Raw genomic sequence first — 46,271 nt, forward strand, 5'->3', positions numbered from 1 at the left:
TGCGGATCGCGGACGACCGGACGGACGGCTCCGGCATCCGCCCGCGCTCGACCGATGCGGCGCGCCACAGCTCCCACGTGAGCCGGAGTGCGGTCGCGTCGCTGCGGAGGCGGTGCCCGTCGAGGGCCGACGCGACCGCCTCGACCTGGTCGCCCGACGGCATCCGCGGCCGCGGCGCCTCGACGGCGTCGGCGGCGGCCGCGCGCAGCAGCGCGCGGAGCCGCACGGCATCCGCCCGCAGCGCCCATCCGTCGCTCCCCACGGCCCGGAACCTGCGGCAGGCGGCCGCCGCGACGGTCGCGGCGCGCGCGGGCTCGTGCGAGAGCAGCGAACGCGCGAGGTGGTACTCCGTCTCGCCGCGGGCCTGCCGCATCCGATGCGCGCCGAACACGTGCGCGACGCGCTCGAGGCTGCGCTCGGCCTCGGTGACCAGGCCTGCGTCGCGGAGCACCTGCGCCCGGTCGAGGTCGCAGATCGCGGCGTTGACCGCGGAGGCCGCGGCGAGCACCGCGTGCGCCTCGGCCATCGTGTCGAGCGCCCGCACCAGATCGCCCTCGAGCAGGGCCGCGTAGCCGGTGTTGTGCACGGCCATGGCCTTCTCGACCTCGTTGCCGGTCGCCGCGTAGTCGCGCGCGGCGAGCTCGAGGTCCGCGCGACCGGCGGCGAGGCGCCCGGCCTGCAGGTGCGCGACGCTGCGGTTGAGGAGCATCGGCGCACGGTGCTCGGCCTCGTCGCCGATCCCGGCGATCCCCCGGCCGAGCAGCTCGACGGCGCGGTCCAGCTCGCCGCGCTCCAGGGCGAGCAGTCCCAGCTGGCCGTGCAGCATCGCGGTCGTCCGCACCGACAGGCCGGGCAGCGCGAGCGCCTCGCGGCAGAGCCGCTCGGCCTGCCGCGGGTCGCCCTGCCGGATCGTGACCGCGGCGAGCGACCCGGCGATCCGCGCGCGCAGGTCCGGATCGCGGGTCCGCTCCGCCGCCAGACCGAGCGTGCGCCGCGCCGCCGCGTTGCGGCCCGCGTTGAGATGGGCGCGCCCGCGTCGGTACAGCTCGGCGGCCGACAGCGTCACACCCTCAGCATGCCGCGTTCAGCGGCTCATGCGATACGGGAGCCGTCCTCTCCGTCGATGCCGGCCACGGCGTCGCGCACGATGGCGGCGATCCCGCTCGCCTTCCCGGTCGCCGTGGCGGTCTTCGCGTCGGCCACGATCTGCGCCGCGATCCTGCCGGCGACCAGCGGCGCGGCGAACGACGTGCCGCTCCAGACCGCGAAGCCGTCCTGGAAGTCGTCGATGTCGAGCGTCTCGCGCCGGCGCTCGTAGCCGTCGTCGCGGAGGTCGCCCTGCACGCCGCCCTCGAACCGCGGCATGGTCGAGAGCACCGACACGCCGCGCGCGAACGTGGGCACCCAGGGCCCCACGTTCGAGAACAGCGCGACCGAGCCGCCGGACGGATTGAGCGCTCCCACCACCACCTGCGGCGCGAGGCCCTTCTCGTCCTCCGGCGCGACGGCGCACTCGTCGCCCTTCCACGCGTACAGCGCCGCCGGCGACGACGGTCGGTCGGTGGCGTCGTTGCCCGCCGAGCACACGACCACGCATCCCTTCGCCCGGGCGCGGGAGAGCAGCTCGTAGAGCTCGCCGTCGATCGTGGACGACCCCTCCGACTCGTGGTAGTAGCCGAACGACAGGTTCATCACGTCGATCCGCGTGCCGCCCTCCAGGAGCGCCACGACCTGTCCGAGCGCGGCCAGGAGCTCGTTCTCGAGGATCACGCCCTGGCCGTCCGAGACGCGCACGGGGAGGATGCGGGCGTCCGGGCAGGCCTGCAGCACGATGCCGGCGATGAACGTGCCGTGACCGGCCGCCGGATCGAGCACGCCGTTGAGGGGATCGCCCAGTGCGGGATGGGTCTCCGGGTCGGATGCCGGGTCGTCGATCCCGATCGTCCCGCCGAGCTCTCCCGCCGACACGAGCACGTCGCCGCCGAACCACGGATGGATGCCGCATCCGGTGTCGAGCACGGCGACCACGGGCCGTGGCGCCTTCGCGCCGGAGCGGACCGGACCCGGACCGGTGTAGGCGACCGGCTGGCGGCCGCCGAAGCCGGGGAACGCATAGCCGCTCATGCCGCCGGTGTTGCCCGTGAACGGGTTGCCGGTGAACGGATTGCCCGTGAAGGGGTTGCCCGTGAACGGGTTGCCGGTGAAGGGGTTGCCGGTGAACGGGCCGATCGACAGCACGTGGTTGAGGGCGACGCCCTTCATGCCCTTGCGGCGCGCCGCGCGCAGCAGCTGCCACGCGTCCGGCCGTCGGACGGGACTGCCCGCCTCCGCGTCCGGGGCGAGCCGGATCCGCGCGCGGATCGTGCGGGCGACGCCGGGAAGGCTCTCGCCCGGGCGCCGGCGGTCGGTGCCCGGTCGTCGCGGCGGCTCCGCCAGCGGCTCCTCCGTCACCGTCCAGCCGGCCGCCGCGGCGAGCGCGTCGAGCGCCTGCACCGTGACGGTCCCGTCGTCCTCCGCGCCGGGCCGCACGAGCAGCACGTCGGGCTCGTACACGGTCGAGTGGACCTCGCGCTCGCCCGCGGGCTGCAGCGCGGGGTCGAGCACGACGCCGCGTCGGCGCGCGAGGGCCTCGCGATCGCGCCAGGTCCATCGGGGGGCGCCGGGGGTCGAGCCCTCGCGCCCGCTGTCGTCGGTGAGTCGCGCCATGTCAGTTCCTCTCTCGATGTCCTGCTACGAGGATGCCCGAGTCGACGGCATCCGTCATCGGTCGTGTCATGCCTCGAACCGCGGCGTGCGGACCTCGCGCACCTCCCCGTCGGCACCGCGCACGAGCAGGCTGATGCGCGAGACGCCGTGCGGGACGCGCGCGAACGCGAACCGTCCGTGCGGGCCGAGCGCCGCGCGCCATTCCCGCTCGCCCTGCACGAGGCGCACCTCGAGGGCCGCGGCATCCACCCACCCGTCGACGCGGCGCGCCCCGCGCTCGGTCTCGGTGACGTACACGAGCACGTTCGTCGTGCCGTCGCTGAACTGCAGCGTGGCCGTGTCGGCGTCGCCGCGCACCGGGCACGACCAGGACTCCTCGACGACCGCGAGCAGCGCGTACGTCGGCGTGCGCATCGTGTCCACACCGGTGAGGAGCACGCGACCGCGCATCTGATACGCGCCCCGGCGGGTCCGTCCGGCGGATCCGTGCGGAACGGCCGCCGCGGCGGATCAGAAGGGCAGCAGCGGGTCGACCGCGATCGCCACGAACAGCAGCGTCAGGTACGTGATCGAGGCATGGAACACGCGCATCGGCCGTGCCTGCTCGCCGCGCACGGCACGACTGTACAGGCGGTGCGACTCGTAGATGAACCACCCGCCGAACACGAGCGACGACACGGTGTAGACCAGGCCCATGCCGGCGACCGGGATCAGCAGCAGCGAGCACGCGACCGTGGCCCACGCGTACAGGATCACCTGCAGGCCCACCTGCTGGCCGCTGCGGGTCGCGCCGAGCATCGGCACGTCCACCTCGTCGTACTGGTCGCGGTACTTCATCGACAGCGGCCAGTAGTGCGGCGGCGTCCACAGGAACACGAGCACGAAGAGGATGAACGGCGACCACGCGAGCGAGCCGGTCACCGCCGACCAGCCGATGAGCACGGGGAAGCAGCCGGCGATCCCGCCCCACACGATGTTCTGCTCGGTGCGGCGCTTGAGGATCATCGTGTAGATCACGACGTAGAAGAAGATCGCGCTCACCGACAGCGCCGCGGCGAGCCAGTTCGTGGTCAGCCAGAGCCAGACGGTGGATGCCGCGGCCAGCACCCACGCGAAGACCAGCGCGCCGTGCGGCGAGACCTCGCCGGTGACGATGGGCCGGTTCTCGGTGCGCGCCATGTGCGCGTCGATGTCGCGGTCGAGGTACATGTTGAACGCGGCGGCCGAGCCCGCGCTCATCGAGCCGCCGATGACGGTCGCCAGCACCAGCCACAGGTTCGGGAAGCCGCCCTGGGCGAGGATCATGACCGGCACGGTCGTGACCAGGAGCAGCTCCAGCACGCGCGGCTTGGTCAGGACGACGTAGGCGCGCACGGTGCGGCCGAACGATCGATCCGCCGTCGCCGGGACGACCGGGTCGCGGTCGTCGGAGCGCAGGGCCCCGGATCCGCGCGTCGTCGTGAAGTCCATCGCCCCCGCCGCTGTCTCTCAGGTCGCTCACAGTCTAGCCCTAGATCGCCCCACGTCCTCGGCCGGGCGCTCCCTCGCCGCACCGCATCCGGGCTTCCCGCTCCGCATCGCGTCGCTGCGCCGGCCGGACGGTCCGCGACCCGCGCCCCGCGGCCGATCGGCGTGTGACAGACCGCGAGGGGAACGCGCTCGCGAGCGACCCCTTCGCTATGCTGAAACACACATGCGCGTCCGCGCGCCGTTCCGCACCCTCATCCCCCCGAGTGCTCGCGACCCGGCCCGCCCGCGGGCGTTCTCCCTGAGGAAAGGCGACCAGGTGTCAGAGCTGTTGTGGGAAGAAATCGACCGTCGCGCGGTGGACACCGCCCGGGTGCTCGCGGCGGACGCCGTGGAGAAGGTCGGCAACGGCCACCCCGGCACCGCGATGAGCCTGGCCCCCGCGGCCTACCTCCTCTATCAGCGGGTCATGCGGCACGATCCCACCGACACCGACTGGCTCGGCCGTGACCGCTTCATCCTGTCGGCCGGGCACTCCTCCCTCACGCAGTACGTGCAGCTGTACCTCGGCGGCTTCGGCCTCGAGCTCGACGACCTGAAGTCGCTGCGCACGTGGGGCTCGCTCACGCCGGGCCATCCGGAGTACGGGCACACGCGCGGCGTGGAGATCACCACCGGCCCGCTCGGCCAGGGCCTCTCCTCCGCGGTCGGCTTCGCCTACGCCGCCCGCTACGAGCGGGGCCTCTTCGACCCGGACGCCGCCGCCGGGACGAGCCCGTTCGACCACTTCGTCTACGTCGTCGCCGGCGACGGCGACCTGCAGGAGGGCGTCACCAGCGAGGCGTCGAGCCTCGCCGGCCACCAGCAGCTCGGCAACCTCATCGCCATCTACGACTCGAACCAGATCTCGATCGAGGACGACACCAACGTCTCGTTCACCGAGGACGTCGCCAAGCGCTACGAGGCGTACGGCTGGCACGTGCAGACGGTCGACTGGAAGAAGACCGGCCAGTACGTCGAGGACGTCGCCGCCCTGAACGACGCGATCGAGGCCGCCAAGGGCGAGACCGACAAGCCGTCGCTCATCGTCCTGAAGACCATCATCGGCTGGCCCTCGCCCGGCAAGCAGAACAGCGGCAAGATCCACGGCTCCGCTCTCGGCGCCGACGAGCTGGCCGCGACCAAGGAGGTGCTCGGGTTCGACCCCGGTCAGACCTTCGTGGTCGCCGACGACGTCATCGCGCACACGCGCGCTCTGAAGGACCGCGCCGCCGAGGCGCGTGCCGCGTGGCAGGAGTCCTTCGACGCGTGGGCCGCGGCCAACCCCGAGCGCAAGGCGCTCCTCGACCGCGTCGAGGCGCACGAGCTGCCCGACGACATCTCGGTGCCGTCGTTCCCCGCCGGCAAGGACGTCTCCACGCGCGCCGCGTCGGGCACCGTCATCAACGCGCTCGCGACGCAGCTCCCCGAGCTGTGGGGCGGCTCGGCCGACCTCGCCGAGTCGAACCTCACCACGATCAAGGACGCGAAGTCCTTCATCCCCGCCCAGTGGTCCACCCACGAGTGGTCGGGCTCCCCGTACGGGCGCGTGCTGCACTTCGGCATCCGCGAGCACGCGATGGGCGCGATCGTCAACGGCATCGTCCTGCACGGCCCCACCCGCGCCTTCGGCGGCACGTTCCTGATCTTCAGCGACTACATGCGCCCCGCGGTGCGTCTGGCCGCGCTCATGGACATCCCGTCGATCTTCGTGTGGACGCACGACTCGGTCGCCCTCGGCGAGGACGGCCCGACCCACCAGCCCATCGAGCAGCTCGCGTCGCTGCGGCTCATCCCGAACCTCGCCGTCGTCCGCCCCGCGGACGCCAACGAGACGTCGGCCGCGTGGCTCGAGATCGTCCGGCGCCACGGCGGCCCGGTCGGCATCGCCCTGACCCGCCAGAACATCCCGGTGTTCGAGCGGGGCGAGGGCGCGGCATCCGGTGACGTCTTCGCATCGACCGACGGCGTCGCCAAGGGCGCCTACGTCCTCGCCGAGGCCCCCGGGGGCACGCCCGACGTGATCCTCATCGCGACCGGCTCCGAGGTGCAGCTGGCGGTCTCGGCCCGCGAGACCCTGGCCGCCGAGGGCGTCAACGCCCGCGTCGTCTCGGCTCCCTCGCTCGAGTGGTTCGCCGAGCAGGACGCCGAGTACCGCGAGAGCGTGCTGCCGGCGTCCGTCACCGCGCGCGTGTCGGTCGAGGCCGGCGCCACGGGCCTGTGGCGCGGCATCGTCGGCGACAAGGGCCGCACCGTCGGCATCGACCACTTCGGCGCGTCCGCCGACTACAAGACCCTGTTCCAGAAGTTCGGCATCACCGCCGACGCGGTCGTCGAGGCGGCCCGCGCGAGCGTCAAGGAGAACAACGCATGAGCACCCCCACCGCAGACCTGTCCGCCGCCGGCGTCAGCATCTGGCTCGACGACCTGTCCCGTCAGCGCATCTCGTCCGGCAACCTGCAGGACCTCATCGACACGCGCGACGTCGTGGGTGTGACGACGAACCCGACGATCTTCCAGGGTGCGATCTCGGCCGGCATCGGCTACGAGGACGCGGTCGCCGCGCAGGCCGCGGCCGGCGCCTCGGCCGACGAGGCGATCTTCGCCCTGACGACGACGGACGTGCGCGACGCGTGCGACATCTTCCGTCCGGTCTTCGACGCGACCGACGGCCAGGACGGCCGCGTGTCGATCGAGGTCTCGCCCGACCTCGCGCACGACACCGAGGCGACCGTGGCGCAGGCCGAGGAGCTGTGGGCCGTCGTCGACCGCCCCAACGCCCTGATCAAGATCCCCGCGACCAAGGCGGGCCTCCCGGCCATCACCGCAGCCCTCGCGGCGGGCATCTCGGTCAACGTGACGCTCATCTTCAGCCTGGAGCGCTACGCCGAGGTCATCGACGCCTACCTCGCGGGCGTCGAGCAGGCCCAGGCGAACGGGCACGACATCTCGAAGCTGCGCTCGGTGGCCTCGTTCTTCGTGTCGCGCGTCGACACCGAGGTCGACAAGCGCCTGAACGCGATCGGCACCGACGAGGCGACCGAGCTGAAGAGCCTCGCCGGCGTCGCCAACGCGCGCCTGGCGTACGAGCTGTTCGAGCGCGAGTTCGCCTCCGACCGCGCGAAGGCGCTGACGGATGCCGGTGCGCACGTGCAGCGCCCGCTGTGGGCCTCGACGGGCGTCAAGGACCCGGCGCTGCCCGACACCCTGTACGTGACCGAGCTCGTCGCCCCCGGCACCGTGAACACGATGCCGGAGAAGACCCTCGAGGCGACCTTCGACCACGGCGTCGTCACCGGCGACACCATCGCCGGCACCTACGCGGGCGCCCACGACGTGTTCGACCGCCTCGCGGCCGTCGGCGTCGACTTCGCCGACGTCACGCAGGTGCTCGAGGACGAGGGCGTCGAGAAGTTCATCGCCTCCTGGCACGACCTGCAGGACACCGTCGCGACCGCGCTGAAGGACGCCGCCGAGGTCACGCGTTGAGCTTCGAGATCCACGTCTCGGGGCACGTCGAGGAGGTCGTCCGCGCCGCGTTGCCGGCGCTGGTCGACAGCCTCGTCGCGAGCGGGATCACCGCCGGCGACGCCGACCTGTGGGGTGCGGCGGCGGAGGACGAGGCATCCCGCCGACTGGGCTGGGTGCAGGCCGTGACCGTGTCGCGGCCGCTCGTGGCCGAGATCGCGGCGCTGCGCGCGGAGCTCGTCACGCACGGGATCACGCGCATCGTGCTGGCCGGCATGGGCGGCTCGTCGCTCGCCCCCGAGGTGATCGCGCAGACCTCCGGGGTGCCGCTCACGATCGTGGACTCGACCGCGCCGGGCGAGGTGCTCGCCGCGATCGACGGCGACGCCGAGACCGGCGGCCTCGCCGAGACGGTGCTCGTGGTGTCGTCGAAGTCCGGCTCGACCGTCGAGACCGACTCCGCCCGCCGTGCGTTCGAGGCGGCGTGGAGCGATCTCGGGATCGACCCGGCGGGGCGCATCGTCGTGGTCACCGATCCCGGCTCGCCGCTGGACGTCGCGGCGCGCGAGGCCGGCTATCGCGTGTTCAACGCCGATCCCACCGTCGGCGGGCGCTACTCGGCGCTCACCGCCTTCGGCCTGGTGCCCGCGGGCCTCGCCGGCGCCGACATCGGGGAGCTCCTCGACGAGGCCGAGGCGACCCTGCTCGAGGTCGCGATCGACAGCCCGCTCAACCCGGCGCTCGTGCTCGCCGCGGCGATCGCGGGCGGGACGCGCGACAAGGTCGGCCTCGTGTCCGACGGCACGCACATCGTCGGCCTCCCGGACTGGATCGAGCAGTTGGTCGCCGAGTCGACCGGCAAGGACGGCATCGGCATCCTGCCCGTCGTCCTGCTGCCCGTCTCGCCCGAGGTCGACGACACCCCGTCCGACCTGCAGATCGTCCGCATCGTCGATGACGCGGTCCACTTCCAGGTGATCGAGCAGTACCCCGACGAGGTGCTCATCAGCGGCTCGCTCGGCGCGCAGTTCGTCGTGTGGGAGTACGCGACGGCGATCGCGGGGCGGATGCTCGGCATCAACCCGTTCGACCAGCCCGACGTCGAGGCCGCCAAGGCCGCCGCACGCGGCCTCCTCGAGACCCTTCCCGAGGCCGCCGCGCCCGCGTTCGTCGAGGGCGGCATCGAGGTGCGCGGCTCCGACCCCGCGCTCACCGCGAGCGGCACGCTCGCCGGCACGCTCCGCGCCCTGTGGCGCAGCGCGCCCGCGAACGGGTACGTGAGCATCCAGGCCTACGTCGACCGCACCGAGCTGTCGACGCTCTCCGGCCTGCGCGAGCTCGTCGCGGCCGAGTCCGGGCGCCCCACGACCTTCGGCTGGGGGCCGCGATTCCTGCACTCCACCGGGCAGTACCACAAGGGCGGGCCGGCGAACGGGGTCTTCCTGCAGCTGCGCCAGAGCACCGACGTGGATCTGGAGATCCCCGGCCGGCCGTTCACCTTCGGACAGCTGATCGACGCGCAGGCCGAGGGCGACGCCACGGTGCTCGTCGTACACGGCCGCCCCGTCGTGACCCTCACCCTGACCGACCCGCAGAGCGATGTCCTGGCCCTGTACGAGGCCGTCCAAGAGGAGCAAAGACCCACCGATGACCGTTGACATCTCCCGCGGCCGCAACCCCCTGCGCGACCCGGAGGACCGGCGCCTCCAGCGGATCGCGGGCCCCAGCGCCCTCGTGATCTTCGGAGTGACCGGCGACCTCTCGCGCAAGAAGCTGCTGCCGGCCGTGTACGACCTCGCCAACCGCGGCCTCCTGCCGCCCGGCTTCGCCCTGGTCGGCTTCGCCCGCCGCGAATGGGACAACGCCGACTTCGCGCAGGTCGTCCACGACGCCGTCAAGGAGCACGCGCGCACGCCGTTCCGCGAGGAGACCTGGAACCAGCTGCTCCAGGGCATCCGGTTCGTCTCCGGCGAGTTCCACGACCCCGAGGCGTTCCGGCGCCTGCGCCAGACCGTCCACGACCTCGACACGCAGCGCGGCACCATGGGCAACCACGCGTTCTACCTGTCGATCCCGCCGCGCGACTTCCCCATCGTCGCCCGTCAGCTGAAGGACTCCGGCCTCGTCGACGCCGAGACCGAGAACGGCAGCTGGCGGCGCGTGGTCATCGAGAAGCCGTTCGGCAGCGACCTGCAGACGGCGCGCGAGCTCAACGCCGCGCTCGAGGTGGCGTTCCCCGCCGACTCGATCTTCCGCATCGACCACTACCTCGGCAAGGAGACGGTGCAGAACATCCTGGCGCTGCGCTTCGCGAACGCCCTGTTCGAGCCGCTGTGGAACGCGAACTACGTCGACCACGTGCAGATCACGATGGCCGAGGACATCGGCGTCGGCGGCCGCGCCGGCTACTACGACGGCATCGGCGCGGCGCGCGACGTCATCCAGAACCACCTGCTGCAGCTGCTCGCGCTGACGGCCATGGAGGAGCCCATCTCGCTCGACGCCAAGGACCTCCGCGCCGAGAAGGAGAAGGTCCTCGCGGCCGTGCGACTGCCCGCCGACCTGTCCACCGCGACCGCGCGCGGACAGTACGCCGGCGGCTGGCAGGGCGGCGAGGAGGTGGCCGGCTTCCTCGACGAGGACGGCATGAACCCCGACTCCACCACCGAGACCTACGCGGCGATCAAGCTCGAGATCGCGACGCGCCGCTGGGCCGGGGTGCCGTTCTACCTGCGCACGGGCAAGCGCCTGGGCCGCCGCGTGACCGAGATCGCGGTGGTCTTCACGCACGCGCCGCAGCACCTCTTCCTGCGCAGCCAGGAGGCCGAGCACGGTCAGAACGCGCTCGTGATCCGCATCCAGCCCGACGAGGGCGTCACGATCCGGTTCGGGTCGAAGGTGCCGGGCGCGGCCACCGAGGTGCGCGACGTCACGATGGACTTCGGCTACGGCCACGCGTTCACCGAGTCGAGCCCCGAGGCCTACGAGCGCCTCATCCTCGACGTCCTGCTGGGCGATCCGCCCCTGTTCCCCCGGCACGAGGAGGTGGAGCTGTCCTGGCGCATCCTCGACCCGGTCGAGGAGTACTGGGCCGGGCTCGGCGGCCCCCTCGAGCAGTACTCCCCCGGCTCCTGGGGCCCGTCGTCCGCCGACGAGCTCCTCGCCCGCGACGGACGTGTCTGGAGGCGCCCGTGATCGTCGACCTTCCCGACACCACCGTGTCGAAGATCGCCCGCTCGCTCGTGAAGGTGCGCGAGGACGGCGGCGCCGTCGCGCTCGGCCGCGTGCTGACGCTCGTCATCCCGACGTCGCACGGACTCGAGGAGGACGCCATCGAGGCGGCCAACGACGCCTCGCGCGAGCATCCGATGCGCGTGATCGTCGTGATCGCCCACGAGGAGGGCGACTCCAAGCTCGACGCGCAGATCCGCGTCGGCGGCGACGCCGGCGCCAGCGAGGTCGTGGTGCTGCGCGCCACCGGCGCCGCCGCCAGCAACGAGGAGAGCCTCGTCACCGGCCTCCTGCTCCCCGACGCACCGGTCGTCGCCTGGTGGCCGGACCACCCGCCGGCGGTCCCGGTGGAGTCCCCGATCGGACGCATCGCGCAGCGACGCATCACGGATGCCTCGACCGCCCGCTCGCCGGAGGAGCGCCTCTCCGAGCTCGGGGCGGTGCACTCCCCCGGCGACACCGACCTCGCCTGGACGCGGCTCACGCACTGGCGCGAGCAGCTCGCCGCCGAGCTCGACCAGCCGCCGTACGAGCCGGTCACGGCCGTGGAGGTCGTCGGCAGCGGCAGCTCGCCCTCGACGGGCCTCCTCGCCGCGTGGCTGCGCCTGAAGCTCGACGTGCCGGTCGTCTGGCGGTTCGCACCGCAGGAGAAGTGGGACCACGGCATCCAGAGCGTGCGTCTCACGCGCGCCTCCGGCGACATCGTGCTGGAGCGCACGAACGAGGTCGACGCGCTCCTGCAGCAGCCGGGCCAGCCGTCGCACGAGCTCGTCCTGCCCCGGCGCACGTTGCGCGAGTGCCTCGCCGAGGAGCTGCGGCGACTCGATCCCGACGTCCTCTACGGTCGGGTGATCACAGAAGGCTGGGAGCTGCTCGGCCCCCCGCTCGTACAGGAGTGACATGTCGGAGTCTCCCTCGCAGAAGCGGGTCGTCATCGTCCCGGATCCGGTCTCGCTCGCGGCATCGGTGGCCGCGCGCTTCCTGAGACGGCTCGCCGAGGGACTCTCCGACGGTCAGGTCGTGCACGTCGTGCTCACCGGCGGGACGATCCCCACCGCGATCCTCCGCGCGGTCGGCATGCAGCCCGCGCGGACGACCGTCGACTGGTCGCGCGTGCACTTCTGGTGGGGCGCCGACCGGTTCGTGCCCCGCGACGACGACGCCCGGAACGAGAAGACGGCGCGGGCCGTGCTGCTCGACCGGCTCGACGTGCCCGCCGGGAACCTCCACACGGTGCCCTCGCCCGACGACGGCACCGACCTCGACGAGAGCGTCGAGGCGTACGCCGCCGAGCTGGCACGGTTCGGCGAGGGCGACCGGCCGTGGCCGTCGTTCGACGTGTGCCTTCTCGACGTCGCGACGGACGCGCACATCGCGGCGCTGTTCCCCGACCGCCCCGAGATCCAGGTGACCGGCCGGTCGGTCGTCGCGGTGCGCGACGCGCCGATGCCGCCCGCGGACCGCATCACGCTCACGCGCCCCGTGCTGAACTCGTCGCGCGAGGTGTGGCTCGTCGTGACGGGGGCCGACAAGGCGTCCGCGCTCGGCCTCGTGCTCGCCGGCGCCAGCTACGAGGGCGTTCCCGCCGCCGGTGCCAAGGGGCGCGAGCGCACGCTGCTGTTCGTCGACCGCGCGGCGGCGGCGGACGTGCCCGCCGAGCTCATCGAGCCCGAGGACTGATCAGCTCACAGGCCGCGGCGCTCGCGCAGCTGCTGGAGGGCGTCGTCGAGGAGGGTCTCCGCCTCTTCCTCGGTGCGCCGCTCCTTGACGTACGCGAGGTGCGTCTTGTAGGGCTCGGTCTTCGCGACGGCCGGCGGGTTCTCGCGGTCGCGGCCGGCCGGGAGCCCGGAGTGCGGCGAGTCGATGACCTCGGGGATCTCGTCGGGCGAGACGACCGCCGAGAAGTACCGCACCGTCTCGTTGCCGAGCGCGTCCCAGTACGAGACGGCGATGCGCTCGGCGTGGTGCCCGTGGTCCTGCTCGCCCATGGGGCCCGCGCCGACGCGCGTGCCGCGGATCGCGTTGCCGCCGGTCGCCATCAGAGCCCCTGGAACTTCGTGATGAGGCCGAGCGCGACGATCGAGACGAACCAGGCCAGGGCGAGGACGATCGTGAACCGGTTCAGGTTGCGTTCGGCGAGGCCGGACGACCCGAGCGCCGAGGTCATGCCGCCGCCGAACATGTCGGACAGGCCGCCGCCGCGCCCCTTGTGGAGCAGGATGAGGAGGGTCAGCAGGAGGCTGGTGATGCCCAGCAGCACCTGCAGCACGAACTCGAGGATCTGCACAGTCGTTGAAGCCTTTCGCTGCGATCCAGCGGACCGCACAAACGTCGAGTATACCCGGCGGGACGACGACCCTCGGGATCGTCGCCCCGCCGGAGGGTCAGACCCCGACGTGCTTCTGGTATCGGATGATGGCCGCGAACTCGTCGGCGAGCAGGCTCGCGCCGCCCACGAGGGCGCCGTCGACGTCGGGCTCGCGCATGTAGGTCGCGATGTTGCCGGACTTCACCGAGCCGCCGTAGAGGATGCGCGTGCGCTCGGCCGCCTCGGCGCCGAGCTCGTCGGCGATCACGGCGCGCAGAGCCGCGCACACGTCCTGCGCCTGCTCCGGGGTCGCCACCTTGCCGGTGCCGATCGCCCAGACCGGCTCGTAGGCCACCACGATGTCGGCGTCGGCGGGCACGTCCTGCAGAGCGGCCTTCAGCTGCCCCACGGGGACGGCCGACGCGCCGAACTCCTCCAGCTGTTCCAGCGTCTCGCCCACGCAGATGACCGGCACGAGGCCGTGCTTGAGCGCCGCCTGCACCTTCGCCGCGATCACGTCGTCGGTCTCGTCGTGGTACTCGCGCCGCTCGGAGTGGCCGATGATCACGTACGTGGCGCCCAGCTTCTTCAGGAACGCGCCGGAGACCTCGCCCGTGTAGGCGCCCGAGTCGTGCGTCGACAGGTCCTGCGCGCCGAGCGCGAAGGCGATCTTGTCGGCGTCGAGGAGCGTCTGCACGCTGCGCAGGTCGGTGAACGGCGGGAAGACCGCCACCTCCACCGAGCCGCTCTCGTGCCCGGCGTCCTTGAGCGTCCAGTCCAGCTTCTGCACCAGCGCGACCGCCTGCAGGTGGTCGAGGTTCATCTTCCAGTTGCCCGCGATGAGCGGGGTGCGTGCCGCTACTGCGACCATCCGAGGACCTCCAGTCCGGGGAGCTTCTTGCCTTCCAGGAATTCCAGGCTGGCGCCGCCGCCGGTCGAGATGTGACCGAACTCGTCGTCGGCGAAGCCGAGCTGGCGCACGGCCGCGGCCGAGTCGCCGCCGCCGACCACCGAGAGGCCATCGACGTCGGTGAGCGCCTGCGCGACCGCCTTGGTGCCGGCGGCGAACGGTGCCAGCTCGAACACGCCCATCGGGCCGTTCCAGAACACCGTGCGCGACGAGCGGATCACGTCGGCGAACGTCTCGGCCGTGCGCGGGCCGATGTCGAGACCGATGCCGTCGGCGCCGAACTCGGTGTCCTCCAGCTGTGCGGCACCGGCGACCACGTGCTCGGCGTCCTCGCTGAACGATGCCGCCATGACGGCGTCGACGGGCAGCACGAGCTGCACGCCGCGCTCGGCGGCCTCGCGGACGTAGCCCTTCACGGTCTCGATCTGATCGGCCTCGAGAAGGCTCTTGCCGATCTTGTGGCCGTCGGCCGCGAGGAACGTGAACATCATGCCGCCGCCGACGAGCAGCTTGTCGACGCGCGGCAGCAGGTGCTCGATGACGCCCAGCTTGTCGCTGACCTTCGAGCCGCCCAGCACGACCGCGTACGGCCGCTCGGGGTTCTCGGTGAGGCGGTCGAGGACGTCGACCTCCTTCTCGATCAGCAGGCCCGCCGCCGACGGGACGAGCTCGGCGAGGTCGTAGACCGACGCCTGCTTGCGGTGCACGACGCCGAAGCCGTCCGACACCAGCACGTCGCCCAGGCCCGCGAGCTCGCGGGCGAACGCCTGGCGCTCGCCCTCGTCCTTCGCGGTCTCGCCCGGGTTGAACCGCAGGTTCTCGACGACGGCGATCTCGCCGTCGCCGAGGGCGGCCACGGTCTCCTGGGCCGAGGGGCCCACGGTGTCGGTCGCGAACGCGACCGGCTTGCCGAGCAGCTCGGAGAGCCGCTCGGCGACCGGGGCCAGGCTGTACTTCGGGTTGGGCGCGCCGTCGGGTCGACCGAGGTGCGAGCACGCGACCACGCGTGCGCCCTGCTCGAGCAGACGGGTCAGGGTGGGAAGCGCCGCGCGCACGCGGCCATCGTCCGTGATGACGCCGTCCTTGAGGGGGACGTTGAAGTCACAACGGACGATGACGCGCGTGCCTGCGAGCGGACCCAGCGAATCGAGGGTGCGCAGAGCCATGGTCGGTCTGATCAGAGCTTCTCGGCGACGTACTCGGTCAGGTCGACGAGGCGGTTCGAGTAGCCCCACTCGTTGTCGTACCACGACGAGACCTTGACGAGGTTGCCGCTGACGTTGGTCAGGCCGGCGTCGAAGATCGACGAGTAGGGGTTCTGCACGATGTCGCTGGAGACGATCGGGTCCTCGGTGTACTGCAGGATGCCGTTGAGGCGGCCCTCGGCGGCCGCGGCCTTGTACGCCTCGTTGATCTGCTCGACGGTCAGGCCGTCGGTGGGCGTGACGATCGTGAGGTCGACGATCGACCCGGTGGGGACCGGCACGCGGTACGACGAGCCGCTCAGCTTGCCGTTGAGCTCGGGCAGCACGAGGCCGATGGCCTTGGCGGCGCCGGTCGAGGCGGGCACGATGTTGAGGGCGGCGCCGCGCGCGCGACGCAGGTCGCTGTGCGGGCCGTCCTGGAGGTTCTGGTCGGCGGTGTACGCGTGCGTGGTCATCATGAAGCCGCGCTCGATGCCGAACGCGTCGTTGAACACCTTGGCCAGCGGGGCGAGGCAGTTCGTGGTGCAGGACGCGTTGGAGATGATGACGTCGGTCTCGGGGTTGTAGATCTCCTCGTTGACGCCCATCACGATGGTGGCGTCGTCGCCGCTGGCGGGTGCCGAGATCAGGACCTTCTTCGCGCCGCCCTCGATGTGCTTGCGGGCGTCCGCCGCCTTCGTGAAGCGGCCGGTCGACTCGATGACGATGTCGACGCCCAGCTCGCCCCAGGGGAGGTTCGCGGGGTCGCGCTCCTCGAACACGCGGATGCGCTTGCCGCCGACCGTGATCGAGTCCGCATCGTACGAGACGTCCTCGGCCAGGACCCGGCCGACCGAGTCGTACTTGAGCAGGTGGGCCAACGTCTTGTTGTCGGTGAGGTCGTTCACCGCGACGATGTCGAGGTCTGCGCCCTGCTCCAGGGCCGCGCGAAGGTAGTTACGTCCGATGCGGCCGAAGCCGTTGATGCCGATCTTGACAGACACAATGTCTCCTGTTTCCTGCCGCGTACATGCCACCGGATTCGGCGCACCAACGCGATCCACTGAACAGCGGAGAATGCCCCGGCCGCACTCTCAAGGGCGCGACCGCGGCATCCTCGTCCGCTTGTTTCTCGACCCTACAGCAGACCGACGGTCTTCTCACGAGCAGTGTCGAACCGGGTCTGGACGTCGGCCCAGTTCGCGATGTTCCAGAACGCCTTGACGTAGTCGGCGCGCACGTTCTGGTAGTCGAGGTAGTACGCGTGCTCCCAGACGTCGAGCAGGAGCAGCGGGACGGTGCCCGCGGCGAACTGCGACTGCTGGTCGAAGAACTGCTGGATGATGAGGTTCTGACCGATGGAGTCCCAGAACAGGCCCGCCCAGCCGGAGCCCTGCACGCCGAGCGCGGCGGCCGTGAAGTGGGCGCGGAACTTGTCGAACGAGCCGAAGTGGTCGTCGACCGCGGCGGCGAGCTCGCCGACCGGCTTGTCGCCGCCGTCCGGCGACAGGTTGGTCCAGAAGATCGAGTGGTTGGTGTGGCCGCCGAGGTTGAAGGCGAGGTCCTTCTCGAGCTTGTTGACGTTCGCGAAGTCGTTCTTGTCGCGCGCCTCGGCGAGCTGCTCGAGTGCGGTGTTGGCACCGGTCACGTAGGCCTGGTGGTGCTTGTCGTGGTGCAGCCGCATGATCGTCGCGCTGATGTTCGGCTCGAGTGCCGCGTAGTCGTACGGGAGCTCCGGGAGCGTGTAGGTCGCCATCTTTGTCTTCCTCCTGTCGGTGCCGCGGACTCCGCGGCGGGACGGTCTCATCCTATGACCGGCGGCGGGAGGCGAGGAGGGGCTTGCGTCATATGGCGTGACAGCGTATCCCCACGGTGCGCGCCGTCGACGACGTGGCGATGCCGCTGCTCCGCAGCGGTGAGGGTCAGTCCTCCATGCCGGCGGGGACGGCGGACTCCGTGTCGGGGATGCCGTCGTGCGCGGCCTTCTTGTCGGCCATGGCGAGCAGGCGCCGGATGCGGCCGGCCACGGCATCCTTCGTCAACGGCGGATCCGCGTGATGGCCGAGCTCGTCGAGGCTCGCGTCGCGGTGCGCGAGCCGCAGCGCACCCGCCTCGCGCAGGTGCTCGGGCACCTCGTCGCCGAGGATCTCGAGGGCCCGCTCGACGCGCGCGCACGCGGCGACGGCGGCCTGCGCCGAGCGGCGGAGGTTGGCGTCGTCGAAGTTGACCAGGCGGTTGACCCCGGCGCGCACCTCGCGGCGCTGCCGCAGCTCCTCCCACGACGCGGCCGTGCGGGCGGCGCCCATCTCGGCGAGCGTCGCGCGGATGGCCTCGCCGTCGCGCACGACGACGCGCGGCACCCCGCGCACCTCGCGCGCCTTCGCGGCGATGCCGAGCCGGTGCGCGGCGCCGACGAGCGCCATCGCGGCCTCGGGCGTGGGGCAGGCGATCTCCAGCGCCGCGGAGCGCCCTGGGTCGGTGAGCGACCCGGCGGCGAGGAACGCGCCCCGCCACACCGCGGCGAGGTCGACGCGCGAGCCCGTCGTGAGGCGGTTGGGAAGCCCGCGCACGGGGCGGCGCCGCTGGTCGAGCAGCCCGGTCTGGCGGGCGAGGGTCTCGCCGCCGTCGATGACGCGCACGGCGTAGTGTCCGCCGGCGCGGCCGCCGGACGCCTGCACGTAGGCGAGCTCGGGGCGCACCCCGTAGATCTCCATCAGGTCGCGCGCGACGCGACGCGCGAGCATCTCGGTCTCGAGCTCCGCCTCCACGGCGACGCGGCCTGCGATCGAGTGCAGGCCGCCGGAGAAGCGCAGCACGGCCGTGAGCTCGGCGACGCGCGCCGAGGGACGGGGGTCGCGAACGGCGGCCAGCTCGGCCTTCACGTCGGCGGTCAGCGGCACAGGGATCCTTTGCTCTGGTTCGGTGCGGGAGATCCTCCAGCCTAATACCGGAGGGGTGAGACGACCTCGTGGTTACTCGCGGCCGAGATCGCGGTGCTTCACACGCACCGCGACGCCGGGCACCTCCGCGAGGCGCGCGGCGAGCTCGATCGCCGTCACGACCGAGCGGTGCTTGCCGCCCGTGCACCCGACCGCGACGACCGAGTGGCGCTTGTTCTCGCGCTGATAGCCCTCCAGCACGGGACGCAGGGCCGCGGAGTACGCGTCGATGAACTCGACGGCGCCGGGCTGGTCGAGCACGTACTCGCGCACGGGCTCGTCGGAACCGGTGAGCGCCTTGAGCTCCTCCACCCAGAAGGGGTTGGGCAGGAACCGCATGTCGGCGACGAGGTCGGCGTCGGGCGGGAGGCCGTACTTGAAGCCGAAGCTCATGACCGTCACGGTGTGCCGAGCGGTGGCGTCGCCGAACAGGTCGACGATGTGCGTCGCGAGCTGGTGGATGTTGAAGTGCGACGTGTCGACGATCAGGTCGGCGCTCTCACGGATCGCGGCCAGACGCGCCCGCTCTCGACGGATGCCGTCGAGGATCGTGCCGTCGCCCTGCAGCGGGTGCGGGCGGCGCACCGACTCGAACCGGCGCACGAGCACCTCGTCGGAGGCGTCGAGGAACAGCACGCGCAGCTGCCGGCCGTCGCGGAGCTTCCGGGTCACCTCGGGCAGCTGCTCGAACAGGTCGCGGCCGCGCACGTCGACGACGGCGGCGATCTTCGGCAGCGCCTCGCCGGCGAGGCCGGTGAGCTCCATGAGCGGCGTCAGCATCTGCGGCGGCAGGTTGTCGACGACGTACCAGTCGAGATCCTCCAGGGCGTCGGCCGCCGTCGATCGTCCCGCACCGGACATGCCGGTGACGATGAGCGCCTCGCCGGCAGGCTGCGCGTCCACCACTGTGTTCCCCTCCGCCGTGTCGCCTTCCAGCTTAGTGCCGGGCCGCGCCGGCACCGGATGCCGTCTCCCGACCGGCCAGATGGCGGTGGATGGCGTCGGCCAGGGCGGGACCGACGCCGGGGAGCTCGAGGAGCTGTTCGGGCGTGGCCTGCTTGAGGGCGGCCACCGAGCCGAAGTGGCGCAGCAGCGCCTTGATGCGCCGCTCGCCGAGCCCGGGCACCTCGGCCAGCACCGACGAGATGTCGCGGCGACGACGCTTGCGCTGGTGCGTGATCGCGAAGCGGTGCGCCTCGTCGCGGAGCCGCTGCAGCAGGTAGAGCGCCTCCGAGGTGCGCGGCAGGATGACCGGGTAGTCCTCCCCCGGCAGCCACACCTCCTCGAGCCGCTTCGCGATGCCGCACAGCGCGATCTCGGAGTGGCCGGCGTCGCGGAGGGCGCGCGCGGCGGCCTCGACCTGCGGCCTGCCGCCGTCGACGACCAGCAGCTGCGGCCGGTACGCGAAGCGCGGGCGGCGTCGGGTCGTCGGGTCGCCGGCGGTCGCGGCATCCGTGCCGGCCGTCGTGTCGACGACGGCATCCGTCCCGATCGCCTCGCCCGTCTCGGCGATCGGCTCGACCGCCGTCGACTCGGCGTCGGCAGCGGTCGTGCCGGAGACGGCCGCGTCGGGTGCGTCGAGGTAAGCCAGGCGCCGCCGCAGCACCTGGTAGAGCGAATCGGTGTCGTCGGTCGTCTCGGGCACGCCGAACGAGCGGTACTGGTCCTTTCGCGCCAGGCCGTCCTCGAACACCACCATCGACGCGACGACGTTGGTGCCGCCCAGGTGCGAGACGTCGAAGCATTCGATGCGCAGCGGCGCCTCGTCGAGCCCGAGCGCCTCCTGCAGGTCGGTGAGGGCCTTCGTGCGGGCGGTGTAGTCGCTGGAGCGCCGCGTCTTGTGCAGCATGAGCGCCTGCTGCGCGTTGAGCGTCGCCGTCTTCATGAGGTCGGCCTTGCGCCCGCGCTGGGCGACCTGCACCGACACGCGGCGGCCGCGACGCTCCTGCAGCCACTGCTCCAGGCCCGACGCGTCGTCGGGCAGCACCGGCACGAGCACGTCGCGCGGGATGTCCTCGGCCGCGGCCGCGCCGTAGGCGCGCTGCAGCACCTGCTCCACGAGCTCGGCGGGCGGGATGTCGAGCTCCTTCTCGATCGTCGCCGCGCGCACGCCGCGCACGCGGCCGCCGCGGATCACGAAGTGCTGCACGGCGGCGGCGAGCTCGTCCTGCGCGATGCCGAACAGGTCGGCGTCGGTGTCGGCGGCCAGCACCAGCGCGCTGCGGTTCAGCACGGCGTCGATCGCCTGCAGCCGGTCGCGGTACACGGCGGCGGACTCGTAGTCCATCGCGGCGGAGGCCTCGCGCATGCGCGCCGTGAGGTCTCTCGTGAAGCGCTGGTCGCCGCCGGACATGAACGCCACGAAGTCGTCGACGATCGCGCGGTGCTCCTCGATCGTGACCCGCATGGAGCACGGGCCGCCGCAGCGGCCGATCTGCCCGGGGAAGCAGGGCCGGCCGGTGGCCATCGCCTTCTTGTACGACGAGTCGTTGCACGTGCGGATCGGGAAGACCTTGATCATCAGGTCGATCGTGTCGTGCACGGCCCACACCTTCGGGTACGGCCCGAAGTACTTCGCGCCGGGGATGCGGCGGTTGCGCGTGACGATGACGCGCGGCGCCTCGTCGGCGAGGGTGACGGCGAGGAACGGGTACGACTTGTCGTCCTTGTAGCGGACGTTGAAGGGAGGGGAGAACTCCTGGATCCACATGTACTCGAGCTGCAGCGCGTCGACGTCGGTGGCGACGACCGTCCACTCGACCGAGGTCGCCGTCGTCACCATGCGGCGCGTGCGCTCGTGCAGCGTGTGCAGGGGCGCGAAGTAGTTCGACAGCCGCGCGCGCAGGTTCTTCGCCTTGCCGACGTAGAGCACGCGGCCGTCGGGGCCGCGGAACCGGTACACGCCGGGGTCGGTCGGGATCTCCCCCGGTCGCGGCCGGTAGGGCAGCGCGGACGCCACGGCTACCCCGCCTTGCGCACCGGCGCGGCCGGCGCGTCGAGCACCTCGGCGAGGAAGGCGCCGGTGTGGCTGCCCGCGACGCGCGCGACCTGCTCCGGGGTGCCCGTCGCGACGATCTCGCCGCCGCCGGAGCCGCCCTCGGGGCCGAGGTCGACGACCCAGTCGGCCGACTTGATGACGTCGAGGTTGTGCTCGATGACGATCACGGTGTTGCCCTTGTCGACGAGGCCGCCGAGCACCTCGAGCAGCCGGCTGACGTCCTCGAAGTGCAGACCCGTCGTGGGCTCGTCGAGGACGTAGATCGACCGGCCGTTGGAGCGGCGCTGCAGCTCGGTGGCGAGCTTGACGCGCTGCGCCTCGCCACCGGACAGCGTCGTGGCGGACTGCCCGAGGCGCACGTAGCCGAGGCCGACGTCGACGAGCGTCCTGAGGTAGCGGTGGATCGCCTGGATCGGCTCGAAGAACTCGGCGGCCTCGGAGATCGGCATCTCGAGCACCTCGGCGATGTTCTTGCCCTTGTAGTGCACGCTCAGCGTGTCGCGGTTGTACCGCTTGCCGTGGCACACCTCGCAGTCGACGTACACGTCGGGGAGGAAGTTCATCTCGATCTTGATCGTGCCGTCGCCCGAGCACGCCTCGCAGCGGCCGCCCTTGACGTTGAAGCTGAAGCGCCCGGGCTGGTAGCCGCGCGCCTTCGCCTCGGGTGTCTCGCTGAAGAGGGTGCGGATGCGGTCGAACACGCCCGTGTAGGTCGCCGGGTTGGACCGCGGCGTGCGGCCGATCGGCGCCTGGTCGACGTGGACGACCTTGTCGAGGTTGTCGAGGCCGGTGACGCGCGTGTGCTTGCCCGCCACGCGCCGCGCGCCGTTGAGACGGCTGGCGAGCACCTCGTAGAGGATGCCGTTCACGAGCGACGACTTCCCCGAGCCCGAGACGCCGGTGACCGCGGTGAGCACGCCCAGGGGGAACTCGACCGTGACGTTCTTGAGGTTGTTCTCGCGCGCGCCGACGACGCACAGCATCCGCTTGCGGTCGATGGGCCGCCGCTTCGCGGGGACGGCGATGGCGCGACGCCCGGAGAGATAGTCGCCGGTGAGCGAGGCCGGCTCGTTGAGGAGCGCGGTCAGGGGTCCGGAGTGCACGACCCCTCCCCCGTCGACGCCCGCACGCGGACCGATGTCGACGATCCAGTCGGCGGCGTGGATCGTCTCTTCGTCGTGCTCGACGACGATGAGCGTGTTGCCCAGGCTCTTGAGCTTCAGGAGCGTCTCGATGAGCCGGCGGTTGTCGCGCTGGTGCAGGCCGATCGACGGCTCGTCGAGCACGTACAGGACGCCGGTGAGGCCCGACCCGATCTGCGTCGCGAGGCGGATGCGCTGCGCCTCGCCGCCGGAGAGCGAGCCCGCCGAGCGGCTCAGGCTCAGGTAGCTCAGGCCCACCTGGATGAGGAAGTCGAGCCGTGCGCGGATCTCGCGGAGGACCGCCGCCGCGATCTTCGCCTCGCGCTCGGTGAGCTCGAGCTTCGCGAAGTACTCCTGCGCGTCGCCGAGGCTCAGACGCGAGGCGTCGGCGATGGAGTGCCCGTGCACGAGCACCGCGAGCACCTCGGGCTTGAGCCGCGCCCCGTCGCACACCGGGCACGGCACCTCGCGCAGGTACTCCGACCAGCGCTGGCGCTGGCTGTCGGACTCGGCCTGCAGGTACTGCCGCTCGATGTAGGGCACGACGCCCTCGAAGCCGGACGCGTACCGCATCTCGCGGCCGTACTTGTTCCGCCAGCGGACCGTGACCTTGTAGTTCTCGCCGCGCAGCACCGCCTCGCGCACCGCCGACGGCAGCTCGCGCCACGGCGTGTCGAGCGAGAAGCCGAGGTCGTCGGCCAGTCCCTCGAGCAGCCGCTCGTAGTACTGGTAGAGCCCCTTGCCCTGCGTCGTCCACGGGATGATGACGCCCTCGCGGATCGACAGCTCGTCGTCGGAGAGCATGAGGTCGATGTCGACCGACATGCGCGTGCCCAGGCCCGAGCAGGCCGGGCAGGCGCCGAACGGCGCGTTGAACGAGAACGTGCGCGGCTCGATCTCGGTGAGCTGCAGGGGGTGGCCGTTGGGGCAGGCGAGCTTCTCGCTGAAGCTCTGCCACGCGGCATCCCCCTCTTCGTCGACGAAGTTGACCTGCACGATGCCGCCGGCGAGGGCCAGCGCGGTCTCGACGGAGTCGGTGACGCGGCCGAGGATGCCGGGGTCCGCGACGAGACGGTCGACGACGACCGCGATGTCGTGCTTGTAGCTCTTCTTCAGGACGGGGGGCTCGGCCAGCTGGACGAGCTCGCCGTCGACCACGGCGCGCGCGTAGCCCTTGGCCGAGAGCTCGCGGAACAGGTCGACGAACTCGCCCTTCTTCTGCGTCACGACGGGGGCCACGATCTGGTACCGCGTGCGCTCGGGGAGCTCCATGAGCTGGTCGGCGATCTGCTGCACGGTCTGCCGCTGGATCCGCGCCCCGCACTCGGGGCAGTGCGGCACGCCGATGCGCGCCCACAGCAGACGCATGTAGTCGTGGATCTCGGTGATCGTGCCGACCGTGGAGCGCGGGTTGCGGTTCGTGGACTTCTGGTCGATGCTCACCGCGGGGCTGAGACCCTCGATGAAGTCGACGTCGGGACGGTCGACCTGGCCGAGGAACTGACGGGCGTACGCGCTCAGCGACTCGACGTAGCGGCGCTGCCCCTCGGCGAAGATCGTGTCGAACGCGAGACTCGACTTTCCGGAGCCGGAGAGGCCCGTGAACACCACGAGCGCGTCGCGCGGGATGTCGAGATCCACGTTCTTCAGATTGTGGACGCGGGCACCGCGGACGCTGAGCACTCCGCCGTTGTGGACGGACGCGGCGACGGGGACGATGGGCACCCGTCAAGTGTAGGCGGGGCCTCCGACACGGGCTCCGGGGTTCGCGTGCGGCGAATCCCGCCGGCCCGAGAACGGCGCCAGACCGTCGCGCAGGGCGACCAGCTGAGCGACGTCGATCCCCACGCGCTCCATGATCTGCTCGGGCACCGTGACCGCCTCGGCGCGGAGCGCGCGCCCCTCGTCGGTCAGCGCGATCTCCAGCACGCGCTCGTCGTAGGGGCGCCGCGAACGGGTCACCCTGCCCTGCGCCTCCAGCCTCTTCACGAGGGGCGAGAGGGTCGCCGACTCCATCGCGAGCTCCTCGGCCAGCTCGCCGAGCGAGCGCGGGGCGCGCTCCCAGAGCGCCAGCATCACGAGGTACTGCGGGTGCGTCAGGCCGAGCGGCTCGAGCACCGGCCGATAGATCGAGACGATGTTGCGAGCGGCGGTGACGATCGCGAAGCACAGCTGGTTCTCCAGCCGGAGGATGTCGTCGCGAGGGTCCACGTGCTCAGTCTACCTGCATCGTTTAGTACACTAACGGTTATGGAGCGAAACGAATCGGAGCGGCCTCCCCTGCGCGAGCGCGTCCACGCGGCCGGCGGCTGGTACGCGTATCTCAACATGCGCCTCATCCGCATGGCGGGACCGGCCGCGGTCGGACCGTACGAGACCGGACCGGAGCCCGTCGTCGCGGAGCGCCCGTGCCCGCTGTGCCGTCAGCCGATGTCGGGGCACGCGTTCGACCGCACCGGGCCGAAGCCGCTCATGCGCTGCCCCTGACCTGGTTGCGCAGCGCCCACTCGACCTCGTCCGGGTCGCTGTGCGGCACGATGCCGTGCGCCATGATCTGGTGCCGCTCGTCGCCCTTGCCGACGATGGCCAGGGTGTCGCCGGCCCGGGCGAGCCGCACCGCGAGGTGGATCGCCTCGGCGCGGCCGGCGACCTCGTGCACCTCGGCGGCGGTCGAGCGCGTGCCCGCGAGCACGGCACGGCGGATGATCGCCGGGTCCTCGGTGGCCGGGTTGTCGTCGGTGACGATGACGACGTCCGACGCCGTCGCCGCGAACCGCCCCATCAGGGGGCGCTTGTGGGCGTCGCGATTGCCGTTCGACCCGATGACCGTGATGATGCGTCCCGGCGTCGTCGGCCGGAGCGCGCGCAGCAGCGCGTTGATCGCCTCGGGCTTGTGACCGGCGTCGAGCACGACCCGGAAGTCCGCGTCGACGGGGAAGAACTGCACGCGGCCCTCGATGCCCTCGAACGCGGCGAGCCCCGGGACGAGGTCGGCCATCGGGTAGCCCACCTCCCCCAGCGCGGCGATCGCGGCCAACGTGTTGCTCACGTTGAAGGCGCCGTGGAGCCTCGTGCGGAAGCGTTCGCGCCGCCCGTCCGGTGCGCGCACCGTGAAGGCGGAGCCGGCGGCATCCAGCTCGATGTCCTCGGCGGACCAGTCGGCCGTCCGCCCCTCGATCGAGAACGTGGCCGGGGCGACGTCGGGATCGGCGCTGAGCCGGCGCCCGGTCGAGGAGTCGATGTTGACGAGGGCGCGCCGCGAGTACGCGCGGGTGAGCAGCTCGCGCTTGGCGGCGACGTAGTTCGCCTGGTTGCCGTGGAAGTCGCGGTGGTCGTGGCCGATGTTGAGGAACACGCCGACGTCGAAGCGGATGCCGTCGACCCGGCCGAGCGGGATCGAGTGGCTCGACACCTCGGCGGTGGCGACCTCGATCCCCTGCTCGCGCATGACGGCGAGGAGGGCGTGCAGCTGCGGGGCCTCCGGCGTGGTGAGCGTGGAGGCGACCGGCATGCCGCCGATGCGCGTGCCCATCGAGCCGATCACGCCGCAGTGCGCGGCGCCGACGGCCGCCTCGACGATGAACGTCGTCGAGGTCTTGCCCTGCGTGCCGGTGATCCCGATCGTCTTGACGGCCTGGGCGGGGTTGTCGTAGAGCCACGCGGAGAGCCGGCCGAGCGTCGCGCGCGGATCGGGGACGACGACATGCGGCACGCCGTCGGGCAGGAGCGCCGCACCGGCCGGGTCGGTGAGGACGGCGGCGGCGCCGGCGGCGAGCGCCTCTCCGACGAAGCGGGCGCCGTGGGTGGTCGCCCCCGGGGCGGCGACGAACAGGTCGCCGGGGACGACGGCCTTGGTGTTCAGCGCGATGCCGGTGATCTCGGCGGCGCCCGCGGACCGGGCGTCGGCGACGTTCGCGGCCACCTCGGCGAGGGTGCGATGCGGCGGTCGAGCCGGTCGATTGCCCAAGGGCCGGACGGTCGCCATGCGCGGTTCCTCGATCTCTTGCGGTATGCATCTGCCGCGCACTGCGGTCGCGGTCGTGCCGTCGCGCTCCCCGCCGTCGCGCCTACCTGCGCTCAGTGCTCGATCGCCGCCGACATCCCCTGGTAGACAGACCAGTGCATTGCGAGTCGAGGCTACTTCGAATCGACGGGGCAGACAATTCACGCGGCGGTGGGTCGGCCGGCCGACCGTGGGCGATGCCCCGGCCGGGTGGAGTGACGCAGCCGACGCACCCGCCATCGCGTTCGGTGAGCACCGGCTTCGGCGCCGAGCCGAGCGGCATCCTCACCCGGAGGCGCCGGCTCGACTCACTCCGGGTGCGTCACGATGGCCTCGAGCGTCGCGAACAGCTCACGCATGCGATCCGCTCCGTATCGGTCCCGCCAGTCGCTCTCGACCTCGCCGAAGATCCTCCTCGTCGTGGCCTGGGCGGCCTCGCCGCGCGCGGTCAGCGACACGCACTTCGCGCGGCGATCCCGCTCGTCGGGGGTCACGGCCACGTATCCCCGCTCGACGAGATAGGCGACCTGCTGGCTGATGGCCTGTTTCGTGACGGTCGAGAGGCGCACGACCTCGGAGATCCGCCGCGGCACGCCGGGCTGGAGGTGCCGCATGACGTTCACTCCGTGCGCGAGGGAGAGGTCGCCGAAGCCCGCGGCGGCCATCCGCGCCTCGCAGTCCTCGTGGAAGCGCGCCTGCACCTGGCCGAGCAGTGCCCCGAGCGGATGCATGGCGCGCCGCGGAAAGGTCATCGCGACAGTCCTTTCCTGCAGCCCGCGTCATCGACGGGCGACGGACGTGGCCGGTCCCGAGCATAGCCCGTGGGTGCGACGGGGCCGAGTCTCGTGGACACCGCGCGCCGACTGGCAGATCGGTCCGACCTGCCAGTCCCGCAGCGCCACGGTAGCGCCGACCGGTACATGCGTGCCCCAGCACAGAACGAGATCTCGTCTCCACGAGTGGTCGAGCGCGTGACGACCATCGAATCACCGGCCGTCTGTTTCGTCAAGCCACTTGTCTTTGTCCCGTCGACGACCGCCCGCCTACGCGTGGCCGGCGCGCTCCATGGCGCGCAGCTCCTTCTTGAGATCCTGCACCTCGTCGCGGAGGCGCGCGGCCAGCTCGAACTTCAGCTCGCCCGCGGCGGCGAGCATCTGTCCGGTGAGGTCTTCGATCGTCGCCTCCAGCTGCATGGCGCCCTCGACGGCGATCCCCTCGCGCAACTGCGGCGTCGGGCTCTTGCCCCGGCCCGACTTCGTCTTCGACGAGGACTTCCCGCGCATCATCCGGTCGGTGTCGGACGCCTCGCGCGCGAGCGCGTCGGTGATGTCGGCGATCTTCTTGCGCAGCGGCTGCGGATCGATGCCGTGCTCGGCGTTGTAGGCGAGCTGCTTGTCACGCCGCCGGTCGGTCTCCTCGATGGCCGACCTCATGGAGTCGGTCATGTTGTCGGCGTACATGTGCACCTCGCCCGACACGTTGCGCGCCGCGCGGCCGATCGTCTGGATGAGGGACGTGCCGGAGCGCAGGAACCCCTCCTTGTCGGCATCCAGGATCGCGACGAGCGACACCTCGGGAAGGTCGAGGCCCTCGCGCAGCAGGTTGATGCCCACGAGCACGTCGTAGACGCCCTGGCGCAGCTCGGTGAGCAGCTCGACGCGGCGGAGCGTGTCGACGTCGGAGTGCAGGTACCGCACGCGCACGCCGTGCTCGCCGAGGAAGTCGGTGAGCTCCTCGGCCATGCGCTTGGTGAGCGTCGTCACGAGCACGCGCTCGTCGCGCCCGACGCGGACGCGGATCTCCTCCAGGAGGTCGTCGATCTGACCCTTCGAGGGCTTCACGACGATGTGCGGGTCGACGAGGCCGGTGGGGCGGATGATCTGCTCCACGACGCCGTCGGCGATGCCCATCTCGTAGCGCCCGGGCGTCGCCGACAGGTAGACGGTCTGCCCGATGCGCGTCTTGAACTCGTCGAAGCGCAGCGGGCGGTTGTCGAGCGCGCTGGGCAGGCGGAAGCCGTGCTCGACGAGGGTGCGCTTGCGCGAGGCATCCCCCTCGTACATCGCCCCCACCTGCGGCACGGTCACGTGCGACTCGTCGATCACGAGCAGGAAGTCGTCGGGGAAGAAGTCGAGCAGCGTGTGCGGCGGCTCGCCCGCCGATCGCCCGTCGAGGTGACGTGAGTAGTTCTCGATGCCCGAGCAGAAGCCGAGCTGCTGCAGCATCTCGAGGTCGAACGTCGTGCGCATGCGCAGGCGCTGCGCCTCGAGCAGCTTGCCCTGCCCCTCGAGCTCGGCGAGCCGCCCGGCCAGCTCGGTCTCGATCGTGCCGATCGCGCGCTGCACGGTGTCGGTGCCGGCGACGTAGTGGGATGCCGGGAAGATCGGCACGCTGTCGAGCCGCTTGACGATCTCGCCGGTGAGCGGATGCAGCATGTACAGCGCCTCGATCTCGTCGCCGAAGAGCTCGATGCGCACCGCGTACTCCTCGTACACGGGGATGATCTCGATCGTGTCGCCGCGCACGCGGAAGTTGCCGCGCGAGAAGTCCACGTCGTTGCGGTTGTACTGCATCGCGATGAACTTGCGGATGAGGGCGTCGCGGTCGTATCGCTCGCCGACCTGCAGCGCCACCATCGCGCGCAGGTACTCCTCGGGCGCGCCGAGGCCGTAGATGCACGACACCGTCGAGACGACGACGACGTCGCGGCGGCTGAGCAGCGAGTTCGTCGTGGAGTGGCGCAGGCGCTCGACCTCGGCGTTGATCGACGAGTCCTTCTCGATGAAGGTGTCGGTCTGCGGCACGTACGCCTCGGGCTGGTAGTAGTCGTAGTAGCTGACGAAGTACTCGACGGCGTTGTGCGGCAGGAGCTCGCGGAACTCGTTCGCCAGCTGCGCGGCGAGCGTCTTGTTGTGCGCGAGCACGAGGGTCGGCCGCTGCACCTGCTCGACGAGCCACGCGGTCGTCGCGGACTTGCCGGTGCCCGTCGCACCCAGCAGCACGACGTCGGTCTCGCCCGCGTTGATGCGCGCGGCGAGCTCCGCGATCGCCTGCGGCTGGTCGCCGCTGGGGACGTACTCGCTCACGACCTCGAACGGCCGCACGGATCGCGTGGTCTGCATCCCTCAAGGGTAGGACGGCCCTCCGACATCGGGGCGGCCGAGCGGCTACTGGTCCATCGGCAGCTCCATCGCGACGTCCACTGCCGGGGCCACGATCTCGTCGGCCACGGCGGCGGCATCCACGACGACGCCGTCGGTCGCGAGCGTGTCCACCGCCACGGCATCCGTCACTGCGGCATCCGTGACGACCTCGACGATCTCCGCATCGCCGCCATCAACGACATCCACGACCGCTTCGTCCACGACCACGCCCGTCACGACCTCGACGATCTCCGCCGCTCCCTCGTCCACGAGCACCCCGCTCGCGGGGTCTCCGTCGATCAGCGGATTCTGATCGATGATCGCGCGCACGGCCTCGTCCACGCCGTCGCGCCAGTCGATCCCCTTCCCCGCCTCAGGATCGCCATCGGTGAGCGGATTCCAGTGGAGGAGCCACGCCAGTTCCTCTTCGTCTGTGAGGAAGATCAATGGCAGTTCCTCAGGCAGCTCGAACGGCCGGCTTAGGTCCCGTCGCTTGAACCCGAGCGGCTGACGGATGCTCGGCGGCGGCGGATCATCCTCGCCGAGATGAACCTCCCGGTGGTCGCCCTCGAGCCAGCCGCGCTCGAAGCGCTGCACACCAGGAAAGTACGGCGAGTCCTCCAACGGGAATCCGAGCCCCACCGCTCCCCCGTGCGCCCACCAGGCATCGAGAAAACGTCCGAAGATCAGATGACGACCGACCTCGGGGCCGTGGACGGCCAGCACCTCGAGAGACATCTCCCCCTCCCACTGGGTCTGGTCGAGGGCGACGATCCCACCGCAGACGGCCCCGCGCGTTCCGCGAAGAGCCCGCGCCGCAGGACGGTCGGCGTCGGAGTCGGCGAACGGCCGGAAGATGAGCTCCTCGTCGTCCACGCCCGGCACCCGGAAGACCGGCCGAATGCCGTCGAGCATCCGGAGGTGCGCCTCGAGCCAGCGCAGAGTCCACGAGTCCGCGTACCGTGGGCCCGACGCGCCGTGCTCGTACGGCGGGCACGTGATCGCGTGCGCGGTCTGGTACCTCGCAATCGCATCGACCGTCGCGACCGACCAGGTACCTGTCACGAAGGCCGTCCGATCGGCCTCATGGAACCGCTCGGTCGCCCACCCGAGCACGTACAGCGCTCGCTGCAGAGCCCGGATCGCGTCGGCGGGGCTCGCCGGGTCGATCGAGGCCCCCGAGTCGGGGTCGACGGCGACCACGTCGAGCGACTCGGGCCGCGGCGCACCCGGCACCGGGTCGGCGAGTCGCCAATCCGGGCTCGTGAGGTAGCTCTGCAGGACCATGAACCTCCGTCGAGTGCGTCCCGCTGCGTCCTGGTAGGCGGTAGGGTATCCCTCTCCTCCGACTTCCGGTACCCTGGGGCCCCGCCTCACTCCGCCTTGGGCTCGCACCGGGAGGTTCGTCATGGACCCCAGGAACCTCGCCTTCCGAGTGGCGGACGGTTTCGCGGCGATCGTCGAGGTCATCGCACCATCGCCCGACGATGCTCTTCCGATCGTCGGCGACGACCTCGGCACCGAGCCCCCGATCGCGAGCCCGCAGGTCGCGGGCCCGACACGCGTGAGGTGGACGATCCCTCCCCAGCACTACGCGGAGCCCGCCCCGGAGGGCACCGACCTGCGCGTGCCCCTTCCGCTCATCGGCGGAGCTGCGACGATCATCAACGCGACGCTCGCGGGGGCGACGCAGAGCGGGCCCCCGGATCTCTGGACGGCTGTCGCCCCGGGCACGGCACTGAGATGGGCTCCTCGCGCCGACATCGTGGCCACCGGAGACGTGCAGGGCTGGCGAGTGCCCGCCGCGCCGGGTGCCGAGCCAAGCCGCACCGCGCTATGGCACGCCGAGGCACAGGGGCCCGGGCCGATGGCGATCGTCGAGCGCCGGCCGATCGTCTCGACTGACGGTGGCGTGGTCAACGTCCCGGCGGCGATCGCCACCCTCACGCCCACGAGCATCCTCCTCACCCCGATCGGGGCAACGGCACGGCTGTGGGGCGCGACGGACACTGGCGACGAGTTCGACGGCACGTCCGTGCTCGGGCGAGACATCGCGGCACGTGCGGTCACCACCGGCCACCTCGCCACGGGACACCGAGCGATGGTCGTGCAGACCACGGAGCGTCGCATCGAGGAACGGACCGTGCGCACCGCACGCAACGACGCCCGGCTGCCCGTCGCCGTCCTGTGCCCGACAGCGCACCTCGTCGTGCTCGATCGCGACGTCGACGTCGACGCCGGATTCGGCGCCGACCACGACGCGCGCCGGAGCATGCCGTTCGCGCGCCTCACGACGGCCGCGACGACGTACGCGTTCGACATGGCATCCTTCCGATCCGACGCGGTGAGCCCCCTGACGGCGCACGGCGCGCCGCTCATGCTGTACTTCACGGCACTCGACCGCGGCGGAGACCCCGTCGCCTTCTCCCTCGCGACCTGGTTCATCCCGGCGACGTTGCCCCCCGCCGCGACCGCCGAGATGTCCAGAGCCGGCATCGATGTGTCGATGGCCGCGCAGCCGGTCGTCGTGCACGCCGCCGAAGCGGACGCCGACGCCGCACGGTTCGAGGTGTCGGCGCTTCACTTCGCCTTCGCCCGCGGGGCCGGGTCGGCGCCGATCATCCCCTATGTCGACAGGCTGCGCGTCGAGGTCGAGTCTGTTGCGGCGCTCGTGGGCGCGCGCCAGCTCGTCGAGGCGACGTTCACGACCGCGTTCCAGAAGTCGGGGCTCGGCGCCGCGAACCCGGCGGGCGCCGTGCTCGACCTCGCAGAGCCGCTCAGACCCGAGTTGCCGGCCCGCATGGCGGGCGGGCTCGGCGTTCCGCGGCAGGCGGTGGATGTCCTTACCACGAAGCTGGGCGCTGTGGCGAAGGAGGTCGCGGGCAGCCTCACGCCGACGACCGACGAGATCCTCGCGGGGCTCAAAGGCGGGGCCGGACTCCCCAAGCTGTTCGGGACCATCGAGCTGGTGGACCTCCTCGGCGACGCGGAGTTCGTGAACGACGCGGGCAAGGTCACCGTGCCGGGCTTCACGCACCGCGTCGAGGACGGGGCCGACGTCATCGACTACACGCTGACGGCCCGCGTGAAGCCCGCTCCGAGCGTCGAGGTGGACGAGGACGAGCGGGAGAAGTTGGATGCAGGGCTCTTCGTCGCATCGCGGGTGCCCAGCGTGCTCGTCAAGAAGACCTCGAAGCTCACGCTGCAGTCGACACTGACCCGGCCGCGCGACGGCGGGCGGGCGACCTCCCGCAGCCATGGGACGGTCACAGACCTGGCCCTGACGATCGCCGACATCGTGACCGTCGGCTTCTCGTCGATCACCTTCACCTCGATCGACGGCGGCGCCCCGGACGTGTCGATCGGAACGCCGAGCGTGCAGTTCGGCGGCGCGCTCGAGTTCGTCGCCGACCTCGCGCACTCGCTGTCGGAACTCGGCACGGGCAGCGGCGTTCAGATCGTGCCGACGACCTCCGACGTGACGGTGCGCCTCGCCGTGGCCCTGGCCGACATCGAGGTCGCGGTGCTCCGCTTCACCGACCTGCGGGTCAGCGCGGCGATCTGCATCCCGTTCCTCGGCGGCCCGGTGTCGTTCCGGTTCGAGGTCGCGAGCAGGAAGCGCCCCTTCCTGGTCACGGTCTCGATGTTCGGCGGGGGCGGCTGGTTCGCCCTCGAAGTGGACCCGCAGGGGATCGAGCTGCTCGAGCTGGGCATCGAGTTCGGCGGGAGCCTCGCCGTCAACGTGTTCGTCGCGCGCGGCTCCGTGACCGCGATGGGCGGCATCCACATGTCCGCCGTCCGCGACGGACCGCTCGCCTTCGAGGTCTACTTCCGCGTCTCCGGCTACCTGAGCGTGCTCGGGATCGTCACGGTCTACGCGGAGTTCGTCCTCGCGCTCGGCTACCGGAAGGAGGGCGGCAAGACCTCCTTCTACGGTCGCGCCATGGTGACGCTCGGCATCGAGGTGCTCTTCTTCAGCCAGAGCGTCTCGTTCGAGTTCTCGCACGAGATCTTCGGGTCGGCGGCCGACCCGGGCTTCGCCGAGTGCTTCGAGATCGACGACTGGCGCGAGTATCTCGCGGCCTTCGCCGAGGAGGCGACGGTCTGACATGGGCCGCCCCCTGGCGATCGAACTGGTGCTGCTGCCGGGGGACGCTCCGACCTCCTTCCGCATCTTCGTCTCGCTGCGGGCGGCCGGCACGGAGGACGGCCACGTCGCCGACTGGGACGCCCTGACCGATTGGCCCGGACTGCTCTCGTCCGCCCGCTTCTCGATCGAGCGCGACGACGGAGCGGCGGCGCCACTGCAGATCGCACCGGATGCCGACGCGCCGACGTGGTCGACCCTCATCCCGTCCGACCTACCGGTGCGGCCGCACGTTCCGGCATCCCCGCTCGGCGCCCGCACGGCGACGTTCTCGTCGACCACGATCGCCGTCGACATCCGCGCCGTGTACTCGCTCGCCGGCGCGCCGGGATCGGTCGCGCCCCCGGCCGCGGCAGCCGATCTGACGCCCGTGTCCGCGACGGAGGTCGACCCGGGCGCCCTCGCATTCGGCGATCAGCCATCGAGCGAAGGATGGGACGAGCCACCACGAACGGAAGGGCGCGGGGGGCTGCTGCGGTCGCTGCTGCCGGGACCGTACGCGGCCGTGAGCGGCATCTCCCAGGATCGGCCGCAGGACCTGCTGTCGTTCGTCTCCGCCAACGCGGTGTCGTTCCTCGCCAATGACGCGCTCGACGTTCCGGCGTTCGACACGTTCGATCTCGGGGCGCGGGCGCCGGTCACCGAGTGGACGAACGCCGCGACGACGGTTCACGTGCTGAACGCGATGGCGGAGGACGCGCGCACGGATGCCGCGACACCGGACGCCGTGCCGGCCGACGCCTCGGCATCCGACGAGTTCCACGCCACGCTCTCCGCGCTCGGCGATCACCCCGCGCTGCTCGCCCGACTCGGCCTGGTGCTGCGAGGCGTGTCGGTGCTCGACGTGCCCGAGGGTCCGTTCGGCGCTCGCGTCGTCGTCGACGGGCTCGACCATCCCGATGCAACGGTGAGCACGCCCTGGTCGGCGATGACGCGCACGGGCGATCGGATCGCGATGCAGCCGCGCACCCGAGCGACCCCGGCGACGTCGTTCGCGCCCCTCGGCATCGCGTGCGAGTCGGTCGACACGGATGCCGCGGTCCGCGCGCTGCTGAGACTCGCGGAGGAGGAGCTCGCCGACGGCCGGCCGAGATCCATCGACGAGCTGCCCGCGCTGCGCACGGCCGGCCTGCGGCTCGTTCGTGAGGAGGCCGCGACGTGCGATCTCGCCGGGCTGGCTCAGAACAGGACGAACCGTCATGCGGATCAACGGCTGGACGATGACCTGCGACTCCACGCCGAGGACGTCGCCTACGGCGCGCGCATCGATGTTCTCGACCACACGACCGGCCGGTGGCGGTCGCTGCACGAGCGCGTCGTCGACTACCGTGTCGACGACGCGCCACTGCTGGCCGGCGTGCACGACGAAAGCGCCGTGAGGGTGGCCATCGTGCACCCCGTGCCGGGGACGGCGAGCGAGCCCGCGGCGGTGAGCGTCGTCGACGATGCGCTCGCGACGTGGGACGGCTGGTCGCTCGCGGCTCAGCGCCCGGGGAAGGCGGTCGTCTCGGCGCCCGACACGGAGCCCGCGGTCCGTGTGTCGAACGAGCCGCTGCGGCCCGGCGGAGTCGCCGCTGACGTGACGGCAAGACCCCGCAGCCTCCCCCGACTGCGTTTCGGCCGCCGGTATCGACTCGGGCTCCGCGTCGTCGACATCGCCGGCGGCGGGTCGAGCCTCGATGACGCGGCGGCGCGCCTCGAGAGCAACGATGTCGACTTCCTCCGCTTCGAGCCGCTCGCACCGCCGATCGTCGTCATGCCGCCGACGACGACGGACCGCACGGGAGAGAGCGAGACGGTGCTCGCCGTGCGCAGCGGGCTGGATGACGACGTGACCGACTTCGGAGCCGAGCCGGAGCTGTGCGTGCGGCGGCTGTTCCCGCCGCGCACGACGGTCGAGCTCGCCGAACGTCACGGGGTGTTCGACTCGGCCGTCGACGACGCGTCGCTCGTCGAGGATGCCCACGACCGCGCCTCCTCCGTCGACGAGCCGCTCGACCCGACCTCGCGGGACGTCGGATACCTCGTCGATCCGCTCAGCGCCGGAGCCACGCTGTGGGGCCTGCCCGGAGCCCTCGAGCCGTTCGTCATCGAGTGGTCGCACGATGACGACGGAGCACCGCGAGCCATCGAGCTACGCCTGGTCGCCGTTGCGGCAGGCGAGGAGCGGCCGCCCGAGCACGACGCGACGCAGGGGTCGATCACAGTGTTCCTCGCGCCCGGACACGACGTGACGGTGCACCTCGCGAGCACCCTGTCGAGCACCGAGCACCTCGCCCTTCCGGCAATGTGGGGCTCGCTGCCCGACGCCGAGCGGGTCGCGGCGCAGGACCTTCTCTCGCAGGGCATGCATCCGATGATCACCCCTTCCGTCGAGCTCCGCCTCGTGCACGCGACTCAGCGTCCGACTCCGCCGCCCTACGGCGCAGACGGCGTCAACGGGTTCCGAGAGGCCGGGGCGAGCCGGATCGCGATCGAGGGCGGCTGGCCCGTCGACCCGTGGACGACGGGATCCGTCGAGGTCACGGCATCCTGGGCCGACCTCTCCTCCGATCGGCAGGCCCCGACGGGATCCGACGACGACGGGAACCCCGTCGTCGTGCCGGTCGAGATGCCGCGCACGTCTCGCCTGGGCGCCGCGATGCTCGTCCCCTACCCCGCGAGCGCCGAGGCGCCCGACACCGAGGTGTGGCTCGAGGATGCCGCGGTCGTCGACCCCGGCCACGCGAAGGCCGTGACGCTCACCCTGACCTCGCGCTACACGAGCCGTCACCCCGACTTCTTCCCGCGCGCCTTCGCCGTCGCGGAGCCCGGCGCGGTGCCGCGACTCGCGATCGATGGCGAGCCGTACACGCTCACGATGCGCAGCGCCGCGAGGCCCGTCCCGATCGCGCCGACCCGGGTTCTCCCGCTCATCGTGCGACGCCGGTTCGGCGACGTGATCGAGCGCGAGGGCGGCTGGATCCGCGTGCACGTCGGCACGGAGTGGTTCCTCAGCGGTCCGGGCGAGCAGGCGGTCGTACTCGCACTGTCCGCACGCGCGGCGATCGACGACCCCCTGCCCGATGCGCCCTTCCGCTTCAGCCGGGTCGGACTCGACCCTGGGCGCGTCCGCGACGACCCGTTTCCCAGCCCTCCCCTGTCACCGGAGGTGTTCGGACCGGCCGAGGAGTGGATCGCGCACTGTCCGCCCGAGTCCGTCGACGACCTCCTGCGGGCGGGATGGGACCCCGCGAGCGACGTCCTGATGCGCCCCCGTCCCATCAGCTGGGACGAGTCCGTCGGCGAGTGGTTCTTCGACGTGCGAGTCACCTGGACAGGGTCGACCGACGCGATGGCGAGCCTCGTCGTCGCTCGCGACCAGCCGCACACGATGACCGGCGCGGGGCTCGATCGCTGCTCCGTCCCGACGCGCCTCGATCCGATCCCCCTGCTCGCGGACCGGCGCCTGACGCTCGTCCCGTCTCCGGGCGGTTTCACGCTCGGGATCACGGGACCCACGCCACCGGTCGCTCGCCGTCGCGCCTCGACCGCCCCCGGCGCGGCATGGCACCACGACCACTACGTGTCTCCGGACTCGACGACGGTCTTCGCCTACGCGCAGGAGCTCGTGGCGCCGGCGGCCGACGAGCTCATCGCCTGGCGCACCTACACCGCGTGGCGCATCAACCGCATCGAAGACCGGCTGGACGGGACGACGCTCTGGCGGACGACGCTGTACCCCGACGCCGACGATGCGGCGACATCCCACCGCATCGTCGTCGTGGAGTGGGACGCCGCCGCGTCCGTCGACGACTCGTCCGAGCCGGGAGGATTTCCCGGGCGCCCCGTGCTCATGGAACAGTTCCCGATCACCGGGCGGATCCGACCCCCCGTGCCGGAGGACGTCGACTTCTGACGCTCGCCCTCTCCCGCCGTCTCGGAGCCCCTCATGGATACGCCGCGTGGTAGCCGAGATCGACGTGCTGGATGTCGCCGTTCTGCGCGGCGCCGAAGTCAGACGCCCCCAGCGCATGCGGCCACCCAGCGGGCTGAGCACGGCATCGCCTTCCTCGATCATCGCGACGACGAACTCCGACATCGGGGCCGGGTTCAGAGGTCGGCGTCCTCCCCCGACTCGAAGTCGCCGGTGGCGAAGTCGTCCCACTCCGGCTCGACGTCCTGCGGATGCTGGGGTGTGCAGCGCCTCGACATGGCAGCCCCTCGCCTTCGGTGCTCGTCTCGTGGGGCCACGGTAGCTCCGCCGCATGAACGGACGATGTCGCGGCGGTCTCCCTGGTGTGTCGACCGTCGCCGACGAGCGGATGCCGGGGCGAACCGCCCTCAGGCGCCGCCGGCCACGCGGTCGACCGCGCGGACGACCTCGTCGGCGTCGCGCGACCGGTCGTCGAGCGCCCGATGGATCGTGAGCCCCTCGATGAGGGCGTCCAGCATGCGTGCCGTCTCGGGGTCGAAGTGACGCTCCAGGGCGGCGCGGCTGCGCGCCATCCACGCCGCCGTGATGCTCCGGAAGTCGTCGTTCCGCGCGGCCAGCGTGTACAGCTCGTGGGTGAGGACGAGGTCGCGCCGATCGCCGAGGACGTCCTCGAGGATGAGGTCGACGACGGCTCGGCGAGCGGCCGGGGCGTCGGCCACGGCATCCATCCGCCGCACGAACCGGTCGCTGACGCTCGTCGCGAAGCGGCCGAACGCCTCGCGCAGCAGCTCGTCCATCCCGCTGAAGTGGTAGGTCATCGAACCCAGCGGCACGCCCGCGGCCTCGGCGACCTTGCGGTGCGAGGCCCCGGCTACGCCGACGTCGGCGATGACGTCGAGGCACGCGTCGATGATGCGGTCGCGCCGGTCGGGGTCGTTCCGCCGTCCGCGGCGCGACCCCGCGGCGTCACCGCGCGCGGACGGCATCCTGCTCGCCGATCTCGCGGAGGACGCGGGCGGGGTTGCCCACCGCGACGACGTTCGCGGGGATGTCCCTCGTGACCACCGATCCCGCGCCGACGACGCTGTTGTCGCCGATCGTGACGCCCGGGCACACGATGACGCCGCCGCCGAGCCACACGTTGTCGCCGATCGTGATCGGCCTCGCCGCCTCGAGCTTGTCGCGGCGGGGCCGCGGGTCGATCGGATGGGTCGGCGTGAGCAGCTGGACGTTGGGGCCGAGCAGGCAGTCCTCGCCGATCGTGATCGGGGCGACGTCGAGCGCCGTGAGGTTGTAGTTGACGAACGTGCGGGCGCCGATCGAGATGTGCTCGCCGTAGTCGACGAACAGCGGCGGCTTGACGAAGGCGTCCTGACCCAGGTCGCCGATCAGCTCCTCGAGCAGCGGCCGGGCCGCCGCCTCGTCCTCGACGGCGGCACGATGGTAGGCGTCGGCCAGCCGGACGGCGCGCTGCGCGAGGCGGCCGCTCTCGGGGTCGTCCGCGATGTAGAGGTCGCCGGCGAGCATCCGCTCGCGGTTCGTGCGGGGGTCGCCCGCGAAGTGGTCGGTCATGGATCAGAACACTACCAGCAGGTGTGTACGAACGTACATATTTTGTGTACGATCGTACCCATGCCTCTCTCCTCGTCCCTGCGGCGCGCCCGCGTCGCCGTGTTCGGCTTCTTCTTCATCGCCGGCCTCGCGCTGGCGCTGTGGGTCGTGTACATCCCGGCCGTGCAGTCGTCGCTGGGGCTCTCGCACTCGACGCTCGGCACGCTCCTCCTCTTCCTCGGCCTCGGGTCGTTCTTCGGCATGCAGGCCACCGGCTGGCTCGCGGACCGCGTCGGCAGTCGCCGCGCCACGATCGCGACCGCGCTCTTCATGTCCGTCGGCATCAACCTGCCGGGCCTCGCGACCGAGGCCTGGCAGCTCGGCGCGGCGCTGTTCGTGTTCGGCCTGGGCTTCGGCGGCATCGACGTCGCGATGAACGACCAGGCCGTGCTGACTGAGCGCGGCTACGACAAGCCGATCATGTCGGCCTTCCACGCGATGTTCTCGATCGGCGGCGCCGTCGGAGCGGTCGTCGGCGCGCTCCTGCAGAGCGCCCACCTCACGGTGCACTGGGCGCTCGCCCTGGCCGGCGTCGTCGGCGTGGTCGTGACGGCGCTGTGCGGATCGGCGCTCGTGAAGCCGGGCGACGCCCTCCCCGCCCCCGTCACGGAGGACGCGTCGAGCGACGGCGGCGGGATGCCGCTGCGCGCCCTCACCGGACGCATCGCGACGCTGGCGGCGCTGGCGTTCCTGATCATGCTCGCAGAGGGCACCGCCACCGACTGGTCCGCGCTGCACGCGGTCGAGCACGTCGGGGCCACCGAGTCGGCGGCGGCCCTCGCGTACGGCGCCTTCGCGGTCGCGATGACGGCGGGCCGCTTCGTCGCCGACCCGATCTCGCACCGGCTCGGCGCGGTGCACGTCGTCCGCTACGGATCGATCATCGCCGCCGCCGGCATGGCCGTGGTCGTGGCGGCGCCCGTCTACCCGCTCACGCTTCTCGGCTGGGTCGTCTTCGGGCTCGGTCTGTCCGGCATCGTGCCGCAGATCTTCACCGCCGCGGGCAACCTCGGGGCGGCCAAGCAGGGCGCGGTCATGGCCCGCGTCGTCGGCGCCGGCTACCTCGGGCTGCTCGCCGGCCCCGCCGTCATCGGCTGGATCGCCCAGTACACCGGTCTCGATCTCGCCCTCGTCGTCCCGTTGCTGTTCTGCGCGGCGGGCGTGCTGCTGGCCGGTCAGGTGGCCTCTCCGCGCAAGGTGCTCCAGCCCCGCTGAACCCGTCGCACGCCGCACGGACGGCGCACCGCGATCCGGCATCCGCCCCTCGACGGGCACAGGAAAGGAACGGTGATGGAGAGCATCACGAAGAACAGGCAGCCTCGGGAGGTCCTGCGCGCGCTCGTCGAGCGGGCCTACGGCGCCGACCAGGTGCCCGACGGCGACTTCGCGCACGAGATGACGGAGGGGTGGTTCAACGTCGCGTACCGCATCCGGCTGCGCGACGGGCGCAGGGTCGTGCTGAAGATCGCACCGCCCGCCGGCGTCGACGTGCTCACCCGCGAGGTCGGCATGATGCGCGTGGAGCTCGAGGCGATGCGCCTCGTGTCGACGCGCACCTCGGTGCCCGTGCCGCGGGTGGACCACGCCGATCTGTCTCACGAGATCGTCGACGCGGACCTGTTCTTCATGGAGTTCGTGGATGCCGACAACTTCGGTCTCGCCGCCGCGGCCGGCCGCCTGCCCGACGAGGTGGTGTCCGCCGGAAACCGCGAACTGGGTGCGCTGAACCGCGAGATCAACTCGGTGGTTGGCCCGCACTTCGGTCCACTGCTCGGAGCCGGGTCGCCCACGTGGCGGGAGGCGTTCACGACGATGATCGACGACACGCTCCGCGACGGCGACCGGGTCGGGATCGACATCGGGTGGGGCCACGACGAGATCCGCGCCGTGATCGTCGAGAACGCGCAGACCCTCGACGAGGTGACCGTGCCGCGACTCGTCGAGGTCGATCTGTGGGCCAAGAACTCGATGATCCGCGACGGGCGCATCGTCGCGATCCTCGACCACGAGCGCGCCGTCTACGGCGATCCGCTCATGGAGGCCGGCCTCACCGGGCTCGACATGCCGTTCTTCGGCGACCCGTCGGACTTCATGGCCGGCTTCGGGCTCACCGCGCTCACTCCCGCGCAGCGCACGCGGCGGCGCCTGTACTCGCTGTACCTCGCGCTCATCATGGTCGTGGAGACGAAGTACCGCGGGCACACCGACACCGAGATCTACGACCTCGGGCGCCGGGAGCTGGATGCCGTCATGGCCGCGCTCGGCCACGCGCGCCCGTCGACGGCGTGAGCACGCGCATCCGGCGCGACCGTGCGGAGGACCTCGGCACGCGTCCGGTCGGACGGCTGCTGTGGTGGACGTGCTCGCAGACGACCCTCTCCGTCGGCGTCTACGGCGTCTACGCGCTCACCAATGCGTGGTTCGTCGCACACGGCGTGGGCGGCACGGCGCTGGCGGCGGTGAACCTGGTCGCGCCGCTGCTGCTGCTTCTCGGCGCGGTGTCCACGACGGTGGGCGTCGGCGGCGCGTCCCTCGTCTCACGAAGCCTCGGCGCCCGCCGTCCCGGCGACGCCGCGCGCGCGGCCGGCAACGCGTTCGTCGTGTTCTGGACGACGGCGCTCGCCGTCACGGTGCTGGGCCTGGTCCTGCTCGAGCCCCTGCTGCGGCTCGTGGGCGCGACCGACGAGACGCTCCCCTACGCGCGGCCGTATGCGGCCGTCATCATCGGCGGCGCGGTCTTCGCGACCGGGTTCTCGGCGCTGGTCCGCGCCGAGGGCCGCATGCTGTTCTCGACCCTGCTGTGGGCGGTGCCCGTGCTCGTGCAGATCGCCCTCGACCCGTTGCTGATCTTCGTGTTCGACCTCGGCGTGATCGGTGCGGGGCTCGGCACCGTCGGCGGACAGGCGGTCTCGGCCGGGATGGCCGTGTGGTTCTTCTTCGTGCAGCGGCAGCGGCCGTACCGGGTCGGTCTCGCGCAGCTGCGTCCGCACGGCCCCACGATCCGGGCGATGCTCGCCATCGGCGCGCCGTCGTTCCTCGCCGGCTTCGGCGCGACCCTGCTGGCGATCGTCGTCAACGCGTCGCTCGCGGTCGCCGGCGCCGCGGTGCTCGCCGCCTACGCCGTGTGCGCCCGCGTGCAGACCTTCGCGGCCATGCCGCAGATCGGCATCACGCAGGGCGTGCAGCCCCTCGTGAGCTACAACGCCGGGCTGGGGCGGACCGACCGCGTGGCGCGCACGCGCACCCTCGCCCTGCGTGCCACCGTCGGCTACGGAGCCGTCGCCGCCACTGTGGTCGCACTCGGCGCGCACCCGATCGCGACGCTGTTCCTCAGCGAACCGCGGGCGATCGAGCACGCCGCCGACGCGTTGCGGATCGTCGCCGCAGGCTTCGTCTTCGCGGGCGTCCCGCCCCTGGTCTCGGCCTGCTTCCAGGCCCTCGGCCGGCCGGCGCCGTCGTATGCGATCTCGATCGGCACGCTCGTCGGCCTGCGTCTCCCCCTCGTGCTGCTGCTCGGGATGCTCGGACCGCTGGGCATCTGGATCGCGCTGCCCGCGGGCGAGGTGCTGTCCGCGGCGGCGGCGTGGATCGTGCTGCGCCGCGCTCGCTCACGCGCCGACGTCAACGATCGCGGGAAGCCCGCGCCAGGATGAGCGCGGGCAGGTCTGCCCACAGCCCGTCCACCTGACGGAGGGTCTCCTCGACGGTGCCGGCAGTGTCGATCACGACGTCGGCGACGGCGAGCCGCGCGTCGTCCGACACCTGCGACGAGATGCGGGCCGCGGCGTCCGCCTCGCTCAGCCCGCGCAGCGCGACGAGCCGCTGACGGCGCACGTCCGCCGGGGCGTGCGCCACGACGACGAGATCCCACGGGTCGTCCACGCGCGCCTCGACGAGGAGCGGCACGTCGTACACGACGACCGCGTCGGGGTCCGCGTCGAACGCCGCGGCGAACCGGCGCGCCGACTCCGCGCGCACCGCCGGGTGGACGATGCCGTTGAGCCGCGCGACCGCGTCGGGGTCGCCGAACACGAGCGCACCGAGCGCGGGGCGGTCCAGCTCGCCGTCCGGGCGGATCGTCGACGCGCCGAACTCCGCGGCGATCGCCGCGAGCACGGGCGAGCCCGGCCGCTGCACCTCGCGGACGAGCGCGTCGGCGTCGACCACGATCGCGCCGTGCCCGGCCAGGCGCGCGGCGATCGTCGACTTCCCGGACGCGATCCCTCCGGTCAGGGCGATGAGCGGCATGCTACGAGGATGCCACGTCCGGCTGCGCCGGCGTCGGGCGCCCGAGAACTGGCGTATAAACGGAGGGATGCCTGTCGTCCCTCCCCCTGTCATCGTGCTCGTCGGCGCGGGTCCGCGTGGCGTGTCGCTCCTGGAGCGGATCGGCGCCAACCTGCCGGAGCCGCCGGGCCGCCTGCGGATCCATGTGATCGACGACACCGAGCCCGGCGCGGGGCGGATCTGGCGCACCGACCAGTCGCGCGAGCTGTGCATGAACACGCTCGCCGACGCGGTCACGCTCTTCACCGACTCGTCGGGCACGATGGCGGGCCCGGTCGTCCCCGGCCCGACGCTGTACGAGTGGTGCCTGCTGGTCCGCGACCGCGCACGGCGGTCACCGGCATCCGACCCCGCCGTCGCCGTCATCCCGCCCGAGCACGTGACCGCCTTCGACGGCACACCGGTGCGGCCCGATCTCGCGGCGGACTACCGCGAGGAGCTCGCGGCCATGGTGCCGCAGTCGCACCCGAGCCGGTCGCTGTACGGCGAGTACCTCCGCTGGTGCTACGCCCGGGCCCTCGAGCGGATGCCGGCCGAGGTCGAGGTGGTCGAGCACGTCGCGCGCGCCACCGCGATCGCGGCACGCGACGGCCGCCAGGTCGTGACGCTCGACGACGGCGCCGAGATCGTCGCCGACGCGATCGTCGTCGCGGCCGGCTGGATGCCGCGCGCCGAGACCGTCGAGGAGCGCGGGCTCCGCGCCGCCGTGGAGGCGCACCCCGGACTGGTCTGGGTGCGGCCCGCCTCGCCGGTCGACCAGGATGTCGACGCGATCCCCGACGGCGCCACCGCGATCGTGCGCGGGCTCGGCATGGGCTTCTTCGACGTGATGGCGCTCCTGAGCGTCGGGCGCGGCGGACGCTTCCACGACGACCCGGACGAGCCCGGCGGGCTGCGCTACGAGCCGTCCGGTCGTGAGCCGGTGCTGCACGTCACGTCGCCCCGCGGCGTGCCGTACCGCGCCAAGACCCTGTACGGGTCGCTGCCGCCGCGCGCGCCGCAACGGCACGTGCGCGGCGTGGACTGGGATGCGATGCCGCGCCCCATCGACTTCGACGCCCGCATGTGGCCGCTCATCCTCAAGGACGCGTTCGCGGACTATCACGACACGCTCCACCGCGTGCGCCCGGAAGCCGTCTCGGGGAGCATCGACGACCTCCACGCCGCGATCGCCGCCGCCGACGGCACGATCGACGCGCTGACGGCCGCGACCGCGCCCTTCGTGCCCGACCCGGCCGACCGGTTCGACCTCGAGGGCGCCGTGCGGCCCGTGCAGCGCACGTTCGACTCGCCCGCCGCGTTCGACCACTGGGTGATCGGCTTCGTAACGGACGACCTCGCCGAAGCGGACCGCGGCCGCGACAGCGCGCTCAAAGCGGGACTGTGGTCGATCAGCTCGGCACGGCAGGCGGCGAGCGCCGTGGGATCGTTCGGCGGGTTCGACGCCGAGTCGCGCGCGCAGGGCTTCCGCGCGCTGCATTCCGTCGGCGGCATGTTCGGGTCGGGTCCGCCCGCGTTCCGCAACCGGCAGCTCCTGGCGCTCGCCCGCGCCGGGCTCGTGCACTTCATCGGCCCGCGCGCCGAGGTCACGGCATCCGGCGGGGTGTTCCGCGCCTCCTCGCCGGCGGTGCACGGCTCCGAGATCGAGGCGCGCGTGCTCGTCGACGCGTGGATGCATTTCCACGACGTCTCCGCCAGCGCCGACCCGCTCACCGAGTCGCTGCTGGCCGCCGGACGCTCACGAGCCTTCACCGTGCCGAGCCGCGCCGGGGAGCCGGCGCCCACCGGCGGCTTCGACATCGACCCGGCCACCGGCCTGCTCGTGCACCCGGACGGCGCGCTCGACGAGGCCGTCCACGTCGCCGGCATCCCGGTCGACGAGGTCATGCACGACACGATCATCAGCCCGATGCCCAGGACCGATCCCACGATGCTGCGCGAGACCGACCGGGTCGCCCGCAGCGCCCTGCGGATCGCCGAGAACGCGCGCGGGCGCCTCGCCGGCGCCGAGAGGACCACACCATGACCGAAGACCGCTCGGCCGTCGACCGCCCCGTCGCCCTCGTGACCGGCGCCACCGGCGGGATGGGCGGCGAGATCGTCCGCGACCTCCTCCGCACCCATCGCGTCGTGGCCGTGGGGCGCGACACCGACGCGCTCGACGCACTCGCGGCGCTCGGCGCCGAGCCGTGGCAGGTCGACGTGACCGATGCGGCCGCCCTGGCCGCGCGCACCGCCGCGCTCGCGCGGCTCGACGTGCTCGTGCACGCAGCGGCGACGGGCGGCGCGCACTCCGTGGCGGATGCCACCGAGGAGGACTGGCTCGGCCAGCTCGCGGTCAACGTCGTGGCGCCGGCGACGCTCACGCGGCTCGTGCTCCCGCTCCTGCGCGCCGCCTCCGGGACCGTCGTGTTCATCGGCTCGGGAGCCGGCACCCGCCCGGTGCCCGGGAGCGCGGTGTACACGGCTTCCAAGCACGCCCTCCGCGGCCTCGCGGACGTCCTGCGCATCGACGAAGAGCCGCATCGCGTGCGCGTCGTCACGATCGCACCGGGCCAGACCGACACCGCGATGCTCCGCGGCGGCATCGCGCAGGCCGGCGGCGTCTACCAGCCCGAGCGGTACATCGCGCCGGGCACCGTGGCATCCGTCGTGCGCTTCGTCGTGGACGCGCCGCCCGACACGCAGCTCACCGACATCGCGGTGCGGCCGCGGCAGGAGATCGCGCGCCTGTAGCCGTGTCGCAGCCCGGACGGCACCGGCGTGGCGGGC

Annotated in this window: 35 protein-coding genes and 1 pseudogene; 14 read left to right on the top strand and 22 right to left on the bottom strand. The window is 72.0% G+C overall.

Translation table 11 applies throughout. The features are described from left to right. The 4 genes and pseudogenes from WML84_RS01310 to WML84_RS01325 form a co-directional block, all read right to left on the bottom strand. Positions 1-1,066: pseudogene (locus WML84_RS01310) on the bottom strand (hypothetical protein); the annotation flags it as partial. Between the two features lie 26 nt (positions 1,067-1,092). Beyond that, positions 1,093-2,706, bottom strand: a complete 1,614-nt coding sequence (locus WML84_RS01315) for a S8/S53 family peptidase (protein WP_347344355.1) — start codon at positions 2,704-2,706, stop codon at positions 1,093-1,095. 66 nt (positions 2,707-2,772) lie between these two features. After that, the gene (locus WML84_RS01320; RefSeq protein WP_347344356.1) at positions 2,773-3,144 is read right to left on the bottom strand and encodes a hypothetical protein; all 372 of its coding nucleotides are present in this window, start codon (positions 3,142-3,144) and stop codon (positions 2,773-2,775) included. A 72-nt stretch (positions 3,145-3,216) separates the two neighbouring features. Then, positions 3,217-4,176, bottom strand: a complete 960-nt coding sequence (locus tag WML84_RS01325) for a heme o synthase (RefSeq protein WP_347344357.1) — start codon at positions 4,174-4,176, stop codon at positions 3,217-3,219. Positions 4,177-4,492: 316 nt separating this feature from the next. On the opposite strand from WML84_RS01325, the gene tkt reads away from it, so the two are divergent. Genes tkt through pgl form a run of 6 tightly spaced genes read left to right on the top strand, consistent with a single transcriptional unit; the run spans position 4,493 to position 12,591 of the window. Then, positions 4,493-6,586, top strand: coding sequence for a transketolase (tkt, locus tag WML84_RS01330; RefSeq protein ID WP_347344358.1), 2,094 nt, complete (start codon positions 4,493-4,495; stop codon positions 6,584-6,586). After that, the gene (gene tal, locus WML84_RS01335) at positions 6,583-7,701 is read left to right on the top strand and encodes a transaldolase (protein WP_347344359.1); all 1,119 of its coding nucleotides are present in this window, start codon (positions 6,583-6,585) and stop codon (positions 7,699-7,701) included. The genes tkt and tal overlap by 4 nt, the downstream gene beginning before the upstream one ends. Then, positions 7,698-9,338, top strand: a complete 1,641-nt coding sequence (locus WML84_RS01340) for a glucose-6-phosphate isomerase (protein WP_347344360.1) — start codon at positions 7,698-7,700, stop codon at positions 9,336-9,338. Before tal ends, WML84_RS01340 begins: the two co-directional genes overlap by 4 nt. Further along, positions 9,328-10,875 carry a glucose-6-phosphate dehydrogenase gene (gene zwf, locus WML84_RS01345; protein WP_347344361.1) on the top strand — a complete coding sequence of 516 codons (1,548 nt, stop codon included), beginning with the start codon at positions 9,328-9,330 and terminating at the stop codon, positions 10,873-10,875. The genes WML84_RS01340 and zwf overlap by 11 nt, the downstream gene beginning before the upstream one ends. Further along, positions 10,872-11,810, top strand: a complete 939-nt coding sequence (locus WML84_RS01350; protein ID WP_347344362.1) for a glucose-6-phosphate dehydrogenase assembly protein OpcA — start codon at positions 10,872-10,874, stop codon at positions 11,808-11,810. The genes zwf and WML84_RS01350 overlap by 4 nt, the downstream gene beginning before the upstream one ends. A 1-nt stretch (position 11,811) precedes the next feature. Then, the gene (pgl, locus tag WML84_RS01355; RefSeq protein WP_347344363.1) at positions 11,812-12,591 is read left to right on the top strand and encodes a 6-phosphogluconolactonase; all 780 of its coding nucleotides are present in this window, start codon (positions 11,812-11,814) and stop codon (positions 12,589-12,591) included. 5 nt (positions 12,592-12,596) lie between these two features. Here the strand turns inward: pgl and WML84_RS01360 are convergent, their stop codons facing one another. From WML84_RS01360 to WML84_RS01410, 11 genes are all read right to left on the bottom strand, one after another. Further along, positions 12,597-12,950, bottom strand: coding sequence for an RNA polymerase-binding protein RbpA (locus WML84_RS01360; RefSeq protein WP_347344364.1), 354 nt, complete (start codon positions 12,948-12,950; stop codon positions 12,597-12,599). Beyond that, positions 12,950-13,198, bottom strand: coding sequence for a preprotein translocase subunit SecG (gene secG / locus WML84_RS01365; RefSeq protein WP_347344365.1), 249 nt, complete (start codon positions 13,196-13,198; stop codon positions 12,950-12,952). The genes WML84_RS01360 and secG overlap by 1 nt, the downstream gene beginning before the upstream one ends. Positions 13,199-13,295: 97 nt before the next feature. Next, positions 13,296-14,090, bottom strand: a complete 795-nt coding sequence (gene tpiA / locus WML84_RS01370) for a triose-phosphate isomerase (RefSeq protein WP_347344366.1) — start codon at positions 14,088-14,090, stop codon at positions 13,296-13,298. Further along, a complete protein-coding gene (locus WML84_RS01375; RefSeq protein WP_347344367.1) occupies positions 14,078-15,295 on the bottom strand; it encodes a phosphoglycerate kinase in 1,218 nt (405 codons plus the stop codon). The genes tpiA and WML84_RS01375 overlap by 13 nt, the downstream gene beginning before the upstream one ends. An 11-nt stretch (positions 15,296-15,306) precedes the next feature. Continuing rightward, on the bottom strand, positions 15,307-16,317 hold the full coding sequence (gap, locus tag WML84_RS01380; RefSeq protein ID WP_347344368.1) for a type I glyceraldehyde-3-phosphate dehydrogenase: 1,011 nt from the start codon (positions 16,315-16,317) through the stop codon (positions 15,307-15,309). 134 nt (positions 16,318-16,451) lie between these two features. Further along, positions 16,452-17,069 carry a superoxide dismutase gene (locus WML84_RS01385; protein WP_347344369.1) on the bottom strand — a complete coding sequence of 206 codons (618 nt, stop codon included), beginning with the start codon at positions 17,067-17,069 and terminating at the stop codon, positions 16,452-16,454. 166 nt (positions 17,070-17,235) lie between these two features. After that, entirely contained in the window at positions 17,236-18,213 is a 978-nt protein-coding gene (gene whiA / locus WML84_RS01390) for a DNA-binding protein WhiA (RefSeq protein ID WP_347344370.1), read from the bottom strand. Between the two features lie 72 nt (positions 18,214-18,285). After that, positions 18,286-19,155, bottom strand: a complete 870-nt coding sequence (rapZ, locus tag WML84_RS01395) for an RNase adapter RapZ (protein ID WP_347344389.1) — start codon at positions 19,153-19,155, stop codon at positions 18,286-18,288. Between the two features lie 34 nt (positions 19,156-19,189). Beyond that, positions 19,190-21,211 (bottom strand): excinuclease ABC subunit UvrC, encoded by a 2,022-nt coding sequence (gene uvrC / locus WML84_RS01400; protein WP_347344371.1) that lies wholly within the window; start codon positions 21,209-21,211, stop codon positions 19,190-19,192. 2 nt (positions 21,212-21,213) lie between these two features. Then, complete coding sequence (uvrA, locus tag WML84_RS01405) at positions 21,214-24,117, bottom strand: excinuclease ABC subunit UvrA (protein WP_347344372.1); 2,904 nt, start codon at positions 24,115-24,117, stop codon at positions 21,214-21,216. Positions 24,118-24,120: 3 nt separating this feature from the next. After that, positions 24,121-24,603 carry a MarR family transcriptional regulator gene (locus WML84_RS01410; RefSeq protein ID WP_347344373.1) on the bottom strand — a complete coding sequence of 161 codons (483 nt, stop codon included), beginning with the start codon at positions 24,601-24,603 and terminating at the stop codon, positions 24,121-24,123. 39 nt (positions 24,604-24,642) lie between these two features. Between WML84_RS01410 and WML84_RS01415 the strand changes: the two genes are divergently transcribed. Next, complete coding sequence (locus WML84_RS01415; protein ID WP_347344374.1) at positions 24,643-24,879, top strand: hypothetical protein; 237 nt, start codon at positions 24,643-24,645, stop codon at positions 24,877-24,879. Here the strand turns inward: WML84_RS01415 and WML84_RS01420 are convergent. The 4 genes from WML84_RS01420 to WML84_RS01435 form a co-directional block, all read right to left on the bottom strand. Continuing rightward, the gene (locus tag WML84_RS01420; protein ID WP_347344375.1) at positions 24,863-26,314 is read right to left on the bottom strand and encodes a UDP-N-acetylmuramoyl-L-alanyl-D-glutamate--2,6-diaminopimelate ligase; all 1,452 of its coding nucleotides are present in this window, start codon (positions 26,312-26,314) and stop codon (positions 24,863-24,865) included. The genes WML84_RS01415 and WML84_RS01420 overlap by 17 nt on opposite strands. 389 nt (positions 26,315-26,703) lie before the next feature. Further along, positions 26,704-27,147, bottom strand: a complete 444-nt coding sequence (locus WML84_RS01425) for a MarR family transcriptional regulator (RefSeq protein WP_347344376.1) — start codon at positions 27,145-27,147, stop codon at positions 26,704-26,706. 291 nt (positions 27,148-27,438) lie between these two features. Continuing rightward, positions 27,439-29,517, bottom strand: coding sequence for an excinuclease ABC subunit UvrB (gene uvrB, locus WML84_RS01430; RefSeq protein ID WP_347344377.1), 2,079 nt, complete (start codon positions 29,515-29,517; stop codon positions 27,439-27,441). A 45-nt stretch (positions 29,518-29,562) separates the two neighbouring features. Then, positions 29,563-30,825 (bottom strand): hypothetical protein, encoded by a 1,263-nt coding sequence (locus WML84_RS01435; protein ID WP_347344378.1) that lies wholly within the window; start codon positions 30,823-30,825, stop codon positions 29,563-29,565. Positions 30,826-30,946: 121 nt separating this feature from the next. On the opposite strand from WML84_RS01435, the gene WML84_RS01440 reads away from it, so the two are divergent. Both WML84_RS01440 and WML84_RS01445 read left to right on the top strand, forming a co-directional pair. Continuing rightward, on the top strand, positions 30,947-33,646 hold the full coding sequence (locus tag WML84_RS01440; protein WP_347344379.1) for a hypothetical protein: 2,700 nt from the start codon (positions 30,947-30,949) through the stop codon (positions 33,644-33,646). Between the two features lies 1 nt (position 33,647). Then, on the top strand, positions 33,648-37,583 hold the full coding sequence (locus WML84_RS01445) for a hypothetical protein (RefSeq protein ID WP_347344380.1): 3,936 nt from the start codon (positions 33,648-33,650) through the stop codon (positions 37,581-37,583). Positions 37,584-38,008: 425 nt separating this feature from the next. Here the strand turns inward: WML84_RS01445 and WML84_RS01450 are convergent, their stop codons facing one another. Continuing rightward, the gene (locus WML84_RS01450) at positions 38,009-38,587 is read right to left on the bottom strand and encodes a TetR family transcriptional regulator (RefSeq protein WP_347344381.1); all 579 of its coding nucleotides are present in this window, start codon (positions 38,585-38,587) and stop codon (positions 38,009-38,011) included. Continuing rightward, entirely contained in the window at positions 38,568-39,173 is a 606-nt protein-coding gene (locus WML84_RS01455; protein ID WP_347344382.1) for a sugar O-acetyltransferase, read from the bottom strand. Before WML84_RS01455 ends, WML84_RS01450 begins: the two co-directional genes overlap by 20 nt. A 60-nt stretch (positions 39,174-39,233) precedes the next feature. Here WML84_RS01455 and WML84_RS01460 point away from each other — a divergent pair, with 60 nt between their 5' ends. From WML84_RS01460 to WML84_RS01470, 3 genes are all read left to right on the top strand, one after another. Further along, on the top strand, positions 39,234-40,427 hold the full coding sequence (locus WML84_RS01460; RefSeq protein ID WP_347344383.1) for an MFS transporter: 1,194 nt from the start codon (positions 39,234-39,236) through the stop codon (positions 40,425-40,427). A 75-nt stretch (positions 40,428-40,502) separates the two neighbouring features. Then, positions 40,503-41,501, top strand: coding sequence for a phosphotransferase (locus tag WML84_RS01465; RefSeq protein ID WP_347344384.1), 999 nt, complete (start codon positions 40,503-40,505; stop codon positions 41,499-41,501). After that, the gene (locus WML84_RS01470) at positions 41,498-42,865 is read left to right on the top strand and encodes an MATE family efflux transporter (protein WP_347344385.1); all 1,368 of its coding nucleotides are present in this window, start codon (positions 41,498-41,500) and stop codon (positions 42,863-42,865) included. Before WML84_RS01465 ends, WML84_RS01470 begins: the two co-directional genes overlap by 4 nt. Here WML84_RS01470 and coaE read toward each other — a convergent pair. Further along, complete coding sequence (gene coaE / locus WML84_RS01475; protein ID WP_347344386.1) at positions 42,834-43,460, bottom strand: dephospho-CoA kinase; 627 nt, start codon at positions 43,458-43,460, stop codon at positions 42,834-42,836. The genes WML84_RS01470 and coaE overlap by 32 nt on opposite strands. A 67-nt stretch (positions 43,461-43,527) precedes the next feature. On the opposite strand from coaE, the gene WML84_RS01480 reads away from it, so the two are divergent. Next, the gene (locus WML84_RS01480; protein WP_347344387.1) at positions 43,528-45,525 is read left to right on the top strand and encodes an FAD/NAD(P)-binding protein; all 1,998 of its coding nucleotides are present in this window, start codon (positions 43,528-43,530) and stop codon (positions 45,523-45,525) included. Then, positions 45,522-46,235 (top strand): SDR family oxidoreductase, encoded by a 714-nt coding sequence (locus WML84_RS01485; protein WP_347344388.1) that lies wholly within the window; start codon positions 45,522-45,524, stop codon positions 46,233-46,235. The genes WML84_RS01480 and WML84_RS01485 overlap by 4 nt, the downstream gene beginning before the upstream one ends. The last annotated feature ends 36 nt before the right edge of the window (positions 46,236-46,271 follow it).

The organism is Microbacterium sp., assembly GCF_039812165.1.
Taxonomy (GTDB): Bacteria; Actinomycetota; Actinomycetes; order Actinomycetales; family Microbacteriaceae; genus Microbacterium.

Excerpts from the sequence above, each read along its gene's own strand:
- WML84_RS01315 (WP_347344355.1), bottom strand. The coding sequence starts at position 2,706 with ATGGCGCGACTCACCGACGACAGCGGGCGCGAGGGCTCGACCCCCGGC.
- WML84_RS01325 (WP_347344357.1), bottom strand. The coding sequence starts at position 4,176 with ATGGACTTCACGACGACGCGCGGATCCGGGGCCCTGCGCTCCGACGAC.
- WML84_RS01440 (WP_347344379.1), top strand. The coding sequence starts at position 30,947 with ATGGACCCCAGGAACCTCGCCTTCCGAGTGGCGGACGGTTTCGCGGCG.
- WML84_RS01375 (WP_347344367.1), bottom strand. The coding sequence starts at position 15,295 with ATGGCTCTGCGCACCCTCGATTCGCTGGGTCCGCTCGCAGGCACGCGC.
- WML84_RS01425 (WP_347344376.1), bottom strand. The coding sequence starts at position 27,147 with ATGACCTTTCCGCGGCGCGCCATGCATCCGCTCGGGGCACTGCTCGGC.
- zwf (WP_347344361.1), top strand. The coding sequence starts at position 9,328 with ATGACCGTTGACATCTCCCGCGGCCGCAACCCCCTGCGCGACCCGGAG.
- WML84_RS01360 (WP_347344364.1), bottom strand. The coding sequence starts at position 12,950 with ATGGCGACCGGCGGCAACGCGATCCGCGGCACGCGCGTCGGCGCGGGC.
- uvrB (WP_347344377.1), bottom strand. The coding sequence starts at position 29,517 with ATGCAGACCACGCGATCCGTGCGGCCGTTCGAGGTCGTGAGCGAGTAC.
- pgl (WP_347344363.1), top strand. The coding sequence starts at position 11,812 with ATGTCGGAGTCTCCCTCGCAGAAGCGGGTCGTCATCGTCCCGGATCCG.
- WML84_RS01435 (WP_347344378.1), bottom strand. The coding sequence starts at position 30,825 with ATGGTCCTGCAGAGCTACCTCACGAGCCCGGATTGGCGACTCGCCGAC.
- WML84_RS01480 (WP_347344387.1), top strand. The coding sequence starts at position 43,528 with ATGCCTGTCGTCCCTCCCCCTGTCATCGTGCTCGTCGGCGCGGGTCCG.
- WML84_RS01485 (WP_347344388.1), top strand. The coding sequence starts at position 45,522 with ATGACCGAAGACCGCTCGGCCGTCGACCGCCCCGTCGCCCTCGTGACC.
- tal (WP_347344359.1), top strand. The coding sequence starts at position 6,583 with ATGAGCACCCCCACCGCAGACCTGTCCGCCGCCGGCGTCAGCATCTGG.
- coaE (WP_347344386.1), bottom strand. The coding sequence starts at position 43,460 with ATGCCGCTCATCGCCCTGACCGGAGGGATCGCGTCCGGGAAGTCGACG.
- WML84_RS01445 (WP_347344380.1), top strand. The coding sequence starts at position 33,648 with ATGGGCCGCCCCCTGGCGATCGAACTGGTGCTGCTGCCGGGGGACGCT.
- WML84_RS01460 (WP_347344383.1), top strand. The coding sequence starts at position 39,234 with ATGCCTCTCTCCTCGTCCCTGCGGCGCGCCCGCGTCGCCGTGTTCGGC.
- WML84_RS01385 (WP_347344369.1), bottom strand. The coding sequence starts at position 17,069 with ATGGCGACCTACACGCTCCCGGAGCTCCCGTACGACTACGCGGCACTC.
- WML84_RS01450 (WP_347344381.1), bottom strand. The coding sequence starts at position 38,587 with ATGCCGTCCGCGCGCGGTGACGCCGCGGGGTCGCGCCGCGGACGGCGG.
- WML84_RS01465 (WP_347344384.1), top strand. The coding sequence starts at position 40,503 with ATGGAGAGCATCACGAAGAACAGGCAGCCTCGGGAGGTCCTGCGCGCG.
- tpiA (WP_347344366.1), bottom strand. The coding sequence starts at position 14,090 with ATGGTCGCAGTAGCGGCACGCACCCCGCTCATCGCGGGCAACTGGAAG.
- WML84_RS01455 (WP_347344382.1), bottom strand. The coding sequence starts at position 39,173 with ATGACCGACCACTTCGCGGGCGACCCCCGCACGAACCGCGAGCGGATG.
- WML84_RS01415 (WP_347344374.1), top strand. The coding sequence starts at position 24,643 with ATGGAGCGAAACGAATCGGAGCGGCCTCCCCTGCGCGAGCGCGTCCAC.